Here is a 57518-nt window from a genome sequence, read left to right as displayed (position 1 = left end):
TTGTGAATAAGGATAATTAAAGAGAAAAATAATGAAATAAGGGACTTATTGACAATAAAGAATAATTAACTTATAATAAATCTCGAATTCAAGATAATTTGGAATTTATTATAAGCGTAGATGAATTAGATGTTTTTTAAGAAATTATCTCGAATTCGAGATAATTTTAGTGTAATAGACAAAGATGTGTAATTTTATCCCGCTTTATATCGACTATAATGGTGGATTTTACATTTCAGTATGGACAAATTAAATAATGAATTTTAATGTATAACAGTTTTAAAATGAATAAAAAGGGGCGGAGAAAATGGAAAAGAAGACAATGGGAATTCATCACATTACAGCAATTGTAGGGCATCCGCAAGAAAATGTAGATTTTTACGCTGGTGTATTAGGTTTACGTTTAGTAAAACAAACAGTAAATTTTGATGATCCAGGTACGTACCATCTTTATTTTGGTAATGAAGGAGGAAAACCTGGAACAATTATTACGTTTTTCCCATGGGCAGGTGCTCGTCAAGGAATTATTGGTGACGGTCAAGTAGGAATTACTTCTTATGTCGTACCAAAAGGGGCAATGGAATTTTGGGAAAATAGATTAGAAAAATTCGATGTTCCGTATACAAAGATGAATCGTTTTGGAGAAGAGTATTTAGAATTTGATGATCCCCATGGTTTGCATTTAGAATTAGTTGAAAGAGAAGGGGGCGAATTAAATACGTGGAGTTTTGGAGGCGTTACGCCGGAAATGGCAATTAAAGGATTTGGTGGCGCTGTTCTTTTATCTGCACAACCTCAAAAAACAGCTGAATTGTTAGAACATGTTATGGGTCTTGAGAAAGTTGGAGAAGAAGGTGAGTTCGTGCGATTCCGTTCTTCTGCTGATATTGGAAATATTATCGATTTGAGATTATCAACAATTGGACGTGGCCAGATGGGTGTTGGTACAGTTCATCATATTGCTTGGAGAGCGAGTGATGATGCTGATCAACTAGATTGGAAAGAGCATGTTTCCCGCTTTGGATATGGCGTAACGCCTGTGCAAGATCGAAATTATTTTAACGCGATTTATTTTAGAGAACACGGTGAAATTTTATTTGAAATTGCAACAGATCCTCCTGGTTTTGCTCATGACGAATCGTTAGAGACGATGGGTGAGGAGTTAAAGTTACCAGAGCGATATGAATCACATAGACAACAGATTGAACAAACTCTCTTACCATTTGAAGTAAGAAATCTAGATTAAAGTGATTGAAAGGGGAAAAGGAATAATGATGAAGCATATTTTTCAAAAAGGAAAAGATACGTCAAAACCAGTGTTGTTATTACTTCATGGTACTGGCGGTAATGAATTAGATTTATTGCCACTTGCAGAAAGAATTGATTCAGAAGCTTCAGTATTAAGTGTTCGCGGAAATGTATTAGAAAATGGCATGCCGCGTTTCTTCCGTAGATTAGCAGAAGGTGTTTTTGATGAAGAAGATTTAGTTTTCCGTACGAAGGAATTAAATGAGTTTTTAAATGAAGCAGCAAAAACATATGAATTTGATAGAAATAACATTGTAGCTATCGGTTATTCAAATGGAGCAAACATTGCCGCGAGTTTATTATTCCATTACGAAAATGCATTAAAAGGTGCGATTCTTCATCACCCGATGGTGCCTAGAAGAGGAATGAAATTACCTAATGTAGCTGAAACAGCAGTATTTATCGCCGCTGGGACAAATGATCCAATTTGTTCACCTTCTGAGTCAGAGGAATTGAAGACGTTATTAGAAAATGCAAATGCAAACGTAACAATGCACTGGGAAAATAGAGGGCATCAATTAACGATTGGTGAAGTAGAAAAAGCAAAAGAGTGGTATGACAAAATATTTCTATAAGTTGTAAATTATAAAAAAGCATCTGCTAACGAGTAGCAGATGCTTTTTTATGATTTAAGACTGAATTGCAAGATGAGATGAAGAAAGTGGCAATTGAATATCAACGATAGTACCTTTATTTAATTCGCTTGAAATGTGTAACTTACCATGATGTTCTTCAATTATTTTGTAACACATCATTAATCCTAGTCCAGTGCCTTTTTCTTTTAAACTATAAAACGGTTCGCCTAAACGAGAGAGGCGATCTTCTGGAATACCACAGCCTTCGTCAATAATACGAATTACGATGAAATTATTGTCTAACGATTTGATTTGAATGAAAATATTTCCGCCATTTGGCATCGCTTCTATTGCGTTTTTTAATATGTTAATAAAAACTTGTTTTAATTGATTACCATCGCATTGAATGTCATGTTTATGGTTGAAATGATCCATAATGATATGAACGCTATGCATAATGGCAGTCGGTAAAATAAATGTGACGACCTCTTCTATTAAAGTTTGTATGTTGCAAGTTTGGATGGATAATACTTGCGGCTTAGACATAGCCATAAATTGACTCGTGATGGATTCCATTTGTGAAATTTCGCCTAACATAACATCGACATACCATTTATTCTCCTCATTTATTTCAGGGAGTAACAATGTTAAAAAACCTTTTAGAGACGTAAGTGGGTTTCGAATTTCATGTGCAATTCCAGCTGTCAATTGTCCGACTACTGCGAGTTTTTCTGATTTCCGTAATAACTTTTCAGTTTCTTTTAGCTCAGTAACATCCCTTCCCATCACAATAAGACCTTTACGCGAACCATCAGGGTGGTAAAGAGGGACTTTTGATATACTTAAGATGAGGTCGAAATCCTCTCTATGTATAATGAATTCTTCTCCGTGAAGAATTTGTCCTTTTTGCCATGCTAGTTCATCGACTTCTTCACAGTGTAAAAAAGCTTCTCGGTACGATTCATTATATTGAATGAGTTCACTGTCCCTTTTTCCATGATAGGGTACATGATGGAATTTAAAGCAGGAAAGTGCGTAGTCATTTGCTTCAAGCCAGCGACCTTCATGATCCTTAAATATAACAAACGCAGGCATTGAATTCATTAATGTGCGTAATCTCTTCTCACTTTCTTTTAACAACTGTTCAATTCTTGCTGATTTTTCAAGAGGTTTCATAATCGCATATACACCTGTTAGACGGTTCTTCACAAATATGGGAACTATTTTTGTTACGACGTCTAACAAATATCCGTCTTGATGATAAATAGATACGATATACTCTTGTTGATTGTCTGCTTCAGTATTTGTTATATATTGTAATACTTGTTCAGAAATATGGGCTTCCAAAATAGAGGTAATGCTTTTTCGCTCTAATTCTTCAGAAGAGTAACCAAGTATTCTTTCGGCAGAAGGATTGATATGTAAAATAATTCCTTCTAAATTCAATGAAATAATACTATCAGGGTTATGTTCAAAAAGAGAGGCGTACATTTCTGCCAAAGAACGATTTTGTATATGGTTTCGCAAACGTCCAGATACGTTAAGCTGACGTTTTTTTTGAGTAGATGAATATTTTTTACGACTCATAATATTTCCTCCGTACAACTAGCATCTAAAAGATTAATCTACTAATAACTATAATATAGATGTAATGTGTATTTCTATAAAAAATGGAAATTGCGGAATAAATTTTGTTTTCTTTATTTTCGCAAAAGGAATATAAGGTGGTAATAAGAGGGGCTTATATTGTTTTATAAATCTTTTGTAAGTTACAAGGGCGTGTTTCCGTTATAACATTAGAGTTGAAGAGGGGGAGAGAAAATGAAAAATTACATTCAAGGGATTGACCATGTGCAAGTTGCTGTACCTGTAGGATGTGAAGATGAAGCACGAGAGTTTTATGGTAATAAAATTGGTATGGAAGAAATTCCGAAGCCAGAGGAATTAAAGAAGCGTGGCGGGTGTTGGTTTAAGTGTGGAAATCAAGAAATCCATATTGGTGTGGAGCAAAACTTTATACCAGCTAAAAAGGCACATCCAGCTTTTTATGTGAATGAAATTAGTGAATTTAAGCAAACGTTGATAGAGCAAGGTGTCGAAGTGACTGATGATCATGCACGGCCAGATGTAATTAGATTTTATGTGTCTGATCCATTTGGAAATCGAATTGAATTTATGCAAAATAAAGACTAGGTGGATTCCCGCCTAGTCTTTAACTTCTTCTGAAAAGTCCTAACACTTCTACAGTTTCTGTAATATTAACGAACGCGTGCGGATCAATTTCAGAAATTGTTAGTTTCATACTTGCTAATTCTTCACGAGAAACGACTGTCATAAGTACACGCTTTTTCTCGCTTGAATAAGCACCTTCGCCATCAAGTAATGTAATCCCACGTACAACGGTTGAAAGAAGCTGCTGTTTCATTTTTTCTGCTTCGTTTGTTACAATCATAAGTGTAACTTTACTATGTTTTGTATGAACCGCATCGATTACTTTACCAGTTACATAAATTGAAAGTAAGCTTGTAAGTGCAACATCCCAAGTGAAGAAAAATCCTGCAATAACAACAACGACTGCATTTAAAGCAATAAGGAATCCGCCAAGTTTAATGTCTCTTTTGCGGGATAACAACATACCGATAATATCAAATCCACCAGTTGATCCATTACAGTTAAAAACAAGACCGATACCAGCTCCGGCAATGACACCTCCGAAGATAGACGATAAAAGTGGATCTGTTGCTACGACTTTTACTGGAACGTAGTATAATGCAACAGATAATACAATTACAGAGATAACTGTGTTAAAAATTACTTTTTTTCCAAGACCCATGTATCCTAAAATAAGGATAGGTAAGTTTAATACGAAGTTAATAATACCTGTGTTTACAGGGGTTACAATCCCTAAAATAATAGCAATTCCGCCAATTCCACTACTTAAAATTTTGTGGGGGATAAGGAAAAGATTAAAGGCAATCGCAATAATAAAAGAACCAATAATAACACCAAGAAATCTGAGCATCTCTTTCCCGTCCTTCACTAAAAAATTCATATTATTTCAAGATTATATATGATATTGAAAGTTTTGGGTGAAAACAGTTTATTTTGGAAAATTAGATTAATCAAAATATTTCAGTTATTCCACAACTTGAAAGGGGATACAGATATGGGGATAAAAACGTATCAACAAAAAAGCCCGTTGAAACATGAGTGTGAGGATTCATTTTTTTGTAATGAAAATAAAATGATTTATGGTGTATGTGATGGTGCAACACCACTCGTCCCGTTTCGTGATGAAAAGGGACATAATGGAGCGTACATCGCTTCGCATTTATTTGCAAGTTATTTTACTTCATTACGTGAAAATCATAGTTTACAAGTTGCAGTTGCAAAAGCAAATGAAGTATTGCAAAGCAAAATGTTAGAATATAGAGTAGACATGAGAAAAAAAGAGCATTTGTGGTGTACATGTATTGCGGCAGTTCAAATAGATGGTGAGAAAATTGAATATGCGCAGTTAGGGGACTGTATGATCGTCGCAATCCTTCAAAATGGAACGATTCAATTATTAACGAAAGACACAGTTAAAGGAATTAGTAAACGAGCAAAAAAGAAGAGGGAAGAAGATCGTAAAAAAGGGTTATCTGTGCCAGAAGAACATATTTTTCAAGATGTTCGAGAACAGTTAAAATACAATCGTTACCTTGCAAATATGCCAAATGGGTATTCAGTTGCAAATGGGATGAAAGAAGCAATGAATTATTTACAATATGGTGAATTACAAGTAGAAGAATTAAGTGGGATTTTTATTTGTTCAGATGGATTATTCCACCCAGATTGGTCATTAGAACAAACTGTTGCCTATATAAAAAAGAATAGTATAGAAGAATATGTAGTGATTATTGAACAGCTAGAAGGTGAGCAGAGAATAAGGCCAGATGATAAAACCCTTATTATGATCGATTTTTAAAAGGAGGAAGTTCAGATGGAAATTAAATGCGCAAATTTAACATTTCAAGATGAGTTAGTTCCTTTAGAAAAAGTAAATAAGTTAATAATTCATCATACGTCAGAAGATGGATGGGATGTGTATAAAACTCACGAATTTCATCAAAAGGTAAGGGGATGGAGCGGGATTGGTTACAATTATTTTATTGAAGAAGATGGAACTGTAGTCGAAGGGCGAGGTTTACATATTGGAGCACATGCGAAAGATAATAATAGTGATACAATTGGAATATGTATGACAGGAAATTTTGATAAATATAATCCAACTACCCCGCAAATGAATGCATTATATTCTTTATGTAAAATGTTTATGAAGCAGTTTGCCCTAGAGAAAGGAAATATACTCGGTCATAGGGAGTTAGAAGGGGTTACAAAAACTTGTCCAGGAAATCGTTTTTCTATGGTAGAGTTAAGAAAAGTATTATCTTAAATATAGAGGAGTAACGAATGATGATGAACATAAAAATACCAACTGATAAAAAAGAAGAGCTTGTAGCACAAATTCAGCAATTTTTCGTTGAAGAAGATTTAGATGAGATTGGACGTTTCCAAGCAGAACGTTTAATAGAAGAAATGATTAAATTAGTAGGACCATTTGCATACAATCAAGCAATTGGAGATGCAAGAAAACTTGTGACTGAAAAATTATCAAATATTGAAGAAGATTTATATGTGTTAGAGAAGAGTGAGGGAAAATAAAAAGAGCCGACGGGCTCTTTTTTATTTTCCCTTCTTTAATATTCTTTTATATGCATGTGCTTTTTCTTTTAAACCATGATCATGCTTAGTCATACACTTCTCCTCCTTGTAGTTTGAATATTATTAATTGGATAGAAAAGAAGCTGTCATAAAATGTATAAGACTGTAATGGAAAAAGAAAGGATGTTAATTACATGTCTTTCGCAGTCCATATTGATTTTGTATAAGCAATTTTCATATGGGCACGTTCCATATTATGTTGACTGCCGCTACCAAATCGCGCTTGTCCAACTATTAACTTGCAGTTGGATTCAATGGCCGTCTCAATTCGTTTTTGAATTAATGCAGTATGACAGCCTTTCCTCTGGAATTCCGGTAAAGTAGCGGAAGCAGCTAATGAGGCAATCCCCTTATTTATATACAGGACACCAATACCAGCAGGGATATTTTGAACTTCAGCTATGAAAAAATGCCATCCTGGTTTATTGTAAAGAATTTCGTTGTTTTGATGGACGCCATCTTTTGTAAAGGACGGCATATTAAATCCGCTTACATATATGTCTGCAAAAATATTAAACTCATTTTCTTTTAGTTGGCGTACTGAAATGTTAGACGGAAGAAGGGATGAATCTTCTCTCGGTATATTATATAAAGCAGTATGGAAGCTGGATTGGTAAAAACCTTTTTGAGATAAATATTGAAATAGTTCAGTTGTGCCTTGCGCTGGTGTGATTTCAAAGCGGCAAGGAATTTGTAGTGATTGATAATAAGAGATGATTTCATCTATCTGATCTGTATTTGTAAATGTAATGCCTTTTACTGTATTAAAAGTAGGACCAGCGATTACTTTTGATGAAAAGGCAGTGGCACTTCCGAATTTTTTCATTTGTACTTGCATTGGGTTTCCATTTATTTCTTGTAGTGCCTCTAATCTAGAAGAAAGCATATTTATTTCCGCGTTTTCAATTTCACTGGCTGCATCAAGTGTCATAATCGTACTCATAAGATTCCTCCGTCAATTAATATAGTTTATAGTACATATACGATTTTTGCTCAGAGATTCCTGTTGTAATGTAAGAGAATAAGAAGTTTTTTGGAAGGGAAATGGAAGTGAACTGTCGAAGGGAGTGGAAACAGATTAAAGGTGGTGCTCTCATGAAACAGAAAGACGTGCAGACATGCTCTCATTGTGGTTCTCAAAACATAGGGGAAGGAGAGTTTATCGGATATGCACAAATAAGGAAAAAGGAGACGATGTTCACATCTTCACCAGTGGATGCTTATATTTGTACAGATTGCGGGAATATCCTTTTATTAAAGGTACGGAACTATGAAAAATTTAAGCAGAAGCCGTTATGATCATTGAGAAGTGGTCGTATCCAACGTTATATACGAAACGACTTATATTAAGGAAAATTAATATGAGTGATAGTTTACATATATTTGAGTATGCTGCTGATAAAGAGATGACAACATATACTGTATGGGATGCTCATCAATCGTTGCATGACACAGCTGAATATATAGAAGGAATTGTGAGTGGGTACGAGAAAGAACAAGTAGCTCCCCTTGGCATAGTGTTAAAAGGGGAGCAAAAACTTATAGGGACTTGTGGGTTTATAAAGTATGATTCAACTGCACATAAAGTAGAAATTGCATACGCTTTATCACGAAAATATTGGGGAAGAGGATTGGCTACCGAGGCTGCATTAGCTTTTTTTAACCATGGTTTTCATGAGTTACGTCTTAATCGTATTGAAGCGGGGTGTAACTCGGAAAATGAAGCATCTGAAAGATTAATGAAACGTTTGAATATGGAGTATGAATGTACGCTTCAAAATGATTTGTTCGTTAAAGGTAAGTATCGTGATACGAAAAAGTATCATATATCTAGGGAAAGATATATGAACCAATGAAATAGTTTTTATTGAAAACTCCTTTAAATAAATAAGGGAGTTTTTCGTTTTTTTTATAACAATAATTACCTTTAATTGTTATAATTTGTTATTAGAAGAAAATGTTTTATTAACGTCATAATCATAGAAGAAACTAGCTAAATCGTATATAAAACCGCAATATAACACAATCGCAACCGTAAGTTGACAAAGCGCAACCGCAGGAAGATAGAGGTAAGCGCAATGTTTACGTACAATTTAGTTAAGAAAAACAAAGGGGGACACACATATGGGATTTGGCGAAAAGCTATTTAAATTAAGAAAGGAAAAGGGACTTTCTCAAGAAATGTTAGCTGAAAAATTAAATACGACAAGGCAAGCAATTAGTAAATGGGAAAATGGTCAAGGGTTTCCTGAAACTGAAAAGTTAATAATGATTGGAAATGTATTCGAAGTATCTCTTGATTACTTATTAAAAGAAACTGCTGAGCAAAGTAATGACAAGGAACATGGTTATTATGTAAGTAAAGAAATGGCAGAAGGGTATATAGTGTATGGACAAAAAATTTCTAAATATATTGCGTTAGGGTTTAGTTTTCTCATTTTATCTACAATACCGTATTTACTATTTAAGGAAAATGCAACAATGTCTACATTCCTTGTCATTATCATTGCTGTCCTTGGAATTGGAGCAATGATGGTACCTGTAACGATAGAAGAGAGTCGATATAATGTATTGAAAAAGGAAGAACTACTATTTGATCAAAACTTTCTAAAAGAATTGACAAAAAGATATGCGACTATTAAGAAGAAGTATGCGGCAGTAGTGATCATTGGATTTTGTTTTATTGCAGCAGGAGCAATCCCGTTTTTATTTGAGAAAAAGCGAATCACTTCAGGAGAGCTCGTGCAGTTTTATCCTTATTGTGTTGTACTTATTGCTATCGGAGTTTATCTTTTTGTTCGTGTGTTAGGAGTGTTAGAGACATATCGAATTTTAGTAGAAAATAAAGAATATAGTAATCGTTTTATCTTTAAACTAAAAAAGAAAGTAAGAAAAAAGGTAGATAGTTTATAAGTAAGAAAAAAACATGTTTTGGATCCGTGTATTCAAAACATGTTTTTTATTGTTCTGAATTATTTCCAAAGAAATAATTCAGAAAATACTGAAAAATATCGTAAATATTTGTTGAAGTCTGTTATAATATATGAAAATGAAAACGCTTTAAAGGGAGGCTGTCACTAATATGATGATGAATGTACCGCTAACAATTAGTTCTATGATGGAAAGAGCAGAAAAGTTATTCCCGAAGAAAGAAATTGTTTCAAGGACGCATGATACAGTTACGACATTAACGTATAAGCAGCTAGGAGAAAGGACGAGAAGACTTTCAAGTGCGTTAAAAAAGATTGGGATTAAAGAAGGCGAACGTGTAGGAACGTTAGCATGGAATCATCATCGACATGTGGAAGCATATTTTGCTATTCCAGGTATTGCTTCCGTTTTGCACACAATTAATATTCGTTTATCTCCTCAACATATTTCATACATTATTCAGCACGCTGAAGATCGAATTCTACTTATTGATGAAGATCTTGTACCACTCGTTGAAAAGATTCAGTCTGAATTAGCAACTGTACAAGCCTACATTATTATGACTGATAAAGATGAAATTCCAAATACTACACTAGAGCCTGTATATCATTATGAAAAGCTATTGGCAGAAGGCGATCCAAATTTCCAATTTGTAAAAGATATTGATGAAAACACACCTGCTGGTATGTGTTATACGTCAGCGACTACAGGAAATCCAAAAGGTGTTGTTTATACACATCGTAGTACAGTGTTGCACTGTATGGCACTCGGGTTAGCGGATACGACAGCTTTATCGGAAAGTGATGCAGCAATGGCTATTGTGCCAATGTTTCATGTGAACGCTTGGGGGCTCCCTTTTGCGGCTACTTGGTTTGGGACAAAACAAGTTCTTCCGGGACCGATGTTTACGCCGAAAATTTTATTAGAAATGATTCAAACTGAAAAAGTAACGATAGCTGCGGGTGTGCCGACAATTTGGCTCGGTGTTTTACAAGAGTTAGAAAATAATAGTTACGATTTATCTAGTATAACAAGAATATTATGCGGAGGCGCAGCTGCACCGAAAAGCGTTATTAAAGCGTTTGAACAAAAATATAATGTTCCTTTTATACATGCATACGGCATGACTGAAACAAGCCCGCTCGTAACACTTGCGCGTTTGAAAAGTTATGAAACAGACTTGTCATATGAAGAGCAATTAGAAATCCGCTCAAAACAAGGATATCTTGTGCCTGGTGTTGAGATGAAAGTAGTTGGGGCAGAAGGTGAAGTGAAGTGGGACGGTACGGAGATGGGAGAATTATGTTTACGAGCGCCGTGGATCGCTGAAAGCTATTATAACGATGATCGTACTGTCGAAGGATTCCGTGACGGTTGGTTATATACTGGTGATGTCGTTACAGTGGATGAGGAAGGCTGCGTAAAAATTGTTGATCGTACGAAAGATGTTATTAAAAGCGGTGGAGAATGGATTTCTTCAGTCGATCTTGAGAACGCTTTAATGGCACATGACGCTATATTTGAAGCAGCTGTCGTTGCAATTCCACACCCACAATGGCAAGAGCGACCAATTGCCTGCGTTGTTCAAAAGAAAAATAGTACTGTTACAAAAGAAGAGTTATATGAGTTTTTAAAACCACAGTTTGCGAAGTGGTGGTTACCGGATGATATTGTATTTATGGAAGAAATACCGAAAACATCTGTTGGGAAGTTTTTAAAACAGGCGCTTCGGAAAGAACTAGAGCATTTGCATAAAGAAAAATAATTGAATTCTTATTTGTAAACTTTCGTTAAAATGAAGTTGACAAAAGGGGAGTTGAAAGCTAATATAATTCTTGTAATATGTTATCTGAATTTGACTTTAAGTTTACAAATAGGAGAAGCAAACATGAATACAAAAAACTTAGTTTTCGTCGCTTTATTTAGTTCTATTATGGGAGTGCTAGGGTTAATTCCTCCGATTGCTCTTTCTATTACACCAGTTCCGATTACTTTACAGTCACTCGGTGTTATGCTTGCGGGTGGACTGTTAGGATCACGTCTTGGAGCACTAAGTCAGCTCGTTTTCTTACTTATTGTAGGAGTTGGTGCACCATTACTTGCAGGTGGACGTGGTGGTCCAAGTGTATTTGTTGGTCCAAGTGCAGGATATTTACTAGGTTATATTGTAGGAGCATTTGTAATTGGTTATTTAATTGAGCGTTTACGTGAAGTTTCTATTATAAAAGTATTATGCATTAATATAATTGGTGGTATTTTCGTAGTTTATGTATTTGGTATCATTGTACAAGCTTTCGTAATGGATATTTCCGTATGGGAAACGATGAAAGTAAGTGTCGTATTTTTACCAGGTGATTGCATAAAAGCGATTATAGCAGCAATTCTCGTGACAAAATTACATCGTTCATTGAAACATATTATTACGCCTGCTTTGAAGAATAGAAAATATACAAATGCGGGATAAGAGAGAAGAAACACGCTAATGCGTGTTTCTTTTTATTATTTTGTAAAGAAAGGACGTCTCATATGGGGATTACAAAAGAATATAAAAAGCATGCTTCTTTGCAACCAAATAAAATAGCGATAAAGGAAAATGATAGAGTATTAACATATAAAGAGTGGTTCGAGTCAGTTTGTAAAGTAGCAAACTGGTTAAATGAAAAAGAATCGAAGAATAAAACGATAGCAATTGTATTAGAAAATAGTATCGAGTTTTTACAACTATTTGCGGGTGCCGCTATGGCCGGATGGATTTGTGTGCCATTAGATATAAAGTGGAAACAGGATGAGCTCCAAGAAAGAATTGCAATCAGTAATCCGAATATGATTGTGACAGAGCGATATAAGGTAAATGATCTATCGGGTGAAGAAGGAAGAGTAATTGAAATTGATGAATGGAAAAGAATGATAGAGAACTATATTCCTACTGATCACCCTGAAGAAAATGTACAACAGGCTCCTTTTTATATGGGATTCACATCAGGATCAACTGGGAAGGCGAAGGCATTTTTACGTGCGCAACAATCGTGGGTTCATAGTTTTGATTGTAATGTACATGACTTTCATATGGAAAAAGAAGATTCTATTTTAATAGCTGGAACGCTCGTTCACTCTCTTTTCTTATACGGTGCAATAAGTGCATTATATATGGGACAAACCGTACATATTATGAGAAAGTTTATTCCAAATCAAGTGTTAGATAAGTTAGTAACTGAAAATATTTCGGTTATGTATACAGTACCAACAATGCTGGAATCTTTATATAAAGAAAATAGAGTAATAGAAAATGAAATGAGAATTATTTCGTCAGGAGCGAAATGGGAAGCTGAAGCAAAAGAAAAAATAAAGAGTATATTCCCTTATGCGAAAAGATATGAATTTTACGGTGCATCTGAACTTAGTTTTGTAACAACATTAGTCGATGAAGAGAGCAGAAAGCTAAATTCAGTAGGAAAACCTTGTCACAATGTGCAAGTTCGGATATGTAATGAAGTAGGAGAAATAGTACAGGCAGGTAATGTAGGAACTATTTATGTGAAAAGTGATCAGTTTTTTATGGGATACATAATAGATGGAGTTGTAGCCCAGGAGTTGACTGCAGATGGCTGGATGACAGTGGGAGATGTAGGGTATCAAGATGAAGAAGGTTTTATGTATATTGTTGGTAGAGAGAAGAATATGATTTTATTTGGAGGAATCAATATTTATCCTGAAGAAATAGAAAGTGTGTTATATACACATCCAGCTGTTGAAGAAATTGTTGTAGTTGGTATAAAGGATAATTATTGGGGTGAAAAGCCTGTCGGTATCGTAAAAGGAAGTGCTACGAAGCAACAATTAAAGAGTTTTTGCTTACAACGATTATCTTCTTTTAAAATACCGAAAGAATGGCATTTTGTTGATGAAATCCCGTATACAAATAGTGGGAAGATTGCTCGTGTTGCAGTAAAAAATATGATTGAAAACCGGGAGAAGATATATGAATAGAGCGGTTATTGTAGAGGCGAAAAGAACACCCATAGGTAAGAAGAATGGGATGTTAAAAGATTATGAAATGGAGCAATTAGCAGCACCACTCCTTTCGTTTTTAAGTAAAGGAATTGAGAGAGAAATAGACGATGTTATATTAGGGAATATTGTTGGACCAGGAGGAAATATTGCAAGGCTGTCTACTTTAGAGGCGGGGCTCGGTTATCATATTCCTGGTGTAACGATTGACCGGCAATGTGGTGCTGGATTGGAAGCAGTACGTATGGCGTGTCATCTCATTCAAGGGGAAGCAGGTAATTGTTATATCGCCGGGGGAGTAGAGAGTACAAGTACATCACCTTTTCAAAAGAGAGCGCGTTTTTCACCTGAAACAATCGGTGATCCTGATATGGGAGTAGCGGCTGAATATGTTGCAGAGCGTTATAACATAACGAGAGAAATGCAAGATGAGTACGCTTGTCTTAGCTATAAACGGACATTACAAGCGTTAGAAAATGGATATATACAAGATGAAATATTGTCACTTAATGGATTATTAGATGAAGCTATAAAGCAAGAAATGAAGTATGAAAGAATTATTAAGAGAACAAAACCTGTATTTTGGCAAAATGGCACAGTAACGGCAGGTAATTCGTGTGGCGTAAATGATGGAGCATGTGCCGTTCTTGTAATGGAAGAGGGGCAAGCCCGAAAATTAGGATACAAGCCTGTCCTTCGTTTCGTTCGCAGTGTTGTAGTTGGAGTGGATCCAAATCTCCCTGGAACTGGTCCGATATTTGCAGTAAATAAATTATTAAATGGAATGAACTTAAAAGTAGAGGACATTGATTATTTTGAAATAAATGAAGCATTTGCTTCAAAAATTGTGGCTTGTGCAAAGGAGTTACAAATTCCGTATGAAAAGTTAAATGTAAATGGTGGTGCAATAGCACTCGGTCATCCGTACGGTGCGTCTGGAGCTATGCTTGTAACGCGCTTGTTTTATCAAGCGCAAAGGGAGCATATGAAATATGGAATTGCGACATTAGGGATTGGTGGTGGAATTGGGCTTGCTCTATTATTCGAAAAAGTAGAAGACTAGTAAGGTGACTAGTTTTCTACTTTTTGAGGAATATAGGCGTTGCTACCAGGTTTTGTTTTTATTTCGTTCCAAGCAGCAATTGCATCAGCTTTTGATTTTCCTTTGTTATTTGGATCTTCGAAAAAATCGCGAGTGAAACGATTGTATTCAAACTGCGCACTGATAGTTGTTTTATATGTAGGGTCTTTTTTACGTTCGTTTTCTTCATGCCAAAAAATGATCGCATCTTCATATGTTTTTCCAACATTCTCTTTAAAAAACTTTTGAAGAGCTACTGTAAAGCGGAAGTTTGCTCCAATTTTTTCTTTGAAAAAAGCCCGTACATCCTCGCTACAGCGATGGTTTTCAGTAATAACAGTTTGAAGGGAAAGATCTTTATAGGATAGGGAAGCTTTACTCACCCTTTGATCAGAACTGTTTTTTAATACTTTTCCTGTAGTTAAATAATGTGAGATACGCTCTGTTATTTCAATTTTAGAGCCGCTAGCTGGTAAATCATGCTCACGACAAAATGTTTGGAGTTCAGCTTTTAACCAATAATAGTTTTGGAAATCTTCAAGAGATATAGTTTTTGTTAAAGGTGGACGCATGAATATAGCAACTTCTTTCTTCCATAATTTTCTTTAATTATAAAACATATGTTCTTTTTATGGAAGGATTAATTTGTAAATATAATGGGAAGAGGAGATGACATATGGAAAATGTAATGCAAGTTCGTGTTACTGGAATTTTAATTGAAGATGAAAAAGTATTGCTAGTAAAGCAAAAAGTTGCTAATCGGAATTGGTCTTTACCTGGAGGAAGAGTAGAGAATGGGGAAATGTTAGAAGAAGCGATGATTCGAGAAATGAGAGAAGAAACAGGGTTAGAAGTTAAAATCAAGAAGCTACTCTATGTTTGTGATAAACCGGATGCTAGCCCATCTTTATTGCATATTACGTTTCTGCTTGAAAGGATTGAAGGTGAAATTACTTTACCATCAAATGAATTTGATAATAATCCAATTCATGATGTGCAAATGGCGCCGATTATAGAATTAGGTCATTATGGTTTTTCGGAAACTTTTATAACTCTTATAAGTGAAGGGTTTGCAAATGCAGGGAGTTATCAAGGTTTGAAACGAAATATTGGTCTTTAAATATAGAAGAAGGATAGCTGGTAAGCTATCCTTCCTAAAAATGTTTTACACCGCTGACTGTAAAGAAGAAACAAGCTGATTTAAAAACTCATCCCCGCTCATAATCGCTTTCCCGCCGCCACGCGCACTTTTTTTATTACCGCCACCTTTTCCTTCAATTGCAGGAAGGGCATCTTTTAAAAGGGCATTCATATCGAGCGTTACTGTTTTTCCGCAAGCGAGAATACATTGTAGTTTGTCTTCGTTTTCAATAACAAAATATGTAATGGTATGCTCTTGTTGTTCTGTAATAATAGCAGAAAGTTTTGCGATTTCTTGCATAGAACGAGTTGTAAATACTTTAGAAATAAGTGTTCCAGCATGTATTTCTGTAGGCTGTTGCAGTAATTCATTTGCCTCTGCGAATAATAGTTGTTCAGTCATTGTTTGTATTGCTTTTTCATTTTCTTTTTGAGAAGTAAGAAGTTGTGCTACTTTTGCTGGAATATCAGTTTCGCTACTGTTTAATTGTTTAGAAATATCTTTCATAATTTGTTGCTGTTGTCCCATTAATTTAAGTGTGCGCCAACCAGCGATAAATGTTAATCGTATACCACCTTTATTGCGCTCCCAGCTAAGTACTTGAATAGGACCTACTTCACCTGTATGTCTTGGGTGCGTTCCACCACAGCCGTTATAATCAAAGTTTTCGATAATAACAACGCGTATATTTTCTGTTAAAGTTGGTTCTTTACGAAGAGGTAAAGTTTTCGCTTCTTCTAAGTTCATCCATTTAATGAGAATGGGATGATTTTCAAAAACAATTTTGTTCGCAATTTGCACTGCTTTTTCAACTGTTTCCGCATGAAGACTTTCTGTTTCTAAATCAATTGTTACTGTTTCTTTTCCAAGATGGAATCCGATAGTTGGAATGTTAAAATGATCCCAAAAAGCAGCAGATAAAATGTGCTGAGCTGTATGTTGCTGCATATGATCAAAACGGCGTTCCCAATTAATTTTACCTTCTACTTCTTCTGTATGTAATTGTTCTGCAATGAAGTGGCGGATCTCTTCGTCGACTTCCTCAACACCAAATACAGCAATACCATTTAAAGTTCCAGTATCGTGCGGTTGTCCGCCACCTGTCGGATAAAATGCCGTTTCGTTTAAAACAACGTATAAGTTACCGTCTTTATCATAATCTTGCTTTATAACTTTAGTAGTAAAGTCTTTTTTATAAGCGTCAGTGTAATATAATTTTTGCTCCAATTTTTTTTCCCCTTTCGTGTTCACTAGTTTCATTGTAAAACAATTAAAATTAGTTTCCTAATATTTCAGAAGAAAGAAACTATTTTTAGAATTTTCTTGCTATAATAAGAAAAAGAAAATGCGGGGGTGGAATGAATATGCTATATGAAGACGGCGTAGATAAACTGCTTAGTTTAAGCAAAAATATTTCTGAATTATATCGAGAATTAAATGAAATGACCCGGATTTTAACGGATTGTAACCGAGAAAGTGTGAAATTTGATCGGTTATATGTAAAAGAAGTACTGTGGAAGAAAGAAGATGTAATAGAGAAATATGACCAACTACTTGTACAACTTTGCATCAATGAATGCTTTGATTTAAAAAGTGTCATTACAGGGGAGTATAAGTATACATATGAGGAAGTAGAAAACATCGTTTTACAATTTAATGAAAAGTATAATGTTGCAATTTTAATTAAAGATGTTTGTAAAGAATTACAGTTTACATATGGAATTGATATGGACATAACGAGAACAACTCGGGTATCAACAGCTCAAGTATAGAAAAAGGAAAAGAAAGCAGATCCTTTGCTTTCTTTTTTTATGTGAAAATAGGGAGAGTAGGTTTAACGATGAAGGGGAAGTTACAGCATATTCATCCACTTGGAATGAGTATTATTTTAGGGACATTGTTTGCTAGGTTTGCAACTTCAATGAGTATCCCTTTTTTAGCGATTTATTTAACGACTGTTAAAGGTGTATCAGCTGGAATGACTGGTGCTATTATCGGAACGAGTGCACTTGTTGGTGTTTTTGCTAGTTTTATCGGAGGGAATTTATCAGATCGATTTGGCCGGAAAACGATTATGCTCTGGTCCATGATCGTTTGGATTTTTGTGTTTATAGGTTTTTCACTTGCGGATCATGTTTTAAGTTTCTTTTTATTAAACGCTTTAAATGGATTATGTAGGTCGTTTTTTGAGCCTACATCAAGAGCATTATTATCAGATTTAACAAAGCCTGAGTATCGGTTACTCGTCTATAACTTACGATACGGTGCAATAAATGTTGGAGTTGCAATTGGACCAATTGTTGGATTACAGATTGGAAGTGCAAAATCAACAATTCCTTTTTTAGTAGCAGCTGGGGTATACATTTTATATACAGTTATATTAGCGTTCCAATTTAAGAAGTATCCACTGGAACGAAAGAAAATAAATACAGAAAAGCCTGTGACAATGTTAAATGCAATTCGTATATTGCGAAAGGATGTCGTATTTTTAGTTGCATTAGTCGGTATTATTTTGAGTAATTGTGGCTTTTCTCATCTAACGACGACAGTATCTCAATATTTTGCAAATGCACATATATTTCAGGATGGAGTGAAGTTATTTTCATATATGCTAGCTTTAAATGCAATTGTTGTAGTGATTATTCAATACCCTGTTATTCAAACGTGTAAAAGATATACACCATTAGCATCAATTATGGTTGGCACTTTATTTGTGAGCGCAGGGTTATTTGGATTTGGAATAGTAGAATCTACGTTAGGGGCCGCTGTATGTACATTTATTTTTACAGTGGGAGAAGTTTTAATGTTTTCAATGACAGATGTATTTATTGATGATATAGCTGTCTCAAATCTAAAGGGAACTTATTTTGGAGCGATGGGCTTTTCCGGAATTGGAGGAGTAATTGGTCCTTGGTTTGGGGGCGTACTTCTTGATTATTACGGGTATCAAAATGGGTTTGCAGTATTTTCAGCACTAGCTATATTTTCAACTGTGGCATTTCCTGTGCTTTTAGTTACAAAAGGTTTATCGAAAAAAAGATATGATAGAAATTCTAATATAGAAATGCATGCGAAATAACATAAGCCCCAGTAACCAACTGGGGCTTATGTTTGTATTTATTTTAACTCTTAATTTGAAAAAAGAACTTTCTTTTCATGCTTATCAGCAACTTCATTTTTGGAAATATGAATGGCTAAAAATCCATTCTCTGAGCAGGCTAGCATCTTCTTATAAATAATATTAGCGGGTAAAGGAATGAGCCGCTGTAAAGAAGTATTTTTATGAAGTATGCAAATGTTTAGGCCTGTCTCCATCTTTTTAATGAGTACATTTTGTTCAGTCACATTTGGTACATCTGTTTCCAAAATGTATTCTTGTTCAGTTTCACAAAGGTCAATATGAATTTGATTTGGAAAACTAAAATTACTACAAGAATCGGAACAAAATTGATCCATCCATTCTTCGAAACCATCAACATGAAAAAGACAATCCTTCTTTTTCTTGCCCATGTAAGACACCCTCCGTAAAATCTCAATTCATACTATGTTATGCATGAACGAAGTAGGGGTGAAGAATAAAATGGAAAAATATAAACATTGTATGTGGTAAAGGTAGCTAGTGTGAATGCTTTGTTTTACATATCATGATGTGCATGATTTTTTTGGCGTGAATGGTTACGGTTTTTTACTTTATGAGATCCGCTTAATGGTTCAGGTTGTCCTTTTTTTTCTTTAGATTCGCGATTGTTTTTTCCCATTGTATGTGACACCTCCTCTTTCTCTTTAGAATGAGAGAAGTTTGCGAATTTATACGAGAATGTTTTTTGAAAAAAGGGTAAAGATAAATGGGACTAACTATTACAGAAAGGGGAAAGTATAATGCCATATCATAAAGATAAACAACAAGCTTTTCAAGCAGCGCAGCAAGGGGTTACACAAGCAGAAAATTCATTCAACAATATTGTGAAAAATGATCCAAACTACGGTCATGATTTAAAAGAGTTACGTCAAGAGGTTCAACAAGCGTATGAACAAATTCAAAATGCACTTGAAGTAGCTTCGGAAACACAACGTCCACAACTTGAGCAATACGAAAATAATCTCCAAAATATTATGCGAAATGTAGATCAATTAGAAAAGTAAATGAGGTTGTTGTGGATTCAACAACCTCATTACTTTTAGTGTTACTATGCCGAAACGAAAAATTATTCTATTAATTTTTTCTTTAATTTGTGCAGTACATATATTTCAAGTGGACAAAGTGGAAGCTAAAATGTTGTTAAGAAAAGAGTTAGAGCCAACTGGTTATGTAACGTGGGAAGTACCTAATAATGAGAAGGTTATCGCGATTACGTTTGATGATGGACCAGATGCAACTTATACACCGCAAATATTAGATTTATTACGTCAGTACAAAGCAGAAGCTACTTTTTTTATGATTGGATTTCGAGTTCAGCGTAATCCATATTTAGTAAAGCGGGTTTTAAAAGAAGGACATGAAATTGGAAATCATACGATGGATCATTTGTATGCAAGTAACTCATCAGATGAGAAATTAAAAAATGATATTTTAAATGGAAAGAAGTATTTTAAAAAATGGGTGAAAGAACCTTTATTATTCCGTCCTCCAGGTGGATATATTAATGATGCCGTATTTACAACAGCTAAAGAAGCTGGGTATCAAATTGTCCTATGGTCATGGCACCAAGACCCTCGCGATTGGGCAAACCCAGGAGTTGAATCCATTGTAAATCATGTCCTAAAAAATGCTAAAAGTGGAGATATTGTGCTGTTGCACGATGGAGGAAGTAATCGTAGTCAAACAGTTGAGGCATTAGCAAAAATTTTGCCAGAGCTTAAAAAGCAAGGATATCGATTTGTTAAGGTTTCGGAATTGCTACGCTATAAACATTAGAAAAAATCCCAAAAGGCAGAACTACCTTTTGGGATTTTTCATTACTGATTCTTTTTACGTTTCTTATTATTTTGTCGCTCTGCAGGAGTTAAAGGCTCGTTTGCAAATTCTTCGTTAAAACCCGCACCTTGTCCTTGTGCAGAAGCAGCATTCATTCCTGGAATCACATGATTTGCTTTTCGTTTACCCATTTGATTTCACCTCTATAATAATTTTTGTAGGTTGAATGATGAACAGTTCATAGCATATATGAACGTAAAGTAAAGCACTGAAAGAGTACTTTACTTTATGGTAATAGTATTCATAAGGAGCATGAACACTATTCAAATTTAGAAAGATAAAGAAAACTTATGATAATCTATAAGTTTCTTATTATTTACTTATTTAGAAAGTTGTAATAAGATATTATCGTAAGGTATTGAAAAGTTTGTCTACATTTTATATTCAGACAACTTAGTCACGTTTAACAGGGGGGAAACATAATGGTCAAACATAATCCATTTCAATCACGTGCAACTTTTGAAGTAGATGGAAAAACGTATCATTATTATCAATTAAAAGCGCTTGAAAACGCAGGGGCTGGCAACGTATCTCAATTACCATATTCCGTGAAAGTTTTACTTGAATCTGTACTTCGTCAAGTAGATGGACGCGTAATTACAGAAGAACATGTTACAAATTTAGCGAAGTGGGGAACGAAAGATGTTCAAGATATCGATGTTCCATTTAAACCATCTCGTGTAATTTTACAAGATTTCACTGGTGTTCCAGCTGTTGTTGATTTGGCTTCGCTTCGTAAAGCAATGGCAGACATGGGCGGGGATCCTGATAAAATTAATCCTGAAATTACTGTAGACCTTGTAATTGACCACTCTGTACAGGTTGATAGAGCGGGTACAGCAGACTCGCTTGAATTCAACATGGACTTAGAGTTTAAACGTAATGAAGAACGTTATAAATTTTTAAGCTGGGCACAAAAATCATTTGATAACTACCGTGCAGTTCCACCAGCTACAGGTATTGTACACCAAGTAAACCTTGAATATTTAGCACCAGTTGTTCACGCGGTGAAAAATGCTGAAGGTGACTTAGTAGCATATCCTGATTCATTAGTTGGAACAGACTCACATACAACAATGATTAACGGTATCGGTGTTCTTGGATGGGGCGTTGGTGGTATTGAAGCAGAGGCTGGAATGCTTGGACAGCCTTCATACTTCCCAGTTCCTGAAGTAATCGGTGTGAAATTAACGGGTACACTTCCAAGTGGTACTACAGCAACTGACGTTGCATTAAAAGTAACACAAGTATTACGTCAAAAAGGTGTAGTTGGTAAATTCGTTGAGTTCTTCGGTAATGGACTAAAGAGCATGCCTTTAGCTGACCGTGCAACAATTTCAAATATGGCACCAGAATACGGCGCAACTTGTGGATTCTTCCCAATCGACGATATTTCATTAGAATACTTACGTTTAACAGGTAGAGATGAAGAGCAAATTCGCGTTGTTGAAGAATACTGTAAAGCAAATGGCTTATTCTATACAGCAGACAGTAAAGATCCAATTTACACTGATCTTGTTGAAATTGACTTAAATACAATCGAATCTAACTTATCTGGACCGAAACGTCCACAAGATTTAATTCCACTTTCAGACATGAAAGATGCGTTCCATGAAGCTGTTGTAGCTCCAGTTGGAACACAAGGACTTGGATTTAATGAGCAAGAATTCGATAAAGAAGTGAAAGTTACATTAGAAGATAAAGAAGTAACGATGAAAACAGGTGCAATTGCAATCGCTGCAATTACAAGCTGTACAAATACATCAAACCCATACGTATTAATTGGAGCAGGTCTAGTTGCGAAGAAAGCAATTGAAAAAGGACTTACAGTACCTGAGTATGTAAAAACATCGTTAGCACCGGGATCTAAAGTTGTAACTGAATACTTAGATAAATCAGGTTTAACAACTTATTTAGATCAATTAGGTTTCCAAACAGTTGGTTACGGCTGTACGACTTGTATCGGTAACTCTGGTCCATTAGCAGAGGAATTAGAAGAAGCAATCGCAGCAAACGACTTACTAGTAACATCTGTTTTATCTGGTAACCGTAACTTTGAAGGACGTATTCACCCGCTTGTAAAAGCGAACTACTTAGCATCACCACCACTTGTTGTGGCATATGCACTTGCAGGTACTGTGGATATTGACCTGAAAAATGATGAAATCGGTAAAGATGCAAATGGCAATGCTGTTTACTTCAACGATATTTGGCCATCAGCTAAAGAAATTGAAGATGTAGTTCAAAGCGTTGTTACATCTGAACTGTTCAAGAAAGAATATGCACAAGTATTTAACAGCAATGAGCGTTGGAATGAAATCCAAACTTCAAATGAAGCTTTATATACTTGGGATAATGATTCAACATACATTCAAAACCCACCGTTCTTTGAAGGATTATCTAAAGAGCCAGGTGAAGTTGAAACATTATCAGGTTTACGCGTAGTTGGTAAATTTGGTGACTCTGTAACGACAGACCATATTTCACCAGCAGGTTCAATCGGTAAGCACACACCAGCTGGACGCTACTTATTAGAGAACGGCGTACAACCAGTTGACTTCAACTCTTACGGTTCTCGTCGTGGTAACCATGAAGTTATGATGCGTGGTACATTCGCGAACATCCGTATTAAAAACCAAATCGCACCAGGAACAGAAGGCGGATATACAACATATTGGCCAACTGGTGAAGTAACATCAATCTATGATGCTGCTATGAAATATAAAGAAGATGGCACAGGCCTTCTAGTTGTTGCTGGTAAAGACTACGGTATGGGAAGTTCTCGTGACTGGGCTGCGAAAGGTACAAACTTATTAGGTATTAAAGCAGTAATCGCGGAAAGCTTCGAACGTATTCACCGCAGTAACTTAGTATTAATGGGCGTATTACCACTTCAATTTAAAGATGGTGAAAGCGCTGAAACATTAGGTCTTGTTGGTAACGAGTCATTTGAAATTCAAATTGACAAAACAGTTAGACCACGTGATCTTGTAAAAGTAGTTGCAACTGATGCAGATGGCAACGAAAAACAATTTGAAGTAGTAGCTCGTTTCGATAGTGAAGTTGAAATTGACTACTACCGTCACGGTGGTATCCTGCAAATGGTTCTTCGTGAGAAAATCGAAGAGTCTAAAGTGTCAAACTAAATAATTGAAATGAATGATAAGGAAGCTGACATATGTTAGCTTCCTTATTTTATGAAAAAGATAAGAGCTACATAGTGCTCTTATCTTTATTCACTCTTATTAAGTTGATACGTATAAGAATCAGTATCGCTAGTACTAAACTCTTTGACTAGAGTAAGTTGATTTGTATCCGGATTATATTTGAAGATTTTGACCGTATGTTCGCTACTTAGTGATGGATTATATTCTTGAATAGCAAACGTATTTTCCGCAATCTGTGTCATATTACTGGTGGGAATATTTTCGATGGAATCATGATTTGTAGAAATTTCAACGACTCTTCCACCGTTGAAAAATAAAAGAACGATTACTAAAATAACTAAACATATTCGTATATAGCGAAGTTCTTTACTAATAGGGTGTTCTCCCAAAATCATCATCCTTTCTATAATTATTGTATAGTAGTGGTGGTAGTCATCGTGAAGAAACTAAAAATACCGAGACCGGCTAATAAGATAAATGAGATTAAAGCGATATAGAGACAAATACGTCCAACTTGCTTTTTTTCAGGATCTTTACTGAAGAGCCAGATAATCCAAGTGATAATCCCGATTGGGGAAAATATAAAACTAAGAATATATAATAGTATTTTTTCGAATAAATTCATAAAAATAGCCCCCCTTTTTGAAGGTTTTACATGTGTAGTTTTCTTCGTATTAGCGCTGTTGTTATGTAGGAAAGTACAGAATAAACAGCACTATAAACAATCCAAGCGTCTAAGTTTTGTAAAGCTAGGTGTATATCAAATTCAGAGATGATAATGAAAAATATAAGTGGAACAGTAAAAGAAATAAAAATAGCAGCCCATTTGAATTTGTATAGTAAGCCGCTAAAAAAAATACATAGTAATGGTAAAGTGAAGAAAACAAAAGTAAAAGGGTTGCTAAGTAATTGTAAAATACATATCACCTCGCAGTTTTTATATGTATTTCTAATTATATGATGAAAAGGAAAATATTTCATCTTGGTTATAAAAAATTCTGACTATTTTGAATGTGAATATTTCCAAGCTTGTCCGTATAAGCTAAAATAAGGTATATAGTATTTTCATGAATATGTTAAAAAAGATAAACACGTTAGGGTGATATAAAATGTGGCGGAAGCTTACGATTATTGTAGTGTTACTTTGTTTAGCGGGATATGCAGCTTATGAACAGTTTGGTAAAAAGGATCAGGCGGTACAAGGGAAGCAAGAAAAAAGTGAAGCTGCTATGAAAGAGATGATCGCAAGGAATGGTATTGAAATAGGGAAGGTTGCACCAGATTTTGAATTGACTAAGTTAGATGGAACGAATGTAAAGTTATCAGATTTAAAAGGAAAGAAAGTGATTTTAAACTTTTGGGCAACGTGGTGTGGGCCTTGTCAGCAAGAAATGCCTGATATGGAGGCTTTCTATAAAGAACATAAAGAAAACGTAGAAATTCTAGCAATAAACTATACGCCTTCAGAAAAAGGCGGGGGAGAAGAAAAGGTAAGCAATTTTGCTACAGAAAAGGGAATTACTTTTCCTATTTTATTGGACAAGAACATTGATGTGACAACAGCGTATAAAGTAATTACGATTCCAACTTCATATTTTATAGATACGAAAGGTGTCATTCAAGATAAGTTCATTGGACCGATGACACAAAAAGAGATGGAAAAACGAATTGCGAAATTAAAGTAACGGTGAAAAGGTAGAAGTGGAAAGTAGCCATTTCTACCTTTTCTTTTTTAAGTGGTGATAACTTCATGATATGATGTAAGAAATATATCCGTTAATAGATAAAGGAGTGGTATGGAGTGGGGAATGTATCCTTACCGTTAGATTATGTTGTAATTGATTTTGAAACAACAGGATTTAACCCTTATAATGATAAAATTATTCAAGTAGCAGCAGTGAAATATCATAATCATGAACTAGTAGATCAATTTGTTTCTTATGTGAATCCAGAGCGTCCAATTCCGGACCGAATAACGAGTTTAACAGGTATTACAAATTATCGTGTTTCAGATGCACCGACGATTGAAGAAGTGTTACCTTTATTTTTAGCATTTTTACATACAAATGTTATTGTGGCTCATAATGCTTCTTTTGATATGCGCTTTTTGAAAAGTAATGTAAATAGGCTTGGCCTGCCTGAACCTAAAAATAAAGTAATTGATACTGTATTTTTAGCAAAGAAATATATGAAGCATGCACCTAATCATAAACTTGAAACGTTAAAGCGAATGCTTGGAATTCGCTTAAGTTCTCATAATGCATTTGATGATTGTATTACGTGTGCAGCTGTTTATCAAAAATGTGCATCTATTGAAGAAGAAGGGCAGAGAAAAGTAAATAAGGTCGTACTTGATGAAACTGCGGTATACGAAGCAGTGAAAGAAATACTTGCACACAATAAACGTAATGTAGAATGGCTGCGTTGTATGAACGTAGGAAGTTATTTAGATATAAAAGCTTTTTATCCAGTTATGAGATTGAAGGTAAAAGGACGAAAGAAATACGTATTAACAGAAATGTTAGAAGATGATGTGAAAGAAATATGTATGAGTTTAAACTGTGAACCAGCGTTAAAAAGTGAAGTTGGTAATACGAGAATTATGTTGAATAGCTTAGAGGATGTCTTAAAATTAGAACATTATATTGTAGAACAGTATGATTTTGTATTACAAGCGCTTGAAGAGTATAAAGAAAATGAAACAAATGCAGATGAAAAATTAAAAGAGTATTTAAATGTTAGGGTATAAAAAACTCCGTGTACAGTAACTTGTACACGGAGTTTTTTTAGGAGTACTAAAACATAAAATTTTCTTACAAATCTGATTAAAGAGTTTTTCATTTGCTCATACTATGTAGTAAGAAAGCGAAGGAGAAAGGGTGAGCAGCATGAGAAGAAGTCGCCGTAAATCGTTTGAAGAACTTGTAAATGAAAATAAACAACAATTATTAAGCGATCGCGATGCAATCGATCGCATTGAAGAACGTATTGAAAAACGTTATGAAATGAAACTTTTTAAGCAAGCTGAATAATTCTTAACACTGGTACGATACTAGTGTTAAGGAGGCGATAGTAATGGGTAATCCGAAAAAGAATTCAAAAGACTTTGCACCAAATCAAATTGGAACACAATCGAAAAAAGCTGGCGGCAATAAAGGGAAGCAAATGCAAGACCAAACTGGCAAACAACCGATTGTAGATAACGGTTAAAGAAAAGGAGAATGTTGCATTCTCCTTTTTTGTATAAATTTGAAGGAACATAGGCAATTTAAGATGGTATGTATAAAGAATTAGGAGGGAAGTACATGCCGAATCCAGATAATCGAAATGACAACGCTGAAAAATTACAAGAAATGGTACAAAATACGATTGATAATTTTAATGAAGCAAAAGAAACAGCGGAACTTTCTAATGAAAAAGATCGTGCTGCCATTGAAGCGAAAAATCAAAGACGTTTAGAAAGTATTGATTCATTAAAAAGTGAAATAAAAGATGAATCTTAATAGAATGTACAAAAAAAGAGCTGACAAAAGTCAGCCCTTTTTTGTAATTGTAAAGTTTTCGACGAGTAAACGCCAATTTTGTGGAAATGGTAGACCAATCTTCCAATAGCTAATACCGCCTATACCTTGTTCTTTCATTAAATTAAATTTACTTTGCACCGACCGTGAATCTTCAAACCAAACTTCGTGTTGTACGCCGTTTTCGTCAAAGTAATTAAAATGGGGAGCTTGAGCTGTAAAATCATAACGGATAGGAACATTGTACTTACGTGCTAATGCGACGGCTGCGACAGAACTAACAGCTTTTGCGGGCGGATTACCTTGTTTAAATGGAAGTTTCCAATCGAACCCGTATAAATTTTGCCCCATCATAATTTTTTGTGGAGGCATTTGAGATTTTGCATATTGAAGTACTTCTTTCACAGGACCGATAGGAGAAATCGCCATCGGTGGCCCACCTTGCCAACCCCAGTCGTATGTCATAATGACGACGAAATCAACAATTTGCCCTTGTGCTTTATAATCATGCGCTTCAAAGAATTTTCCTTTTTGAGTGGAGCTTGTTTTCGGTACAAGTGTTGTACTTAATGTATATCCGCTAGGTAAGCGTGTTTTCACACTTCGTAAAAAGCGATTATATGCTTCGCGATCTTCAGGCGCCACATTTTCGAAATCGAAATGAATGTCTCGCATACCGTATTTTTCAGCCGTTTGCAAAATGTTCGTAATAAATTTATTTTGAATGGTTGGGTCACGCAACAAAACAGATGTTAGTTCAGGACTAAAGTTCCCGTTTTCGATATTTGTAATAACGAGCATAGGGATGGTTTTGCCTTGCGTTGCAATATTAGCGATTTTAGCTGTTTCCGTTGGTTCTTTTAAAGTACCGTCTCTTTTTGCTTCAAAGCTGAAGTAGGCTAAATATGTTAAAAATGGATTAATAGCGCGTGTAGCATTTACTAAACTTTCTTTTATTGGTATTGTTGAAGGTTGTAAATAAGCGATGGATTCTACTGCTCGTTTTGTCCCTTTCGGTATATATAATTGTTGTCCGACATGGAGTATAGATTTTAAAGATAGGTTATTAACTTTAGCCAAACTAGCGAGAGGAACGTTATACGTTTGAGAAATTCGATATAAGCTATCACCAGGCTGCACATAATAATTATTTCCTTTCGTATTAACGATAAGTGCCTGACCAACAACGAGTGTTTCAGCTGGATTTAATCCGTTGTCTTTTACTATTTCGTCAGGTGTTGATCCATATTTTGATGCCAAGCTATATACGCTATCACCGCTACGAACAGTTACAATTTGAATCATATGCTTGCTCCTTTCAGGAAAAGATTCACTGTTTTTATTTTATTTTTGATTCCGGTGTATTATGATTAAATGTATGCAAGGTAGCAGAAGTGAAAGAAGGCGAATACATATGTTTGTAGCAGAACATGAAGTTGAAATCCGTTATGCGGAAACAGATCAGATGGGTGTTGTTTACCATTCAAATTATTTGGTGTGGCTGGAACTAGGTCGCACGAAACTTATACAAGATTTAGGATTTTCATATGTTGAAATGGAGAAAGAGGGAATTATTTCTCCTGTGTTAGACCTGCAAATTTCATATCGTAAAGCGATGCGTTACGGAGAAAAAGCAATCGTAAAAACGTGGGTTGACACTGTGAGCCCGCTTCGCGTTGTATATGGATATGAAATTTATAACGGCGAAGGTGACCTTTGTATTACTGCAAGTACGACGAATATTTGTGCGAAAAAAGAAGGGTTCCGCCCTGTATCATTTAAAAAGTTATATCCTGAGTGGTATGCGAAATATGAGGAAATAAAAAAGAAATAAAAAAAAAGCGTGGCTACTGCCACGCTTTTTTTTATTTTTCATAATTAAATTGCGGGAAATCGTCACCTTCGTTAAGTGTAACAGATAAATTATGTCCATCGAAGAACCACTCATCATCACCTTCAATAAAGAAGTTAATATCTTCTTCTTGAATTTGAACAGCAGGATGTGCAGGGTCATCTTTACGGATACCTAAAGAAAGTCCTTTTTGCACAGTACTGCAACCACCGTATTGTACGAAAAAGCGTAGTGTTTCACCTGATTGTAAGTGTAATTCGTTTTTATACCATTGTGCTGCTTCTTTTGTTACGGAAAGATTCATGTATAGTTCCTCCAAATTATATTGCTTTTTCTTTAGTATAAAAAATAACGCAAAAAGACGCTATTAATATGCTTCACGTTTTCTTTTTGCGTTATGTGGGTTACGATCTTATTTTTGCTTTTTTGAAAAGTTTGCTTTTGGTTCAGTTTTATTTATAATTCGTCCGATATTTGCACGGTGTTTATAAATAACCATACCTGCTAATAAACACATCGCAATAATGAAGATTTTATCCCCGCTAACAATTGATGCAATAACAGCAACAACAGCTGTTACCATAGAAGAAAGTGATACGTATCTTGTTGTAAATAAAAGGCTGAAAAAGACAACAGCTAATATTGCAAAAACAACTGGTGAATAGCATAATAGCACCCCAGCAGAAGTTGCAACAGCTTTCCCCCCACGGAATTTTGCGAAGATTGGATATACATGTCCAAGAACAGCTGCTAATCCAAACCATAGTGGGTGAACATCTAACCCGAAAATAATCGGTAGACTTGTTGCTAATGTACCTTTTAAAATGTCAGCAATTGTAACGATAAAACCTGCTTTTTTCCCTAGTGTGCGGAATGTATTTGTTCCGCCTAAATTACCACTTCCATGCTCACGAATGTCGATTCCATAGCCAATTTTTCCAACAACAAGTGCAAACGGAATCGAGCCAAGTAAGTAGGCAACGATAAATAAAAGATATGTAATAACCATGAGTTCAGTCTCCTTTATACAAATGTGTTGATAAAGGGTAAAAAGAGTTTTTCCCGTATATTGTACCATACATTTGTAAAGAGCACATTTCTTTTTTACAAATGAAAAATTCATTATTTCGTGAAAAAAATTTCACAGGAATGTTACATTTCTCACAGAAACAGTAAGACTATATGTAGTAACATTTTAAACAAAAGACAACAACATATTGGTGGAGGGTTATAAATGTTACGAAAAAATACACGTGGAGAAGAATTAATGAAAGTGTTTGAGACAATTGTCCACGGCAATGAACAAGATTTAATGCAAGAAAATGCAAATGTAGATGGCCGCTCTCCAATGGGAGTAATGGGAACGTTCGCATCTGAGAGTGCGAAATATTATGCAGTAGAAAATTTATTATCAGATCAAGTGAAAAAAGCGATAAATCAAAATATATTATATCCACATGATTTAGATTTTTATGCGACAGGAACGACGACTTGTTCGCAAATTCCGTTAGCACAAATGCTTGCTAACGGTTTTCATACTGGACATGGACATATGAGACAACCGCAAGATATTAAAAGTGCATTGGCTCTTTCTTCAATTATTTTTCAAGCGAATCAAAATATGCAGCACGGTGGTCAATCGTTTGCACTCTTTGATATTGATTTAGCTCCCTATGTAAGAAAAACAGTAGAGAGACATAAGTTACGATTACAGTCATACCCGCTTACGAAAGAACAAATAGAGGAATTTGCATGGAAAGAAACAGAAAATGATACGTATCAGGCGTGTGAAGCGTTCGTTCATAATTCAAATAGCATGCATAGTAGGGGCGGAGGACAAGTACCGTTTATTTCTATTAACTATGGAACAGACACATCGAAAGAAGGGAGACTGTTAATTAAGCAGCTGTTAAAAGCAACGCAGGCTGGTCTTGGTAAAGGGGAAACACCGATTTTTCCTATTCAAATTTTCAAAATGAAAAAAGGTGTGAACTTTGAAGAGTGTGATCCGAACTATGATTTGTTTGAATTAGCGTTAGAGACAACGGCTGAGCGACTATTCCCTAACTTTTCATTTTTAGATGCTCCGTTTAATGCAGTGCATTATGACGGGCGCCCTGAAAGTGAAGTATGTTACATGGGATGTCGTACTCGTGTTATGTCTAATATACATGGAGAAGAGACAGCGATTGGAAGAGGGAATTTATCGTTTACGTCTATTAATTTAGTGAAATTAGCGTTAATTAGTGGTTCAAAAGAAGCGTTTTTTGAAGCGCTAAATTATTACTTAGATTTAGGGATAAATCAACTATTAGAGAGATTCGCGTATCAATGTACGAAGCGAGCGAGAGATTTTCGATTTTTATATTCACAAGGTGTATGGCGTGGTGGAGAAACGTTACAGCCTGAAGATACGGTGGCGCCGATATTAAAACAAGGTACGTTAAGTATTGGTTTTATCGGTCTTGCGGAATGTTTAGTAGCTTTAACAGGGAAACATCACGGAGAAGATGAAGAATCATGGAAGCTTGGATATGAAATCATTTCCTTTATGAGAGAAAGAATGGATAAAGCGACGGAAGAACATCAACTGAACTTCTCAGTAATTGCAACTCCTGCAGAAGGGTTATCAGGGAAGTTTGTGAAAAAAGATAGAGAGGAATTTGGTGTGATTAGAGGCATAACGAACCATAATTACTATACGAATTCATTCCATGTTCCAGTTTATTATAATATTCAAGCCATAAATAAAATTCGCTTAGAAGGACCGTTCCACGCTCTATGTAACGGGGGACATATTACGTATATTGAACTAGACGGGGCGGCGATGCATAACAAAAAGGCGTTAAAGCAAATTGTACAAGCGATGGCAGAGAATGGCGTTGGATACGGTTCAATTAATCATCCGGTTGATCGTTGTAAGTGCTGCAAGTATCACGGAGTCATTGGAAATGAATGTCCAAGCTGCGGAAATGAAGATGAGGCCAATATAGAAAGAATTCGCCGAATAACAGGTTATCTTGTAGGAGATATGTCGAAGTGGAATAGTGCGAAACGTAGTGAAGAGATGGATCGGGTGAAGCATAAATGAAAGTTATGAACATCATTCATGATAGTGTAGTAGATGGAGAAGGATTGCGGACAGTCGTGTTTTTTGCGGGCTGTCCGCATCGTTGTTTCGGTTGCCATAATCCGAAATCGTGGAATATTTGCAATGGAACTGAAATGACAGTAGAAGAAATTGTGAAAGAGATTGAAAGTAACCCATTAACTGATGTAACATTTTCAGGTGGAGATCCATTTTTTCAAGCTGCTGAAGTGAAAAAAGTAGCACAAGCCGTGAAAGATTTGAAGAAAAATTTATGGATGTATACAGGTTATACGTTAGAAGAGATACAGAGTTCTCAAAATAATGATATGATAGAGTTGTTACATTATGGGGATGTTTTAGTCGATGGAAGATTTGAAATCGAGAAAAAAGATTTAACACTTCCATTTCGCGGAAGCTCCAATCAACGTATTATTCGATTGAAAGAGTAAAAAGGCGGGATAGATTATATGAATAAAACAGTATTGCTTGTTGAAGATGAAAGAAGATTACGTGAAATTGTTAGTGATTATTTTCGTAATGAAGGCTTTGAAGTGATCGAAGCAGAAGATGGGAAAAAAGCGTTAGAATTATTTGCAGAGCATGAAATTGATTTAATTATGTTAGATATTATGTTACCAGAAATAGATGGATGGTCTGTTTGTAGACGAATTAGAAAAGAGTCAGAAGTACCAATTATTATGTTGACAGCACGTTCGGATGAGGATGATACATTGCTAGGTTTCGAATTAGGTGCCGATGAGTATGTAACGAAACCTTTTAGCCCGAAAGTGTTAGTAGCTCGCGCAAAGACATTATTGAAACGTGCGGATGGTGCAGTAGGAGTAGCTGAAGAAAATGCTATGTCTTTAGCTGGAATAGAAGTGAATCGACTATCTAGAACTGTTTTAGTAGATGGAGAAGAAATAATATTGACACATAAAGAATTTGAACTTCTTGTTTATTTAATGGAGAACAGAGGAATTGTGTTGTCACGTCAACATTTATTAGATCAGTTATGGGGATATGACTACTATGGCGATGATAGAACGGTTGATACACATATTAAAAAACTACGAAATAAGCTGGGAGATAAAGCCAAGCATATCGGTACTGTTATTCGTGTTGGTTATAAATTTGAAGAATAACCTTTAAATTACTATGCGCTTTAGCTTGAGAATATAGCGAATTTGCACTCTTCTTTGTAGGTGGAATGTACAAAAAATACTTTTCTTGTCTACAACGATAGATAGGAGTATTTTTTTAATTGGATTTCACGATGAGTTCACAAGAAGGACACAAGCTGTGACTATACTGAAAGTACGAATTCACCAGAGAGGGGAAATAAAACATGGGATATTACGACGGACCGAATTTAAATGAAGAACATAGTGAAACGAGAGAAGTGAAAAAATCAGGTAGTAAAAAAGGATATTTTTTCACAGGTTTAGTGGGAGCAGTAGTAGGGGCGGTATCGATTAGTTTTGCAGCACCTTACATGCCATGGATGCAAAATAATGGAGCGGCAGTTTCGTCATTCAATTCTAATCAACAAGTGGAGGGTACTGTAGCTCCTGTTGTTAATAAAGTTAAGGGTGAAACTGATTTACCAGGTATGGTTGAAGGTGCAAAGGATGTTGTAGTTGGTGTAATTAATATGCAAAAGGTTGTTGATCCATTTGCAATGCAACCGACAGAACAAGAGCAAACAGCTGGTACAGGATCAGGTGTTATTTATAAAAAAGAAGGAAATAAAGCATATATTGTAACGAATAACCACGTAGTGGACGGGGCGAATAAACTTGCGGTAAAAATGAGCGACGGCAAGCAAGTTGATGCAAAATTAGTTGGTAAAGATCCTTGGTTAGACTTAGCAGTTGTAGAGATTGATGGATCTGCTGTTAATAAAGTTGCAACTTTAGGTGATTCCAGTAAACTTCGTGCTGGTGAAAAAGCAATTGCAATTGGTAACCCGTTAGGATTTGATGGTAGTGTAACGGAAGGTATCATCAGTAGTAAAGAACGTGAAATTCCAGTAGACATTGATGGAGACCAACGTCCAGACTGGCAAGCACAAGTTATTCAAACAGATGCAGCAATTAACCCTGGTAATAGTGGTGGCGCATTATTTAACCAAAACGGTGAATTAATTGGAATTAACTCAAGTAAAATTGCGCAACAAGAAGTTGAGGGGATTGGATTTGCAATTCCAATTAACGTTGCAAAACCAGTTATTGAATCGCTTGAAAAAGATGGAGTAGTGAAACGCCCAGCTCTTGGTGTAGGTGTTGTTTCATTAGAAGATGTGCAAGCTTATGCGTTAAATCAATTAAAAGTACCAAAAGAAGTAACAAATGGTGTTGTATTAGGTAAAATTTATCCAGTATCACCGGCAGAAAAAGCTGGTTTAGAGCAATATGATATTGTAGTGGCATTAGATGATCAAAAAGTAGAAAATTCACTTCAGTTCCGTAAATATTTATATGAAAAGAAAAAAGTAGGCGAGAAAGTAGATGTGACATTCTACCGTAACGGTCAAAAAATGACGAAATCGGCTACATTAGCAGATAATTCAGCTACAAAGAATCAATAAGATAAAACCTTAATTGGTAAGGTTGTCCGCAAATAGCGGATAAAAGAAAGTCTCTTTCATGTTGAAAGAGACTTTCTTTATCGGCTATACTAAAGGAATAGGAGGGATTAATTATGACAATTGAAAACCCAACTCGTACGGAAATTGGTGAAGTATTAAAGAAAAGCAAAACAATTGCGGTTGTTGGATTATCAGATAAGCCAGAACGTACATCGTACATGGTTTCAAAAGCAATGCAAGATGCGGGGTACCGTATTATTCCAGTAAATCCAACAGTAGATGAGGTGCTTGGAGAAAAGGCAGTTTCTTCACTAAAAGATATTAAAGAACACGTTGACATTGTAAATGTATTTCGTCGCTCAGAGTTTTTAATGGACGTTGCAAAAGAGTTTGTAGAGATTGATGCAGATGTTTTCTGGGCACAATTAGGAGTACAAGATGAAGATACATATAAAATTTTACAAGAGAAGGGCTATACTGTAATAATGGATCGTTGTATTAAAGTAGAACATGCGATGACAAAATAGTGTGGATTTTAAAGGTAGAAAGATTGATTCAGCCCTCTTTACAGACATAAGTAGGGCCGATGAACGAGGTGTTCATCTTGAGATTTTTTAAAGGCTGTTTTTGGGGATTGTTAATTGTTATCCCATTTTGGATATTGATCATTTGGATCATAATAAAGGTTTGGAATGTATAATCTTGGAATACATATCCAATTCTCGTTGACAAACGATTATTTTTCTGAAATAGTAGCCTAGAGGAATCCTTGTGAAAAAAACAAGGATTTTTCTATTGGAAATGGTATATAAAAGAGATAAGATAACTTGCCAAAACTATAGTCGAGGCGTTATTCTATAATAGAAACATATGTTCTTATTTAATTAGGAAAGGGGCAAGGAGTTTGGCGAAGCATCAGTTCCAATATAATGAAGATGCAATTCAAGTGTTAGAAGGACTTGAAGCCGTTCGAAAACGCCCGGGTATGTATATCGGGAGTACGGATAGCCGTGGATTGCATCATTTAGTATATGAAATAGTAGATAACTCCGTTGACGAAGCGTTAGCGGGATTTGGCGACGAAATTTCTGTCGTAATACATAAAGATAATAGTATTAGCGTTATTGATAAAGGGCGAGGAATGCCTACGGGAATGCATAAACTTGGGAAACCGACACCTGAAGTTATTTTAACTGTACTTCATGCTGGTGGTAAGTTTGGTCAAGGTGGCTATAAAACGAGTGGTGGTTTACACGGTGTTGGGGCATCAGTTGTAAACGCCTTGTCAGAATGGTTAGTAGTAACGATTAAGCGTGATGGTAACATTTATGAACAACGCTTTGAAAATGGTGGTATCCCTGCAACGACGTTAGAGAAAATCGGGAAGACAAAAGAATCTGGTACAAAGATGCACTTTAAACCAGATACAACTATTTTCAGTACAACAAATTACAATTATGAAACATTATGTGAGAGATTACGCGAATCTGCATTCTTATTAAAAGGAATGAAGATTTCAATAAAAGATGAACGTAATGATTTAGAAGATGTATTTCATTACGAAACAGGAATTGAAGCTTTCGTTTCATATTTAAACGAAGAAAAAGATTCAATTCATCCAGTTGTATACTTCACTGGTGAACAAAACGGGATTGAAGCAGAACTAGCATTTCAGTTTAACGATGGTTACTCAGAAAATATTCTTTCGTTTGTAAATAACGTACGTACAAAAGATGGTGGAACACACGAAGCTGGATTTAAAACAGCGATGACACGTGTGTTTAATGAGTATGCTCGTAAAGTTTCACTATTAAAAGAAAAAGATAAAAACTTAGAAGGTACAGATATTCGAGAAGGTGTAGCAGCTATTGTTTCTGTACGTGTACCGGAAGAAGTCCTGCAGTTTGAAGGACAAACGAAAGGGAAACTCGGTACAAGTGAAGCTCGTTCTTCAATTGATGCAATTGTATCAGAGCATTTAGCTTACTTTTTAGAAGAAAACCCGGATGTAGCCACACTTCTTGTGAGAAAGGCAGTTAAAGCAGCGCAAGCACGTGAGGCTGCTCGTAAAGCGAGAGAAGAAGCACGTAGTGGTAAGAAGAAGAAAAAATCAGAAGGTACTTTAAGCGGGAAGTTAACACCTGCACAATCACGTAATCCTCAGAAAAACGAATTGTATTTAGTAGAGGGTGACTCGGCTGGTGGTTCAGCAAAGCAAGGGCGGGATCGTCGTTTTCAAGCGGTACTACCATTACGTGGTAAAGTAATTAACACGGAAAAAGCAAAGCTTGCTGACATTTTTAAGAATGAAGAAATTAATACAATTATTTATGCAATTGGCGGCGGAGTAGGAAATGAATTCGCTGTTGAAGATATTAACTACGATAAAGTTGTTATTATGACTGATGCAGATACGGATGGAGCACATATTCAAGTGTTATTACTGACGTTCTTCTACCGTTATATGAAACCACTTATCGAAGCTGGCAAAGTATTTATCGCACTTCCACCTTTATATAAAGTAAGTAAAGGGAAAGGGAAAAGTGAAGTAATTGAATATGCATGGTCTGATGACGAATTAGATGGTGTGACGAAAAAGGTCGGTAAAGGTTATATGTTGCAACGCTATAAAGGACTTGGTGAAATGAACGCAGATCAGTTATGGGAAACGACGATGAACCCTGAAACGCGTACATTAATCCGAGTGAAAATTGATGATGCAGCAAGAGCTGAGCGCCGCGTTACGACATTGATGGGTGATAAAGTAGAACCACGCCGTAAATGGATTGAGCGTAATGTACAATTTGGTATGCAAGAAGAAGGAAATATTTTAGAAAATGAAATGATTATGGAGACGGAGGTGGAATAACATGCAGGCAGAGAAGTTTCATGACCTCCCGCTGGAAGACGTGTTAGGTGACCGCTTTGCACGTTATAGTAAATATATAATTCAAGACCGCGCGCTTCCAGATGCGCGTGACGGTTTAAAACCGGTACAAAGACGTATTTTATATTCTATGTATGTAGAAGGTAATGTACATGATAAAGCGTTTCGTAAATCAGCTAAAACAGTAGGTAATGTTATCGGTAATTACCATCCACATGGTGATTCCTCTGTATATGAGGCGATGGTCCGTTTAAGTCAAACTTGGAAAGTACGTAATGTGTTAGTTGAAATGCACGGAAATAACGGTAGTGTTGATGGGGATCCAGCAGCGGCAATGCGTTATACAGAAGCTCGTTTATCACCAATCGCATCTGAGTTATTACGCGATCTCGATAAAGAAACAGTAGAATTCGTGTCAAACTTTGATGATACGAGTGAAGAACCTGTTGTATTACCAGCAATGTTCCCGAACTTATTAGTGAACGGATCTACAGGAATTTCTGCTGGTTATGCAACAGAAATTCCACCGCATCATCTTGGAGAAGTAATTGATGCAACGATGATGCGTATTGATAAGCCGGATAGTACTGTTGATGATCTATTAACAGTTATTAAAGGACCAGATTTCCCAACAGGTGGTATTATTCAAGGGATAGATGGTATTAAAAAAGCCTACGAAACAGGGAAAGGTAAAATTATTATTCGCGGAAAAGCAGAAGTTGAAACGATTCGCGGTGGCAAGCAGCAAATCGTTATTACAGAAATTCCGTACGAAGTAAATAAAGCGAACCTTGTTAAGAAAATGGATGAATTACGTCTAGATAAAAAGCTAGATGGAATTGCTGAAGTGCGTGATGAGACAGATCGTACAGGTCTTCGCATCGTTGTAGAGTTAAAAAAAGAAGCAAATGCTGAAGGTATTTTAAATTATTTATACAAAAATACAGATTTACAAATTCCATACAACTTTAATATGGTAGCGATAAATAATCGTCGTCCAACACTTATGACCTTACCTAAAATTTTGGATGCATATATTGGGCATCAGAAAGAAGTTGTTACGAGACGCTCACAATATGAATTAAGAAAAGCTGAAAATCGTCAACATATTGTAGAAGGTTTAAAGAAAGCATTATCAATTTTAGATGAAGTGATTGAAACGATTCGTGGGTCTAAAGATAAGCGTAATGCGAAAGATAATTTAAGCGCGAAATTTGGATTTACAGAGGCGCAGTCAGAAGCGATTGTTTCACTGCAACTATATCGTTTAACGAATACAGATATTACAGCGCTAGAGCAAGAAGCAGCTGAACTTAATAAGAAAATTATAGAGTTACAGTCGATTTTACAAAGTGAAAAAAGACTTCTTCAAGTTATTAAAACAGATTTGAAGAGAGTAAAGAAAACATATAGTGATGATCGCCGTGCGATAATTGAAGAGGAAATTGAAGAAATTAAAATCGATGTGGAAGTTATGATTCCACAAGAAGATGTCATCGTTACTGTAACGAAAGAAGGATATGTGAAACGAACTGGTTGGCGTTCACATAATGCATCGAACGGGAAAGACTTCGGTATGAAAGAGGGTGACATCTTACTTGAGCGTTTCGATACAAACACGACAGAAACCGTACTTTTATTTACGAACAAAGGAAATTATATTTACCTTCCTGTATATGAAATGCCGGAAATTCGTTGGAAAGATTTAGGTCAACACGTTGCGAATCTTGTATCACTCGAGCGGGATGAAATGATTATTTGGGCGACAGTCGTACCGAACTTTGAGGAAGAAAATCGATTTATTGTATTTGTAACGCGAAATGGAATGATAAAGAAAACAGAATTGAATCAATATAAAGTTCAGCGTTATTCGAGAGCGTTCGTTGCTGTAAACTTGAAAAAAGATGATGAAGTTGTCGATATATTTGCGACAGATGGAACGAGTGATATTGTTCTTGCTACACATGGTGCATATGCACTTATTTTCCATGAAGATGAAGTAAGCCCAGTCGGTGTTAGAGCTGCTGGTGTAAAAGCAATTAATTTAAAAGAAGATGACTATGTCGCTTCTGGTAAACCATTAAATGGTGACAAAGATCAACTTATTCTCGTAACGCAACGCGGCGCTATAAAGCGTTTGAAAGCATCAGAAATTGAAAAGTCAACGAGGGCGAAGCGAGGTCTTGTTATTTTCAAAGAGTTAAAACGTAATCCTTACCGCATTGTCGGTATTGAAATTGTGCGAGACGATGAACTAGTTTATATGAAAACAGAGAAACACATTGTAGAAGAAATTGATCCAAAAGCGTATCGAAATAAAGACCGGTATAGTAATGGTAGTTTAGTGCTAGATGTTAATGATACTGGTGAAGTAGTAGAAACGTGGACGAAGAAAAGACCGGAGTAAAGGAAGCATCTTGCTATGAAAAGTAGCAAGATGCTTTTTTCTAAGCAAATTATTATGTAAATAAAAATAACATTGTTATAATAGTGAAATGAAATCGTTCTCATAAAGTGAAACTTTAATCAGTGGGGATTTTCTTTATCCCCACTGATTATTAGTTGAACCAATCGGGCTTTTACGAGCAGTTGATTCCTCACCTAATTTTTTAGCTTTCGCTGAATTTTGAGTTAGGAATCTTACTGCCCGTTAAAGCGGGACAAATGGAGGGACAACATGAAAAAAATAGGTGTAGGGATTGTTGGATTTGGTTTTTCTAGTACAACATTTCATATCCCATTATTACAAACGATAGAAGAATATGATATTCGTGCAGTACTATCCTCAAAAGAAGAGGTGGTAAAAGAAACATTACCAAACGCTAACGTTGTTAGTACAATTGAGGAATTAGTGAAGCGAGATGATGTGGATTTAGTCGTCATTACTTCACCAAACACAACTCATTTTCCATATGTAAAAGAAGCGATTTTACATGGTAAGCATGTTGTTGTTGAAAAACCATTTGTTGTTTCAATTGAAGAAGGGGAAGAACTTATCTCATTAGCAGAGCAACATAATGTGATGTTAAGTGTATATCATAATCGTCGTTTTGATAATGATTTCTTAACAATTAAGAAATTGTTAGAAGAAAATAGAGTAGGAAATGTATACGGATATGAAGCGCATTTTGATCGTTTCCGTCCACATGTACGTGATCGCTGGAGAGAAAAGAACTTGCCAGGTTCAGGAATATTATATGATTTAGGATCACATTTAATTGATCAAGCATTATCATTATTCGGGAAACCAGATGCAATTAGTGCAGATGTAATAAAGCAACGACCAGGAGCAGAGATTGATGACTACTTCCATGTTGTACTTCACTACGGAGTTAAGCGTGTCATTTTACATAGTAGCAGTTACGTGAAACAAGCTGGACCACATTTTACATTACATGGAGACAAAGGTTCTATCGTGAAATATGGTATGGATTCACAAGAAGAGCAGTTGAAAAATGGAATGAAGCCGGGCGACAATGATTATGGGACAGATAATGAAGAGAATTTTGCTACTTTAGATACGGAAGAAAAGCTAGAGCGTATTCCGACAGAAGTAGGCTGTTATGACATGTACTATAAAGGTGTAAGGGATAGCATTGTAAATGGTGAGAAACCACCTGTAACAGCACAAGAAGGTTTAGATGTAATTAAACTGATTCAGTTGGCGATTGAAAGTAGTGAAACGGGAAGAGTCATTTCTGTGAAATAAAAAAGACACGAATTTCGTGTCTTTTTTATTAGGAATGTTGCTAACTATTTAGTTTAATCGTTTGTCATACATTAACTGGATTTGTATGCCGTAAGGATCTTCAATAATACCATATGCTTCACTAAATATATTTTTTTCTAGCGGAGAGATTATTTTTACATGCGTATCGGAAATTAAATTATTATAAAATCTTTGTATTTCTTCTAAATTAGCACTTTGAATGCAAAGTGACATGTTATTTCCAACGTTATAACGTTCATTAGGCTTCATTGTATCTTCTGCTATCATTAGCTTTGTATTCCCAATTTGTAAAACAGAGTGAGCAATATGTTCTTTATTTTCACTTGTAATTTTAAAAGAACTATCTCTTTTGGCCAGTTCTTCATACGTAACAATCATTAGCTTCTTGGCCTCTAAATTACGTGTATAAAAATTAATTACCTCCTTTGCTTGCCCATTCATTGAAAGAAAAATAGCTATTTCTAATGTCATACATTTATAACTCCCTTATTAGTTAATAATTATAATATAGACTAAAAAGGTTTCAATACATGACACCTTTTTGGGGAGGGAAATATGAAAAAAACGGAACGAATAAATGATATGCTTATTTTCTTAAATAACAAAAGATATTTTAATTTAAAAGATTTAATGACTAGATATGATATTTCTAAAAGTACCGCGTTGCGAGATATTCAATCATTGGAAGAAATAGGGGTACCAATATATTCTGAACTAGGTAGAAATGGAAGTTATAAAATTATAGAAAATAGTGTATTATCGCCAATTTATTTTAGTGTGGATGAAATGTATGCGTTATACTTCTCGATTCTTACATTAAATGGATACAAGACAAAACCATTCAATATAGAAAGTATTGCGCTTGAAAATAAATTTAAACATGTATTACCTGATAATGTGCGTAAAAATATTTCAATTATGGAACGAACACTTTCTTTTGAAGTAACAAATCATAGTAATTTTAGTCCGTTCTTAAAAGAAATTTTACAGGGGATTTTTGCTGAGCGAGTTTATCATTTAAAATATTTAAAAAAAGATGAGGAGAAAGTATTGGTCGCCCAATTTATTCGAATCGAATCTAAATTTGGTCAGTGGTATGCTAAAATTTTTAATTTTGAGACAAATAATGTTCAAATAATTAGATGCGATAAAATTCTTTCTATTGTGGAAACCAGCAATGTTAATCCCAAAAAGCTTGAAGAATTACTAAGTTATCTTACTACTTTTCATAGAAAGCCTGATGCGATTGATTTTAGTGTTATTGTTAATCAAAAAGGAAAAGACATTTTTGATAAAGAGAATTATCCTTCCATGAAGATACAAAAAGAAAATGAAAATTACATTATAACAGGCTATTTTAATAAACAAGAAGTTGATTTTATCTCGAACTATTTTCTGAATTTCGGAGAAACGATTATCTCCATTCAGCCTGTCATACTAAAAGAGTTAATCTATAATAAGGTATTATCTATAAAGCAGCATTTAACTTCTTTAAGATAAAGTTAGTTTTAGTCATTTTTTTGATATGAAAAAGCCCTTGAGATTTAAATATCCAAAGGGCTTTTTGGTGATTTTATTTGTTCTTTAGAAAAATTATTTTTCTGGGACGGACAGTCCATAAAAGAACATCGTAACGATATCTTGTATATGTTTTTCACGATCTCCTTCAAGAAGCTGTGCCCCAAAATCATCACCTAATTTAGTGAACATTTGAATGTACAGTAACATCATTTCTTTAGTAAGGTGGGGGTTAATTTCATTTTTTTGCTGTGCTCGTTCTAATATTTCTAAATACCATGGCAGAATTTTTTCATTTTGATACTTATAAATAAACTCTCGGAGAATCTCGTCCCTTTGCATCATTTGTAGTAACATATCAGGCTGAAATAATCCGCCAGTATTCATTTTTCTTACAATCATTTTTTGCATCATATCATGGAAAGGTAATTTTTCTTCAGCAAGCTCTTTATAATATTGAAATTCAGATATGATAAATTCTTGTATAAGTTCTCTAAATAACGCATCTTTACTTCCGAAATGATTATAAATTGTAACTTGAGAAACGTTTGCTTCTTTTGCGATATGTTCTATTTTCACATCATTAAATCCACGTTCTGAAAATAATACGAAAGCGGCCTCTTTAATTGCGCGTTTTTTCTTTTCTTTCACTTTTTCAAAGCCGTTCAATGCAATCACCTCAATTAAAATATACAAGAAAATGTGGGTGAAAACAATATTTTTGAAATATGGACATATAAATATTTCAAAAAGTTGTTGCGAATATGAAAGATGAGGAGTACAATAATTTTGAAATATCATATATTAAATATTTCAAAAAATGAGGTGGACTTATGATTTCAGTTCAAAATGTCACAAAAAAGTTTTCGAATGGGAAAGGTTTGTTTCATATTACATTTGATGTAAAAGAAGGGGAAGTATTCGGTTACTTAGGACCGAATGGTGCTGGGAAATCTACAACGATTCGTAATTTAATGGGATTTATAAAACCGACAACTGGGAAATCATCAATTTTTGGATTAGATTGCTGGGATGATGCTGCAAAAATTCAAAGAGAAGTTGGCTATCTACCAGGAGAAATTGCTTTTATTGAAGGAATGAATGGATTAGGATTTTTAAAGTTAATGCAAGGAATGCGCGGGCTAAAGGATACGAAAAGAAGAGATGAACTCATAGAACGTCTGCAATTTGATGTGAATATACCGATTCGAAAAATGTCTAAAGGAATGAAGCAAAAAGTAGGGATAGTCGCTGCATTTATGCACGATCCAGAAGTGTTAATTTTAGACGAACCGACATCAGGACTTGATCCACTTATGCAACAAGTGTTTATAGATTTAATATTAGAGGAAAAGCAAAGAGGAAAAACAATCCTTATGTCGTCGCATATTTTCACTGAAATTGAGCGTACGTGTGATCGAGTAGCGATTATTAAAGATGGTCGCCTTGTAACGGTTGAAAATATTCATGATTTACAAGGAATGAGACGACAGGTGATAGATGTAACCGTATCATCAGAGGAAGAGATTGAATCTCTTACACAATGTGATTTGCAATTTGAAGCGGTGAAAGGTAGAGAAGCGTCGATAATTGTACAAGGAAACTATCAAACTGTTTTACAAATACTTTCAAACTATAATGTAACGGCACTTCAAACGAGAGCAACTGATTTAGAACATTTATTTATGCATTATTACGATAAGAAAGAAGGGGTAAAGCATGAATAAGCAATTGTTTTTAGCTAGTTTGAAAGAAACGCAAAAAAGTATTTTTAGTTATGCAACGGGTGCAGCTCTTTATTTATGGTTGTTAATTTGGATATTCCCTTCAATGGTATCAGCGAAAGGGTTAAATGAATTAATAAGTGCTATGCCTGATAGTGTGAAAAAAATTGTTGGCATGGAAAGTCCGATTCAAAACGTAATGGATTTTTTAGCTGGTGAATACTATAGCCTATTGTTCATTATCATTTTAACGATTTTTTGCGTAACAGTTGCAACGCATTTAATTGCTCGTCATGTAGATAAAGGAGCGATGGCATACTTGTTAGCGACGCCTATATCTAGAGTGAGAATTGCCATTACGCAAGCTGCTGTTCTCATATTGGGGCTGCTAATTATTATATTTGTTACGTATGTAGCGGGTATAGTAGGTGCAGAATGGTTTTTGAAAGATAATAACTTAAATAAAGAATTATTTTTAAAAATAAATGCAGTCGGTGGGCTCATATTTTTAGTAGTTAGTGCATATTCATTTTTCTTTTCTTGTATATGTAATGATGAAAGAAAGGCACTGAGTTATTCAGCAAGTTTAACAATTTTATTTTTCGTATTAGATATGGTAGGCAAATTAAGCGATAAGTTAGAGTGGATGAGAAGTCTCTCATTATTTACGCTGTTTCGTCCGAAAGAAATTGCTGATGGAACGTATAATATATGGCCAGTAAGTATAGGTTTAACTGTTGGAGCACTCTGTATCTTTATACTAGCAATTGTGGTATTTAGGAAGAGAGATTTACCATTATAAAGTAGAAAGTCCACCGAAAAGGTGGACTTTTTTGTTTAATAGTATATCTTTTATGATTGATTGTTATATACTATTTTAAAATTATGTATAATAGTGTAACGTAATAAGGGGGTTCAACTTAATTAGCAAGGAGGCTATTACATAAAATATATGATTGTCATTGATTGAAATTGTATGGGAGAAATGAAAAAACAGGGGAGTATTTAAAAATGAGGATTGTAAAGAATTTAACATTTCAAGTTATTGTGGCAATTATTTGTGGTATTGCAGTAGGAGCGATTTGGCCTAGTGTCGGACAACAAATGCAACCAATTGGTGAGACGTTTATTAATATGATTAAAATGGTCATTGCACCAATTATCTTTTTAACAATTGTGCTTGGTATTGCAAGTATGGGAAGTATGAAAAAGGTAGGACGTGTTGGTGGGAAAGCATTATTGTATTTTGAGATTGTTACAACTTTTGCTCTTATCATTGGTATTATCGTAGCGAATGTCGTACGTCCTGGAGATGGATTAGATCCTTCAAAATTAAAGGGTGGAGATGTTTCGCAATATGTCCAAAGTGGGCAAGAAATGCAATGGATGGACTTCTTTTTACATATTGTGCCTTCCAACATGTTCGAGGCATTTGCAAAAGGTGATATATTACAAGTATTATTCTTCTCCATTTTATTTGGCGCAGGTTTAACGATGCTTGGAAAAAACGGACAACCTGTTATCGATTTTTTTGATAGATTGTCGAAAGTGTTCTTTAACATATTATCAATTGTTATGAAATTGGCACCAGTTGGAGCTTTTGGGGGAATGGCTTTTACAATTGGGAAATATGGTATAAGTACTTTAATACCACTAGGTAAATTAATGATTTGTGTATATGCAACAATGGCATTATTTGTTTTTATCGTCTTAAATTTTATTTGTAAACTTTATAAATTTAGCTTGTGGAAATATTTAGTGCATATTAAAGAAGAATTACTCATTGTTCTTGGGACATCATCATCGGAATCTGTACTGCCGCGTATGATGACAAAGATGGAAGACTTCGGGTGTTCAAAGCCAGTAGTGGGCTTAGTTATTCCAACGGGTTACTCTTTTAACTTAGATGGAACGTCAATTTATTTATCGATGGCAACTATATTTTTAGCGCAAGTTTTTCATATTGATCTTTCACTAGGTCAACAATTAACTATAATAGCTATTTTGTTAGTTACATCGAAAGGAGCAGCAGCGGTAACAGGTGGAGGATTTATCGTATTAGCGTCTACTTTATCTGCATTGAATGTTATCCCGTTAGAAGGGTTAGCGCTTTTACTTGGTGTTGATCGTTTCATGTCAGAGGCAAGAGCAATCGTTAATTTAATTGGTAATGGTGTTGCAACTGTAGTTGTTGCAAAAAGTGAAAATGAATTCAACGATGAGAAATATACGAGAGTAGTAGAACAAATGAAAAGAGAGAAAATGGCCGGATAAAAAGTCAGCATTGCTGACTTTTTTATTTTTGTATGAATGGAGTTTCTAAAAATATACATTATTTATTAACAATAACTCATAGAGATTTAATCTATAAATATAATAAATACTATCAAAATAGTACATTTTTATGAATGGGAAATAGAAAGTGAATATTATATGGAATTTTTATGAATATTACTGTAAAAAAATAATTTTTTAAAAATTTTCAATAATAACACTTTACAAAATTCGAAAAATTAGTAGAATAGGAAGTAGTAAGAATCGTCTGATAAATATATAAAGAAAAACAGAATTATCAGAAAATTCTTTAATAGATATCGTTTTGAATTAGGGAGGGTACAGAAAATGAAAAAGAAACAAATGAAAAAACTAACAGCAGTTGTAGCACCAGTTTTAGCAATGAGCATGGCGTTAACAGCATGTTCTACATCAGGTGGAGATAAGAAAGCAAGCACGGATTCTAGCTCTAGTGGAGATAGTAAGTCAGGAGAAAAACTAGCAGCGAAACAAGTGTTGAATCGAACAGTAACACAAGAGATTCCAACGATGGATTCTTCAAAATCAACAGATACAGTATCTTCACAAATGCTAGGGAATACAATGGAAGGGTTATATCGTCTAGATAAAGATAATAAGCCTATTCCAGCTGCTGCAGAATCTAGTACGAAAAGTGAAGATGGCAAAAAATACACATTTAAACTACGTAAAGATGCAAAATGGTCAAATGGTGATCCAGTAACTGCGAAAGATTTCGTATATGCTTGGCAACGTCTATTAGATCCAAAAACAGCTGCTGAGTATGCATTTATCGCATTCCCGATTAAAAATGCAGAAGTGGTTAATAAAGGAGAAAAACCTGTAACTGAATTAGGCGTAAAGGCGGTAGATGATCTTACGCTTGAAGTTGAGTTAGAGCAAGCGGTACCGTATTTCTTAAACTTAGTAGCATTCCCATCATACTATCCATTAAACGAAAAGTTCGTAAAAGAAAAGGGCGAGAAGTTCGGTTTAGAGTCTGATACAACAGTTTATAATGGACCATTCGTTCTTAAAGATTGGAAGCATGAACAAGGATGGCAGTTAAAGAAAAATGATCAATATTGGGATAAAAAGACTGTAAAACTTGAAGAAGTTAACTTTAGTGTTGTTAAAGAGGCTGCGACTTTAGTCAATTTATATGACAGCGGTCAAGTTGACTTTGCATTATTAAATGGAGAGTTCGTTGATAAATACAGAGGTAAGAAAGATGAATTCGGAACATATTCACAAGTGAGTACGTATTTCATTCGTATGAACCAAAAACGTGATGGACAAGATACACCACTAAAGAGCAAAAAAATGCGTGAAGCAATTGCGCTATCAATTGATAAAAAGAATTTAGCAAACGTAATTTTAAATGATGGATCAAAAGAAGCTGATTTCTTAGTACCAAAAGGCTTAGCGACTGGACCGGACGGTAAAGACTTCCAAGAAACATTTAAAAATGGTTTGAAACCAGATCCGAAGAAAGCTGCTGCAGCTTGGGAAGAAGCGAAAAAAGAACTTGGAAAAGATGAAGTTACAATTGAATTCTTAAACTACGATACTGGTAATGCGAAAAAAGTTGGCGAATATATTAAAGACCAGATTGAGAAAAACTTAAAAGGTGTAACAGTTAACATTAAACTTCAACCATTTAAGCAAAAACTGAAATTAGAAAGTGAGCAACAATATGATATTTCATATGGTGGTTGGAATCCAGATTATGCAGATCCAATGACATTCTTAGATATGTTTGAGTCTAAGCATTCTCATAACCAAATGAGCTTCTCAGATCCAAAGTATGATGAAATGGTGAAAAAAGCTGGAACTGAATTAATGGGTGATGCGAAAAAACGTTGGGAAGAGTTAGGGAAAGCTGAAAAAACATTACTTGAAGAAGATGTAGCGATTGTACCTTTATATCAACGTGGAGATTCTTATGTTTCACAACCAAATGTAAAAGGTGTAGTAAAACATAATATCAGTCCAGAATTTAGCTTTAAGTGGGCATATGTGACTGAAAAATAATAGAGTTGAAAAAGCATTTTAAAGTGGCTGAGCTACTTTGAAATGCTTTTTTTAGTATAGTTAAATAGAGAAGAATAAGGCGTATAGTACGGACATATAAGTAGATGGGGGATACATTATACTAAATTATGAAGATAAAAATCAGAATATTTAAAATAAAACTATTTACAAACGCGAAAAAAAGAGTAGAATAATATTAGTTATAATTTTCAGAAAATTAATCGTTAGCAAAGGGTCTCTCAAGGGTTGGTATTGTACATATAATTGGGGAGGATACAAAAATGAAGAGAAAAAAGATGAAAAAATTAACAGCGGTTGTAGTACCAGTTTTAGCGATGAGCGTTGCATTGACAGCATGCTCTGGATCAGGTGGAGAAAAGAAAACGACTACTACATCTAATAGTGGGGAAGAAAAAAAATCTGATATTAAATATGCAGCGAAGCAAGTATTGAATCGTACAGAAAATCAAGAAATTCCAACGATGGACACTTCTAAATCTACTGATACGTTAGGGGCACAAATTTTAGGGAACACAATGGAAGGTTTATATCGTCTTGATAAAGATAATAAACCTATTCCAGCTGCTGCAGAATCAAGTACGAAAAGCGAAGATGGTAAAAAATATACGTTTAAACTGCGTAAAGATGCGAAATGGTCAAATGGAGATCCTGTAACAGCGAAAGATTTCGTATATGGATGGCAGCGCTTACTTGATAAAAACACAGCTGCAGAATATGCGTTTATTGCCTACTATATTAAAAATGCAGAGGCAATTAATAAAGGTGAAAAACCTGCAACAGAATTAGGAGCAAAGGCGGTAGATGATTATACGCTAGAAGTAGAATTAGAAAAACCGGTACCGTACTTCTTAAATTTATTAGCATTCCCGTCATATTATCCTTTAAATGAAAAGTTCGTAAAAGAAAAAGGGGATAAATTCGGTTTAGAAGCAGATACAACATTATATAACGGGCCATTTGTAATGTCTTCATGGAAACATGAGCAAGGCTGGCAGCTGAAGAAAAATGATAAGTATTGGGATAATAAGACTGTGAAATTAGAAGAAATTAATTATAGTGTAGTAAAAGAAGTTGCGACGAAAGTAAACTTATATGATACAGGATCAATTGATTTCACACTATTATCAGGAGAATTTGTTGATAAATATAAATCGAACAAAGAGGAGTATGGTGAGTACTCAGAAGCAAGTACATACTTCTTACGTTTAAATCAAAAGCGTAACGGACAAGATACACCGTTAAAGAGCAAAAAACTGCGTGAAGCAATCGCATTATCAATTGATAAAAAAGGCTTAGCGAACGTTATCTTAAATAACGGATCAAAAGCAACGGATCAATTGGTTCCAAAAGGGCTTGCGACAGGACCGGATGGTAAAGATTATCAAGATACATTTAAAAATGGTCTGAAATATGATCCGAAAAAAGGCGCAGCAGCTTGGGAAGAGGCGAAAAAAGAACTTGGAAAAGATCAAGTTACAATTGAATTACTAAGCTATGATGATGGAACTGCGAAAAAGATTGCCGATTATTTTAAAGATCAAATTGAGAAAAACTTAAAAGGTGTAACAGTTAATACGAAAATTCAGCCATTTAAACAGAAATTAAAATTAGAGTCAGCGCAAGATTATGAAGTTTCGTTTGCGGGTTGGAGCCCAGATTATTCGGATCCAATGACATTTATTGATATGTTTGAATCGAAGAGCCCATATAACCAAATGAGTTATTCAAATCCGAAATACGATGAAATGGTTCAAAAAGCAGGTAATGAATTATTGTCTGATCCGAAGAAGCGTTGGGAAACGTTAGGAAAAGCAGAAAAATTATTCCTTGAAGAAGATGCTGGATTAGTTCCTTTATATCAAACAGGAAGAGCATATGTAATGAAACCGAATGTAAAAGGAATTGTGAAACATAACATCAGTCCAGAATATAGCTTTAAGTGGGCATATGTAACTGAGGATGGTGGAAAGAAATAATATGAAAGCATTTCAAAAGTGGCTAAGCTGCTTTTGAAATGCTTTTTTTAGTATAAGGAGAATAAGGCTTATTGAATTCTTGAGAAACGCCCCGGGGGCACTTTTAAAATTTCACTGTAGGATATTAGAAAAGAATGCAACGGTGGAAAGATAAATGATAGTAAAAGATTTCATATGGATAAGGAAAAAATAGAAATTAGCAATAGAGAAGAATAAGGATGGGTATGTTTACATATAGTAGGTGGGGGATAATTCATATAGTAGTAATAGTAAAATAGTAAGTTATTATCACAAAAAAATAAATATTTAGAAAATTTGTAAAAATACTTTACAAAACTTAAAAAAATAGTAGAATATTAATTAATAAGAATTTTCTGATAACGAAAGTTAATAGAGAATCTCTAAATGTTAATATCGTACATATAATTGGGGAGGGTACAAAAAAATGAAGAGAAAAAAGATGAAAAAATTAACAGCGGTTGTAGCACCAGTTCTAGTAATGAGTATGGCATTAACAGCTTGCTCTGGATCAGGGGATAAGGATAAGGCAAGCACAACGCCGAAAAGTGGAGAAAAAGAAGGCGGAAAATTAGCTGCAAAGCAAGTAATGAATCGTACAGAAACGAATGAAATTCCGACGATGGATACTTCGAAAAATACAGATACGTTAGGTTCTCAAATTTTAGGAAACACGATGGAAGGGTTATATCGTCTAGATAAAGATAATAAGCCAATTCCAGCTGCGGCAGAATCTAGTACAACAAGCGAGGATGGCAAAAAATATACATTCAAATTACGGAAAGATGCAAAATGGTCAAACGGTGATCCTGTAACAGCGAAAGATTTCGTATTTGCATGGCAACGTCTAGTAGATCCAAAAACAGCTGCTGAGTATGCATTTATTGCATATTATCTTAAAAATGCAGAGGCAATAAATCAAGGGAAAGCAGAAGTTTCTACATTAGGTGTAAAAGCGGTAGATGATTATACACTTGAAGTTGAACTAGAAAGACCAGTACCATATTTCTTGAATTTAATGGCATTCGCGTCTTACTATCCATTAAATGAAAAATTCGTAAAAGAAAAAGGAGATAAATACGGTTTAGAGTCTGATACGACAGTTTATAATGGACCGTTTGTGCTTACCGATTGGAAACATGAGCAAGGATGGAAATTAAAGAAAAATGATCAGTATTGGGATAAAAAGACAGTGAAGCTGGATGAAATTAATTATAGTGTAGTAAAAGAAGGGGCTACTAGAGTAAATTTATATGATACAGGTGCAATTGATTTCGCACTTTTATCAGGTGAATTTGTTGATAAGTATAGAAACAATAAAGAGGAGTTTGGAGCATATTCAGAAACAAGTACGTTTTACTTACGTTTAAATCAAAAACGAGGTGGGCAAGATACACCGTTAAAGAGCAAAAAATTACGTGAAGCAATTGCATTATCAATTGACAAGAAAGGTTTAACGAATGTAATTCTAAATGACGGTTCAAAACCAGTGGATTACTTAGTACCAAAAGGTTTAGCAAGTGGTCCAGACGGTAAAGATTTTGCAGAAACATTTAAGAATGGTTTAAACCAAGACTCGAAAAAGGCAGCAGCAGCTTGGGAAGAAGCGAAAAAAGAACTTGGAAAAGATCAAGTGACAATAGAGCTATTAAATTATGATACTGGTAATGCGAAAAAAGTTGGGGAGTATGTAAAAGATCAAATTGAAAAGAATTTAAAAGGTGTAACAGTAAATATTAAACTTCAGCCATTTAAGCAAAAACTAAAATTAGAATCAGAACAAGATTATGATTTCTCATATGGCGGCTGGAATCCAGATTATGCGGATCCAATGACATATCTTGATATGTTTGAAACGAAAAATTCGCAGAACCAGATGAGCTATTCAAATTCAAAATATGATGACATTATTAATAAAAGTAAGACGGAATGGATGGCTGATGCAAAAAAACGTTGGACAGAGTTAGGGAAAGCAGAAAAATTGTTACTTGAAGAAGATGTAGCGCTCATACCTTTATATCAAAGTGGTAAATCATATGTTATGAAACAAAATGTAAAGGGAATTGTGAAACATAATATTAGTCCGGAATATAGTTTCAAATGGGCGTATGTAGAAGAGAAATAATAAAGTGAAACTTTTAATCAGTGGGGATGTGTTTCACCATCCCCACTGATTTTTGGCCTTCATCAATAGAGCTTTTACGGGATAAAAGAAAAGAGCATTTTCAAGTTGAGGTATTATAACACTTGAAAATGCTCTTTTTTCTATGCACTATTTTTTTCTGGATGAATATATGTATTATAGAAAACTTGAAGGAGAGTCCTATGGAACGAAATACTTACATCGATTTCCTAGCTTATTACGGAATAGGAAGTGCTCATCCAGGTGGTTTTACGTTAACAAAAAAATTGTTAGCACAACTGCCTCTTAGACATGGAGCGAATGCCCTTGAGATAGGTTGCGGCACAGGGAAAACAGCCGCTTACATGACAAAAGAATTGGGTTATAAAGTAACGGCGGTTGAAAAGAATGAAATTATGATTCAAAAAGCGAAAGATAGATGGTTGTTTAATGGTTTGAATATAAAATTGATACCAGGTGATGTAGAACAATTACCGTGTTTAAATGATTCGTATGAACTTGTGCTTGGAGAATCAGTACTCGCTTTCACGAATAAAGAAAAGGTTATATCTGAGTGTTATCGTGTATTACAGAAGAATGGTAAACTTGTTGTGATTGAAATGATTATTGATACTCACATTGAGAAGAATGAAGAGGACAAAATTGCCCAATTATATGGGATGAAAGAAGTATTAACTGAGAATGAGTGGGTACAATTATTTCAGAAAGCAAATTTTGAAAAGATTACAATTGCTGGCGGTGGGACAATTGCAGAAACGATCTCTGGCTATATAGAAGAGCCAGAATGGAATGTATCATCATATATTCCGAATGAGTTATATGATGCATGGGTACAGCACGAAAATATAAGACTTATGTATCAACATATTTTAGGGCACCGTATTTTTATATGTGAAAAATAGAGAAAAGGGTTGGCTAAAAACAGCCAACTCTTTATTATGTTAAATGAAAAATAATGCAGCTAAAGTAATTCCAAAGATAAAGCCAAATCCGAGTTCAACGCCCCAGTCACAACCGCCGCCACCCCAGCCACAACTATTGCAACCACGACCACCGCATCCACAGCCACCAAATCCGCCGCCACCGCATCCAAATCCACAGTTATCACACCTGCTAAGGCCGCCGCAAAGATCACAACCACCGTTTGCATACGCGTCATAGTATCCGAATCCTGTATCAAAAGACGAGCGCTGTTGCACCGGTTCAATCCATACAGAATTATTCGTCACATCAATTATTTTGCCTAAATGAATGCGACCATCCCGATCTTCAATTCGAACAACCTTACCGAAATAACGTTGACAAGTATCATAACATTTTTGTCTATGCATGTTCTTTCCTCCTTCCTCATTACAGTAATACGATATGTAAGGGGGACAAGTGCGGCTTGTACGAATGTCCTATCTATCATAATTGTTATAGGAAAGGGGAAATATATGAAAAGGATATATAATGAGGAGGAAAGGGAATGAAATCTACAGATCAATTTCAAACATATGAAGTTCCTTGGGAAGACTTTATAGAAGCATTACGAGGCGAAATGAAAAAACAAGTAGGAGCGGATATTATTGATACAGTAGTTTGTAATTTGGAAGATGGTTTTGAAGTATATACATATGTGCAGGGGGATTTGGATTTTGAATATAAGGAAGCGCTTGAAAGAAAATATGGAAGTGATGCGAAGACTCCTAATGTGTTAACGATTATGCTATTAGCTAGTATTTATAGTGCAAGTGAAGAGAATATACGCTTACATGCGGATAATAAAGATAATCCAATTGTTGAAGTATATGTGAAACTTTAATCAGTGGGGGGGGGCCATCCCCCCACTGATTATTAGACCTCACTAATCAAACTTTTTGTTAAGTGTTTTTAATATAAAAAGTAGGAAAAGTCTGTTTTAAGCGTAGAGCTTGAACAGGCTTTTTTTCCTATATAATAGGATGGGAAATGCTAGAAGAAATATTACTAAGTTATTTCATGTTTACATAACAAAGTTATGGTGTGTTAGTTGTCCTAAAATACAAGTCATATATCTTGTTTCCTCTCATAAATTTAAACATAGGAATTTGTCTACAAAGGTGGCGAAGCCTCATCATGAAAATTCGAATTTGTGCCACATTCATGTTGTTTCTATTTATATGGTTACCTTTTTCAGCTTTTGCAAAAGGAGAGGAGGCAAAGGAAAGGGTCGTTTCACTTGTATATGATGATTCAGGCAGCATGAGAAATAACGATCGCTGGAAATATGCCAATTACGCTTTGCAAAGTTTAGTTGCGCTATTAGATGAAAAAGATATATTTTCTTACGTTCCAATGAGCAAGCCGAATGATCCATTAAACATTTCGTTAACGAAGGATAAAAGGCAAACAGAAATTGAGGGGATTGGAGCATGGAAAACATATTTAAATACTCCATTTAGCGCAGTAGAAACGGCGATGCAATCTATAAAAAAGGAAGCAGATATAGATGGGAAACGTGAATTTTGGCTTATTGTATTAACTGACGGGGCATTTAATGATTTAGAGAAAGATACGGTTGGCGGAAAAGAACAAATTACACAGAAGTTAGCACTGTTTAAGAAAGAAATGGATGCAAAAAAGATATCGTTACATCCAGTCTTAATTACGATGGAAGAGGATTTAGGGCAGCAAGAAAAAGAACAGCTAAATACGTTTAAAGAAATATGGAAGAAAGAGATAAATGGTGTTACGATGCCATCTAGTGGTGAGGATGGTATTGTAAAAAGTGTAAATCAAGTGGCAGCATTAGTTGCTAATCGTGATCCATTCTCCTCTGTTGAAGCCATTGTCAAAACGAAAGTAGTAGGGAAGAAAATAGAGATTACAACACCGTTCCCGTTAAAGCGTATGACGCTTGTGCGACAATCATCGTCTTTGTCTAATTATAAAGTTATGCAAATTTCTAAACCGTTACAATTGCAGTCTGCTTTTTCTATACATGCACCAGGAGAAGCTAAATTATTCGGAAATATAGTGCATGTAAGTACAGTGAATCAGGAAGTGATTAAGCCAGGAACATATACGATAGAAGTGGATCAAGACATTGAGAAAGAAGGATTACAAGTACTTGTTGAACCGGCGCTTAATTATACTGTTTCTACGTATGACAAAGATGATAAAGATAGAACAAATGTTGAGAAAATGTATACAGGTGTGACAGCTGTTATTGAAGCGAAGCCTACTGAATTACCAGTTCAGTCTTCTTACTTTCAAGCAGAAGTAGAAATAGATGGGAAGCAATATCCGATGAAGTGGGACGATAGAAGACATGTGTTTTATTACGAAACGAAGCTTGCTAAAGGATTAGTACGCGGGAAAGTTCATATGAACATAAAGGGATTTTATAGACAGACGAAAGAGTTTAAGATTGAAACAACTGAAAAGCCAAAATTATCACTTCAAACTGTTACGAAAGATTATGAAGAAAAAGTAACAAATTTAGAGGATAGTAAACCGTTTATTTTACAACCACAGTTAGATGGTAAGCCGATGACAGAAGAGGCTGTAAAAAAACTATTAAAATCTACTGGTGTCACATCTAAACAATCAATCAACTATGAAATAAAGCAACATGGTAATCAAATTTATGTTTATCCTCGTCCACATTACTCCGACACATTCAATTTTACAGATACCGGCACCGTAGAAGCTACCATCACTATACAAGATTCAAAGTTACAAGAAGTAAAGAAAAGAATATCACTCTATATTCAAAATGCACCATTTTATGAAAAATATGCGCTTATTTTTAAGTTTGTTATTCCTATCACTTTATTACTGTTAGTAGTAGGAATAATCGTTTTAGGATGGATTGTTCGTCCGAGATTTCACCGAAAAGCATTATTATATTATGAATGGGATCAAGAAGTAGCGAAAGATTGGCTTTACCAATCTGAACCAGAGTTACTTAAAAATAAATGGTGGAAGCACTATTTTGGCATTCCATTCCGAGCAGAAAGAAGGACGGTGCAATCTGTAACATTAATAGCGAAAAAAGGATCAAAATCTATATTTGTAGCGAAAGAATCGCAAGTAGTTGGGATGATTATTGATGGAATGTTTATAACAGAGGACGAAGTAGGGATGGAGCATAAGACATTGTATCCAAATGAACTTCTAGTAATTGATAGAGGGTATGGTAAGG

General features: G+C 35.1%; 59 protein-coding genes (1 of these 59 only partly in view). 43 read left to right on the top strand and 16 right to left on the bottom strand.

The window, feature by feature from the left end; all coding sequences use genetic code 11:
* Positions 1 to 307 precede the first annotated feature (307 nt).
* Together COC96_RS20515 and COC96_RS20510 are read left to right on the top strand one after the other, a co-directional pair.
* Positions 308 to 1246, top strand: coding sequence for a ring-cleaving dioxygenase (locus COC96_RS20515; protein WP_098769269.1), 939 nt, complete (start codon positions 308 to 310; stop codon positions 1244 to 1246).
* A gap of 25 nt (positions 1247 to 1271) precedes the next feature.
* Positions 1272 to 1883, top strand: coding sequence for an alpha/beta hydrolase (locus COC96_RS20510; RefSeq protein WP_098267015.1), 612 nt, complete (start codon positions 1272 to 1274; stop codon positions 1881 to 1883).
* 54 nt (positions 1884 to 1937) lie between these two features.
* Here the strand turns inward: COC96_RS20510 and COC96_RS20505 are convergent, their stop codons facing one another.
* Positions 1938 to 3470 carry a BA3702 family sensor histidine kinase gene (locus COC96_RS20505; RefSeq protein WP_098267016.1) on the bottom strand — a complete coding sequence of 511 codons (1533 nt, stop codon included), beginning with the start codon at positions 3468 to 3470 and terminating at the stop codon, positions 1938 to 1940.
* 234 nt (positions 3471 to 3704) lie between these two features.
* Here COC96_RS20505 and COC96_RS20500 point away from each other — a divergent pair, with 234 nt between their 5' ends.
* Positions 3705 to 4076 (top strand): VOC family protein, encoded by a 372-nt coding sequence (locus COC96_RS20500; protein WP_098267017.1) that lies wholly within the window; start codon positions 3705 to 3707, stop codon positions 4074 to 4076.
* A gap of 19 nt (positions 4077 to 4095) precedes the next feature.
* Here the strand turns inward: COC96_RS20500 and COC96_RS20495 are convergent, their stop codons facing one another.
* Positions 4096 to 4935, bottom strand: coding sequence for a YitT family protein (locus tag COC96_RS20495; protein WP_098267018.1), 840 nt, complete (start codon positions 4933 to 4935; stop codon positions 4096 to 4098).
* Positions 4936 to 5049: 114 nt separating this feature from the next.
* Between COC96_RS20495 and COC96_RS20490 the strand changes: the two genes are divergently transcribed.
* Genes COC96_RS20490 through COC96_RS20480 form a run of 3 tightly spaced genes read left to right on the top strand, consistent with a single transcriptional unit; the run spans position 5050 to position 6590 of the window.
* A complete protein-coding gene (locus COC96_RS20490; protein ID WP_098769268.1) occupies positions 5050 to 5853 on the top strand; it encodes a protein phosphatase 2C domain-containing protein in 804 nt (267 codons plus the stop codon).
* A gap of 15 nt (positions 5854 to 5868) precedes the next feature.
* Positions 5869 to 6321: a peptidoglycan recognition protein family protein gene (locus tag COC96_RS20485; RefSeq protein WP_098267020.1), complete on the top strand. Its 453-nt coding sequence runs from the start codon at positions 5869 to 5871 to the stop codon at positions 6319 to 6321.
* Between the two features lie 17 nt (positions 6322 to 6338).
* Positions 6339 to 6590 (top strand): DUF2164 domain-containing protein, encoded by a 252-nt coding sequence (locus tag COC96_RS20480; RefSeq protein WP_002018980.1) that lies wholly within the window; start codon positions 6339 to 6341, stop codon positions 6588 to 6590.
* Between the two features lie 190 nt (positions 6591 to 6780).
* On the opposite strand, the gene COC96_RS20475 is transcribed toward COC96_RS20480, so the two are convergent.
* The gene (locus COC96_RS20475; RefSeq protein WP_098769267.1) at positions 6781 to 7593 is read right to left on the bottom strand and encodes a GNAT family N-acetyltransferase; all 813 of its coding nucleotides are present in this window, start codon (positions 7591 to 7593) and stop codon (positions 6781 to 6783) included.
* A 152-nt stretch (positions 7594 to 7745) separates the two neighbouring features.
* Between COC96_RS20475 and COC96_RS20470 the strand changes: the two genes are divergently transcribed.
* The 7 genes from COC96_RS20470 to COC96_RS20440 all read left to right on the top strand — a co-directional run bounded on the left by COC96_RS20470 (position 7746) and on the right by COC96_RS20440 (position 14652).
* Positions 7746 to 7949 (top strand): hypothetical protein, encoded by a 204-nt coding sequence (locus tag COC96_RS20470; RefSeq protein ID WP_088233228.1) that lies wholly within the window; start codon positions 7746 to 7748, stop codon positions 7947 to 7949.
* Entirely contained in the window at positions 7946 to 8506 is a 561-nt protein-coding gene (locus tag COC96_RS20465) for a GNAT family N-acetyltransferase (protein WP_098267022.1), read from the top strand. Before COC96_RS20470 ends, COC96_RS20465 begins: the two co-directional genes overlap by 4 nt.
* A 268-nt stretch (positions 8507 to 8774) precedes the next feature.
* A complete protein-coding gene (locus COC96_RS20460; RefSeq protein ID WP_098267023.1) occupies positions 8775 to 9563 on the top strand; it encodes a helix-turn-helix domain-containing protein in 789 nt (262 codons plus the stop codon).
* A 169-nt stretch (positions 9564 to 9732) separates the two neighbouring features.
* On the top strand, positions 9733 to 11346 hold the full coding sequence (locus tag COC96_RS20455) for a long-chain fatty acid--CoA ligase (protein WP_098267024.1): 1614 nt from the start codon (positions 9733 to 9735) through the stop codon (positions 11344 to 11346).
* A gap of 123 nt (positions 11347 to 11469) precedes the next feature.
* Positions 11470 to 12045, top strand: coding sequence for a biotin transporter BioY (locus COC96_RS20450; RefSeq protein ID WP_088233232.1), 576 nt, complete (start codon positions 11470 to 11472; stop codon positions 12043 to 12045).
* 62 nt (positions 12046 to 12107) lie between these two features.
* Positions 12108 to 13568, top strand: coding sequence for an acyl-CoA synthetase (locus tag COC96_RS20445; RefSeq protein ID WP_098769266.1), 1461 nt, complete (start codon positions 12108 to 12110; stop codon positions 13566 to 13568).
* Entirely contained in the window at positions 13561 to 14652 is a 1092-nt protein-coding gene (locus COC96_RS20440; protein ID WP_098769265.1) for an acetyl-CoA C-acyltransferase, read from the top strand. The genes COC96_RS20445 and COC96_RS20440 overlap by 8 nt, the downstream gene beginning before the upstream one ends.
* Before the next feature lie 8 nt (positions 14653 to 14660).
* Here COC96_RS20440 and COC96_RS20435 read toward each other — a convergent pair whose 3' ends face one another.
* A complete protein-coding gene (locus COC96_RS20435) occupies positions 14661 to 15242 on the bottom strand; it encodes a DUF6434 domain-containing protein (protein WP_098267027.1) in 582 nt (193 codons plus the stop codon).
* A 104-nt stretch (positions 15243 to 15346) separates the two neighbouring features.
* On the opposite strand from COC96_RS20435, the gene COC96_RS20430 reads away from it, so the two are divergent.
* The gene (locus COC96_RS20430; protein WP_088233235.1) at positions 15347 to 15790 is read left to right on the top strand and encodes an NUDIX domain-containing protein; all 444 of its coding nucleotides are present in this window, start codon (positions 15347 to 15349) and stop codon (positions 15788 to 15790) included.
* A 45-nt stretch (positions 15791 to 15835) separates the two neighbouring features.
* Here COC96_RS20430 and COC96_RS20425 read toward each other — a convergent pair whose 3' ends face one another.
* A complete protein-coding gene (locus COC96_RS20425; RefSeq protein WP_180234966.1) occupies positions 15836 to 17038 on the bottom strand; it encodes an alanyl-tRNA editing protein in 1203 nt (400 codons plus the stop codon).
* A 137-nt stretch (positions 17039 to 17175) separates the two neighbouring features.
* On the opposite strand from COC96_RS20425, the gene COC96_RS20420 reads away from it, so the two are divergent.
* Both COC96_RS20420 and COC96_RS20415 read left to right on the top strand, forming a co-directional pair.
* The gene (locus tag COC96_RS20420; RefSeq protein ID WP_142340025.1) at positions 17176 to 17583 is read left to right on the top strand and encodes a hypothetical protein; all 408 of its coding nucleotides are present in this window, start codon (positions 17176 to 17178) and stop codon (positions 17581 to 17583) included.
* Between the two features lie 68 nt (positions 17584 to 17651).
* A complete protein-coding gene (locus tag COC96_RS20415) occupies positions 17652 to 18890 on the top strand; it encodes an MDR family MFS transporter (protein WP_098769262.1) in 1239 nt (412 codons plus the stop codon).
* Between the two features lie 50 nt (positions 18891 to 18940).
* Here the strand turns inward: COC96_RS20415 and COC96_RS20410 are convergent, their stop codons facing one another.
* Entirely contained in the window at positions 18941 to 19321 is a 381-nt protein-coding gene (locus COC96_RS20410) for an Hsp20/alpha crystallin family protein (RefSeq protein ID WP_141536080.1), read from the bottom strand.
* 125 nt (positions 19322 to 19446) lie between these two features.
* Positions 19447 to 19569, bottom strand: coding sequence for a small acid-soluble spore protein P (locus tag COC96_RS20405; RefSeq protein WP_000517651.1), 123 nt, complete (start codon positions 19567 to 19569; stop codon positions 19447 to 19449).
* A gap of 121 nt (positions 19570 to 19690) precedes the next feature.
* Between COC96_RS20405 and COC96_RS20400 the strand changes: the two genes are divergently transcribed.
* Together COC96_RS20400 and pdaB are read left to right on the top strand one after the other, a co-directional pair.
* A complete protein-coding gene (locus COC96_RS20400) occupies positions 19691 to 19954 on the top strand; it encodes a hypothetical protein (RefSeq protein WP_088233240.1) in 264 nt (87 codons plus the stop codon).
* 46 nt (positions 19955 to 20000) lie between these two features.
* Entirely contained in the window at positions 20001 to 20726 is a 726-nt protein-coding gene (gene pdaB, locus COC96_RS20395; RefSeq protein WP_098267034.1) for a polysaccharide deacetylase family sporulation protein PdaB, read from the top strand.
* A 41-nt stretch (positions 20727 to 20767) separates the two neighbouring features.
* On the opposite strand, the gene sspO is transcribed toward pdaB, so the two are convergent.
* Positions 20768 to 20917: a small acid-soluble spore protein O gene (gene sspO / locus COC96_RS20390; protein WP_097902774.1), complete on the bottom strand. Its 150-nt coding sequence runs from the start codon at positions 20915 to 20917 to the stop codon at positions 20768 to 20770.
* A gap of 291 nt (positions 20918 to 21208) precedes the next feature.
* Between sspO and acnA the strand changes: the two genes are divergently transcribed.
* Entirely contained in the window at positions 21209 to 23932 is a 2724-nt protein-coding gene (acnA, locus tag COC96_RS20385; protein WP_098252602.1) for an aconitate hydratase AcnA, read from the top strand.
* Positions 23933 to 24018: 86 nt separating this feature from the next.
* Here the strand turns inward: acnA and COC96_RS20380 are convergent, their stop codons facing one another.
* Positions 24019 to 24351 carry a YmzC family protein gene (locus tag COC96_RS20380; RefSeq protein WP_098769261.1) on the bottom strand — a complete coding sequence of 111 codons (333 nt, stop codon included), beginning with the start codon at positions 24349 to 24351 and terminating at the stop codon, positions 24019 to 24021.
* An 11-nt stretch (positions 24352 to 24362) separates the two neighbouring features.
* A complete protein-coding gene (locus COC96_RS20375; protein ID WP_098769260.1) occupies positions 24363 to 24578 on the bottom strand; it encodes a hypothetical protein in 216 nt (71 codons plus the stop codon).
* A gap of 484 nt (positions 24579 to 25062) precedes the next feature.
* Between COC96_RS20375 and COC96_RS20365 the strand changes: the two genes are divergently transcribed.
* From COC96_RS20365 to tlp, 5 genes are all read left to right on the top strand, one after another.
* The gene (locus COC96_RS20365) at positions 25063 to 25638 is read left to right on the top strand and encodes a TlpA family protein disulfide reductase (RefSeq protein ID WP_098252606.1); all 576 of its coding nucleotides are present in this window, start codon (positions 25063 to 25065) and stop codon (positions 25636 to 25638) included.
* Positions 25639 to 25754: 116 nt separating this feature from the next.
* Positions 25755 to 26702: a 3'-5' exonuclease gene (locus COC96_RS20360; RefSeq protein ID WP_098769259.1), complete on the top strand. Its 948-nt coding sequence runs from the start codon at positions 25755 to 25757 to the stop codon at positions 26700 to 26702.
* Between the two features lie 139 nt (positions 26703 to 26841).
* A complete protein-coding gene (locus COC96_RS20355) occupies positions 26842 to 26985 on the top strand; it encodes an FbpB family small basic protein (RefSeq protein WP_001254699.1) in 144 nt (47 codons plus the stop codon).
* A gap of 43 nt (positions 26986 to 27028) precedes the next feature.
* Positions 27029 to 27163, top strand: a complete 135-nt coding sequence (gene sspN / locus COC96_RS20350; RefSeq protein WP_000527988.1) for an acid-soluble spore protein SspN — start codon at positions 27029 to 27031, stop codon at positions 27161 to 27163.
* A gap of 95 nt (positions 27164 to 27258) precedes the next feature.
* Entirely contained in the window at positions 27259 to 27456 is a 198-nt protein-coding gene (gene tlp, locus COC96_RS20345; protein ID WP_001133508.1) for a small acid-soluble spore protein Tlp, read from the top strand.
* Between the two features lie 30 nt (positions 27457 to 27486).
* Here the strand turns inward: tlp and COC96_RS20340 are convergent, their stop codons facing one another.
* Positions 27487 to 28779 carry a glycosyl hydrolase family 18 protein gene (locus tag COC96_RS20340; protein ID WP_088233195.1) on the bottom strand — a complete coding sequence of 431 codons (1293 nt, stop codon included), beginning with the start codon at positions 28777 to 28779 and terminating at the stop codon, positions 27487 to 27489.
* Between the two features lie 109 nt (positions 28780 to 28888).
* On the opposite strand from COC96_RS20340, the gene COC96_RS20335 reads away from it, so the two are divergent.
* Positions 28889 to 29308: an acyl-CoA thioesterase gene (locus COC96_RS20335; RefSeq protein ID WP_098267036.1), complete on the top strand. Its 420-nt coding sequence runs from the start codon at positions 28889 to 28891 to the stop codon at positions 29306 to 29308.
* 31 nt (positions 29309 to 29339) lie between these two features.
* Here COC96_RS20335 and COC96_RS20330 read toward each other — a convergent pair whose 3' ends face one another.
* Positions 29340 to 29630, bottom strand: a complete 291-nt coding sequence (locus COC96_RS20330; protein WP_098267037.1) for a HesB/YadR/YfhF family protein — start codon at positions 29628 to 29630, stop codon at positions 29340 to 29342.
* A gap of 108 nt (positions 29631 to 29738) precedes the next feature.
* Entirely contained in the window at positions 29739 to 30335 is a 597-nt protein-coding gene (gene plsY, locus COC96_RS20325; protein WP_000237189.1) for a glycerol-3-phosphate 1-O-acyltransferase PlsY, read from the bottom strand.
* Positions 30336 to 30560: 225 nt separating this feature from the next.
* Here plsY and COC96_RS20320 point away from each other — a divergent pair, with 225 nt between their 5' ends.
* The 8 genes from COC96_RS20320 (at position 30561) to COC96_RS20275 (ending at position 41603) form a co-directional block, all read left to right on the top strand.
* A complete protein-coding gene (locus tag COC96_RS20320) occupies positions 30561 to 32417 on the top strand; it encodes an anaerobic ribonucleoside triphosphate reductase (RefSeq protein WP_098267038.1) in 1857 nt (618 codons plus the stop codon).
* Positions 32414 to 32866 carry an anaerobic ribonucleoside-triphosphate reductase activating protein gene (gene nrdG / locus COC96_RS20315; protein ID WP_097902764.1) on the top strand — a complete coding sequence of 151 codons (453 nt, stop codon included), beginning with the start codon at positions 32414 to 32416 and terminating at the stop codon, positions 32864 to 32866. The genes COC96_RS20320 and nrdG overlap by 4 nt, the downstream gene beginning before the upstream one ends.
* Before the next feature lie 18 nt (positions 32867 to 32884).
* Positions 32885 to 33562, top strand: coding sequence for a response regulator transcription factor (locus COC96_RS20310; RefSeq protein WP_097902763.1), 678 nt, complete (start codon positions 32885 to 32887; stop codon positions 33560 to 33562).
* Between the two features lie 203 nt (positions 33563 to 33765).
* A complete protein-coding gene (locus COC96_RS20305; RefSeq protein ID WP_098267039.1) occupies positions 33766 to 35007 on the top strand; it encodes a S1C family serine protease in 1242 nt (413 codons plus the stop codon).
* Between the two features lie 113 nt (positions 35008 to 35120).
* Positions 35121 to 35534: a CoA-binding protein gene (locus COC96_RS20300; protein ID WP_098267040.1), complete on the top strand. Its 414-nt coding sequence runs from the start codon at positions 35121 to 35123 to the stop codon at positions 35532 to 35534.
* Positions 35535 to 35911: 377 nt separating this feature from the next.
* Positions 35912 to 37876 (top strand): DNA topoisomerase IV subunit B, encoded by a 1965-nt coding sequence (gene parE / locus COC96_RS20290; protein ID WP_097902759.1) that lies wholly within the window; start codon positions 35912 to 35914, stop codon positions 37874 to 37876.
* Position 37877: 1 nt separating this feature from the next.
* Positions 37878 to 40301 (top strand): DNA topoisomerase IV subunit A, encoded by a 2424-nt coding sequence (gene parC / locus COC96_RS20285; RefSeq protein ID WP_098267042.1) that lies wholly within the window; start codon positions 37878 to 37880, stop codon positions 40299 to 40301.
* Between the two features lie 270 nt (positions 40302 to 40571).
* The gene (locus COC96_RS20275) at positions 40572 to 41603 is read left to right on the top strand and encodes an oxidoreductase (protein WP_098769258.1); all 1032 of its coding nucleotides are present in this window, start codon (positions 40572 to 40574) and stop codon (positions 41601 to 41603) included.
* Positions 41604 to 41651: 48 nt separating this feature from the next.
* On the opposite strand, the gene COC96_RS20270 is transcribed toward COC96_RS20275, so the two are convergent.
* Positions 41652 to 42095: a VOC family protein gene (locus tag COC96_RS20270; RefSeq protein WP_098769257.1), complete on the bottom strand. Its 444-nt coding sequence runs from the start codon at positions 42093 to 42095 to the stop codon at positions 41652 to 41654.
* An 84-nt stretch (positions 42096 to 42179) separates the two neighbouring features.
* On the opposite strand from COC96_RS20270, the gene COC96_RS20265 reads away from it, so the two are divergent.
* A complete protein-coding gene (locus COC96_RS20265; RefSeq protein ID WP_098267044.1) occupies positions 42180 to 43124 on the top strand; it encodes a helix-turn-helix transcriptional regulator in 945 nt (314 codons plus the stop codon).
* A 93-nt stretch (positions 43125 to 43217) separates the two neighbouring features.
* Here COC96_RS20265 and COC96_RS20260 read toward each other — a convergent pair whose 3' ends face one another.
* Positions 43218 to 43820, bottom strand: a complete 603-nt coding sequence (locus tag COC96_RS20260; protein WP_180234965.1) for a TetR/AcrR family transcriptional regulator — start codon at positions 43818 to 43820, stop codon at positions 43218 to 43220.
* 155 nt (positions 43821 to 43975) lie between these two features.
* Here COC96_RS20260 and COC96_RS20255 point away from each other — a divergent pair, with 155 nt between their 5' ends.
* The 7 genes from COC96_RS20255 to COC96_RS20225 all read left to right on the top strand — a co-directional run bounded on the left by COC96_RS20255 (position 43976) and on the right by COC96_RS20225 (position 54252).
* Positions 43976 to 44869 carry an ABC transporter ATP-binding protein gene (locus tag COC96_RS20255; RefSeq protein WP_098267046.1) on the top strand — a complete coding sequence of 298 codons (894 nt, stop codon included), beginning with the start codon at positions 43976 to 43978 and terminating at the stop codon, positions 44867 to 44869.
* The gene (locus tag COC96_RS20250; RefSeq protein ID WP_098769255.1) at positions 44862 to 45668 is read left to right on the top strand and encodes an ABC transporter permease subunit; all 807 of its coding nucleotides are present in this window, start codon (positions 44862 to 44864) and stop codon (positions 45666 to 45668) included. The genes COC96_RS20255 and COC96_RS20250 overlap by 8 nt, the downstream gene beginning before the upstream one ends.
* Positions 45669 to 45877: 209 nt before the next feature.
* Positions 45878 to 47140 (top strand): dicarboxylate/amino acid:cation symporter, encoded by a 1263-nt coding sequence (locus tag COC96_RS20245; protein WP_098267145.1) that lies wholly within the window; start codon positions 45878 to 45880, stop codon positions 47138 to 47140.
* Positions 47141 to 47488: 348 nt separating this feature from the next.
* Positions 47489 to 49192 carry a peptide ABC transporter substrate-binding protein gene (locus tag COC96_RS20240; protein WP_098267048.1) on the top strand — a complete coding sequence of 568 codons (1704 nt, stop codon included), beginning with the start codon at positions 47489 to 47491 and terminating at the stop codon, positions 49190 to 49192.
* 281 nt (positions 49193 to 49473) lie between these two features.
* Positions 49474 to 51189 carry a peptide ABC transporter substrate-binding protein gene (locus tag COC96_RS20235; RefSeq protein WP_142319441.1) on the top strand — a complete coding sequence of 572 codons (1716 nt, stop codon included), beginning with the start codon at positions 49474 to 49476 and terminating at the stop codon, positions 51187 to 51189.
* A gap of 445 nt (positions 51190 to 51634) precedes the next feature.
* Positions 51635 to 53332: a peptide ABC transporter substrate-binding protein gene (locus tag COC96_RS20230; protein WP_098267049.1), complete on the top strand. Its 1698-nt coding sequence runs from the start codon at positions 51635 to 51637 to the stop codon at positions 53330 to 53332.
* A 200-nt stretch (positions 53333 to 53532) separates the two neighbouring features.
* Entirely contained in the window at positions 53533 to 54252 is a 720-nt protein-coding gene (locus tag COC96_RS20225) for a class I SAM-dependent methyltransferase (RefSeq protein ID WP_098267050.1), read from the top strand.
* A gap of 39 nt (positions 54253 to 54291) precedes the next feature.
* On the opposite strand, the gene COC96_RS20220 is transcribed toward COC96_RS20225, so the two are convergent.
* A complete protein-coding gene (locus COC96_RS20220; RefSeq protein WP_098267051.1) occupies positions 54292 to 54681 on the bottom strand; it encodes a hypothetical protein in 390 nt (129 codons plus the stop codon).
* Between the two features lie 137 nt (positions 54682 to 54818).
* Here COC96_RS20220 and COC96_RS20215 point away from each other — a divergent pair, with 137 nt between their 5' ends.
* Positions 54819 to 55154 (top strand): hypothetical protein, encoded by a 336-nt coding sequence (locus tag COC96_RS20215; RefSeq protein WP_098769254.1) that lies wholly within the window; start codon positions 54819 to 54821, stop codon positions 55152 to 55154.
* Between the two features lie 293 nt (positions 55155 to 55447).
* Positions 55448 to 57518, top strand: the 5' portion of a protein-coding gene (locus COC96_RS20210) for a vWA domain-containing protein (protein WP_098769253.1). Its footprint extends 26 nt past the window's final position; the window shows 2071 of its 2097 coding nt (coding positions 1-2071); its start codon is at positions 55448 to 55450; its stop codon lies off the right edge, out of view.

The organism is Bacillus cereus (genome assembly GCF_002577405.1).
In the GTDB taxonomy this organism is placed as follows: domain Bacteria; phylum Bacillota; class Bacilli; order Bacillales; family Bacillaceae_G; genus Bacillus_A; species Bacillus_A cereus_AU.
Note: the sequence above shows the minus strand (reverse complement) of the source record. Positions and strands in the feature narration are given on the sequence as shown.

Bases quoted from the DNA above. Each gene is read 5' to 3' on its own strand.
- COC96_RS20515 (WP_098769269.1), top strand. From the start codon at position 308: ATGGAAAAGAAGACAATGGGAATTCATCACATTACAGCAATTGTAGGG.
- COC96_RS20510 (WP_098267015.1), top strand. From the start codon at position 1,272: ATGATGAAGCATATTTTTCAAAAAGGAAAAGATACGTCAAAACCAGTG.
- COC96_RS20505 (WP_098267016.1), bottom strand. From the start codon at position 3,470: ATGAGTCGTAAAAAATATTCATCTACTCAAAAAAAACGTCAGCTTAAC.
- COC96_RS20500 (WP_098267017.1), top strand. From the start codon at position 3,705: ATGAAAAATTACATTCAAGGGATTGACCATGTGCAAGTTGCTGTACCT.
- COC96_RS20495 (WP_098267018.1), bottom strand. From the start codon at position 4,935: ATGAATTTTTTAGTGAAGGACGGGAAAGAGATGCTCAGATTTCTTGGT.
- COC96_RS20490 (WP_098769268.1), top strand. From the start codon at position 5,050: ATGGGGATAAAAACGTATCAACAAAAAAGCCCGTTGAAACATGAGTGT.
- COC96_RS20485 (WP_098267020.1), top strand. From the start codon at position 5,869: ATGGAAATTAAATGCGCAAATTTAACATTTCAAGATGAGTTAGTTCCT.
- COC96_RS20480 (WP_002018980.1), top strand. From the start codon at position 6,339: ATGATGATGAACATAAAAATACCAACTGATAAAAAAGAAGAGCTTGTA.
- COC96_RS20475 (WP_098769267.1), bottom strand. From the start codon at position 7,593: ATGAGTACGATTATGACACTTGATGCAGCCAGTGAAATTGAAAACGCG.
- COC96_RS20470 (WP_088233228.1), top strand. From the start codon at position 7,746: ATGAAACAGAAAGACGTGCAGACATGCTCTCATTGTGGTTCTCAAAAC.
- COC96_RS20465 (WP_098267022.1), top strand. From the start codon at position 7,946: ATGATCATTGAGAAGTGGTCGTATCCAACGTTATATACGAAACGACTT.
- COC96_RS20460 (WP_098267023.1), top strand. From the start codon at position 8,775: ATGGGATTTGGCGAAAAGCTATTTAAATTAAGAAAGGAAAAGGGACTT.
- COC96_RS20455 (WP_098267024.1), top strand. From the start codon at position 9,733: ATGATGATGAATGTACCGCTAACAATTAGTTCTATGATGGAAAGAGCA.
- COC96_RS20450 (WP_088233232.1), top strand. From the start codon at position 11,470: ATGAATACAAAAAACTTAGTTTTCGTCGCTTTATTTAGTTCTATTATG.
- COC96_RS20445 (WP_098769266.1), top strand. From the start codon at position 12,108: ATGGGGATTACAAAAGAATATAAAAAGCATGCTTCTTTGCAACCAAAT.
- COC96_RS20440 (WP_098769265.1), top strand. From the start codon at position 13,561: ATGAATAGAGCGGTTATTGTAGAGGCGAAAAGAACACCCATAGGTAAG.
- COC96_RS20435 (WP_098267027.1), bottom strand. From the start codon at position 15,242: ATGCGTCCACCTTTAACAAAAACTATATCTCTTGAAGATTTCCAAAAC.
- COC96_RS20430 (WP_088233235.1), top strand. From the start codon at position 15,347: ATGGAAAATGTAATGCAAGTTCGTGTTACTGGAATTTTAATTGAAGAT.
- COC96_RS20420 (WP_142340025.1), top strand. From the start codon at position 17,176: ATGCTATATGAAGACGGCGTAGATAAACTGCTTAGTTTAAGCAAAAAT.
- COC96_RS20415 (WP_098769262.1), top strand. From the start codon at position 17,652: ATGAAGGGGAAGTTACAGCATATTCATCCACTTGGAATGAGTATTATT.
- COC96_RS20410 (WP_141536080.1), bottom strand. From the start codon at position 19,321: ATGGGCAAGAAAAAGAAGGATTGTCTTTTTCATGTTGATGGTTTCGAA.
- COC96_RS20405 (WP_000517651.1), bottom strand. From the start codon at position 19,569: ATGGGAAAAAACAATCGCGAATCTAAAGAAAAAAAAGGACAACCTGAA.
- COC96_RS20400 (WP_088233240.1), top strand. From the start codon at position 19,691: ATGCCATATCATAAAGATAAACAACAAGCTTTTCAAGCAGCGCAGCAA.
- pdaB (WP_098267034.1), top strand. From the start codon at position 20,001: ATGCCGAAACGAAAAATTATTCTATTAATTTTTTCTTTAATTTGTGCA.
- sspO (WP_097902774.1), bottom strand. From the start codon at position 20,917: ATGGGTAAACGAAAAGCAAATCATGTGATTCCAGGAATGAATGCTGCT.
- acnA (WP_098252602.1), top strand. From the start codon at position 21,209: ATGGTCAAACATAATCCATTTCAATCACGTGCAACTTTTGAAGTAGAT.
- COC96_RS20380 (WP_098769261.1), bottom strand. From the start codon at position 24,351: ATGATGATTTTGGGAGAACACCCTATTAGTAAAGAACTTCGCTATATA.
- COC96_RS20375 (WP_098769260.1), bottom strand. From the start codon at position 24,578: ATGAATTTATTCGAAAAAATACTATTATATATTCTTAGTTTTATATTT.
- COC96_RS20365 (WP_098252606.1), top strand. From the start codon at position 25,063: ATGTGGCGGAAGCTTACGATTATTGTAGTGTTACTTTGTTTAGCGGGA.
- COC96_RS20355 (WP_001254699.1), top strand. From the start codon at position 26,842: ATGAGAAGAAGTCGCCGTAAATCGTTTGAAGAACTTGTAAATGAAAAT.
- sspN (WP_000527988.1), top strand. From the start codon at position 27,029: ATGGGTAATCCGAAAAAGAATTCAAAAGACTTTGCACCAAATCAAATT.
- tlp (WP_001133508.1), top strand. From the start codon at position 27,259: ATGCCGAATCCAGATAATCGAAATGACAACGCTGAAAAATTACAAGAA.
- COC96_RS20340 (WP_088233195.1), bottom strand. From the start codon at position 28,779: ATGATTCAAATTGTAACTGTTCGTAGCGGTGATAGCGTATATAGCTTG.
- COC96_RS20335 (WP_098267036.1), top strand. From the start codon at position 28,889: ATGTTTGTAGCAGAACATGAAGTTGAAATCCGTTATGCGGAAACAGAT.
- COC96_RS20330 (WP_098267037.1), bottom strand. From the start codon at position 29,630: ATGAATCTTTCCGTAACAAAAGAAGCAGCACAATGGTATAAAAACGAA.
- plsY (WP_000237189.1), bottom strand. From the start codon at position 30,335: ATGGTTATTACATATCTTTTATTTATCGTTGCCTACTTACTTGGCTCG.
- COC96_RS20320 (WP_098267038.1), top strand. From the start codon at position 30,561: ATGTTACGAAAAAATACACGTGGAGAAGAATTAATGAAAGTGTTTGAG.
- nrdG (WP_097902764.1), top strand. From the start codon at position 32,414: ATGAAAGTTATGAACATCATTCATGATAGTGTAGTAGATGGAGAAGGA.
- COC96_RS20310 (WP_097902763.1), top strand. From the start codon at position 32,885: ATGAATAAAACAGTATTGCTTGTTGAAGATGAAAGAAGATTACGTGAA.
- COC96_RS20305 (WP_098267039.1), top strand. From the start codon at position 33,766: ATGGGATATTACGACGGACCGAATTTAAATGAAGAACATAGTGAAACG.
- COC96_RS20300 (WP_098267040.1), top strand. From the start codon at position 35,121: ATGACAATTGAAAACCCAACTCGTACGGAAATTGGTGAAGTATTAAAG.
- parC (WP_098267042.1), top strand. From the start codon at position 37,878: ATGCAGGCAGAGAAGTTTCATGACCTCCCGCTGGAAGACGTGTTAGGT.
- COC96_RS20275 (WP_098769258.1), top strand. From the start codon at position 40,572: ATGAAAAAAATAGGTGTAGGGATTGTTGGATTTGGTTTTTCTAGTACA.
- COC96_RS20270 (WP_098769257.1), bottom strand. From the start codon at position 42,095: ATGACATTAGAAATAGCTATTTTTCTTTCAATGAATGGGCAAGCAAAG.
- COC96_RS20265 (WP_098267044.1), top strand. From the start codon at position 42,180: ATGAAAAAAACGGAACGAATAAATGATATGCTTATTTTCTTAAATAAC.
- COC96_RS20255 (WP_098267046.1), top strand. From the start codon at position 43,976: ATGATTTCAGTTCAAAATGTCACAAAAAAGTTTTCGAATGGGAAAGGT.
- COC96_RS20250 (WP_098769255.1), top strand. From the start codon at position 44,862: ATGAATAAGCAATTGTTTTTAGCTAGTTTGAAAGAAACGCAAAAAAGT.
- COC96_RS20245 (WP_098267145.1), top strand. From the start codon at position 45,878: ATGAGGATTGTAAAGAATTTAACATTTCAAGTTATTGTGGCAATTATT.
- COC96_RS20240 (WP_098267048.1), top strand. From the start codon at position 47,489: ATGAAAAAGAAACAAATGAAAAAACTAACAGCAGTTGTAGCACCAGTT.
- COC96_RS20235 (WP_142319441.1), top strand. From the start codon at position 49,474: ATGAAGAGAAAAAAGATGAAAAAATTAACAGCGGTTGTAGTACCAGTT.
- COC96_RS20230 (WP_098267049.1), top strand. From the start codon at position 51,635: ATGAAGAGAAAAAAGATGAAAAAATTAACAGCGGTTGTAGCACCAGTT.
- COC96_RS20225 (WP_098267050.1), top strand. From the start codon at position 53,533: ATGGAACGAAATACTTACATCGATTTCCTAGCTTATTACGGAATAGGA.
- COC96_RS20220 (WP_098267051.1), bottom strand. From the start codon at position 54,681: ATGCATAGACAAAAATGTTATGATACTTGTCAACGTTATTTCGGTAAG.
- COC96_RS20215 (WP_098769254.1), top strand. From the start codon at position 54,819: ATGAAATCTACAGATCAATTTCAAACATATGAAGTTCCTTGGGAAGAC.